Origin of the sequence: Salinibaculum salinum (assembly GCF_037645885.1) — an archaeon.
GTDB lineage: Archaea > Halobacteriota > Halobacteria > Halobacteriales > Haloarculaceae > Salinibaculum > Salinibaculum salinum.
The window spans coordinates 1-56,988 of the sequence record NZ_JBBENW010000001.1; the positions used below are offsets into that span (position 1 = coordinate 1).

Genomic DNA, 56,988 nt, shown 5'->3' on the forward strand with positions numbered 1-56,988 from the left:
AACTGTCTCGGTAGCCGCGACATTCAAGAAGTCGTCTACCGAAGCTACGTCTTGCAGGGTTGCGCTTGTGTTGGACACACGTCGCGCACCCTGCCGCTTCGTACGTGACGCTTTCTATGACAGGCTCAATAATTGGGTATCCAATTATTGAACCTGATGCAAAATTACCTGTTATTCGTAGTGGCCGACTTGCGAGTCCTTACGGCACTCCCTTCCTTGGAAATTTAGCATTTGGAACAGATGCAAATCTTCACTCCGGGGCCAGCGGTAGCCCAGTCTTCACGGCACCCTCATCATATGTCCAGACTGAAGACGGTATGAGATTGGTAAAGAATCCAGGTGTTTCCCTCATTGGCGTACACTCAGCAATGGTCCAATCACCAACACACGATATCAATGAAGGAGCCCTGAATTTGAACTTATCTTGGTACGCCGAACTGATACCGCAAATCTTGGACTCCAACTAAGCTTCTCCCCACCCCCAGCGGTTGCACGTTGAGAGATAGGTTCGTGCGGATATGAACACGAGCGCGCGGTTGGCCGTGTTCATATTGCAACGGGCGAACGCGCTGGGCGCGTCTGCACGGTCTCGATGATGCGGGCGTGCGACGACTGTTTTAAACAGTCCGCCAGTGAGTCACCGGAAAAATCTAGGAACTGGCGTCTGTGTTCACGAGTATGGGAACCTCAGAACCCCCACGGAGTGTGCGCGTACGGACCGACGACGGGAACGAATGGCGATATAGAGCTATCGAGCGCGCGGCACGCCTGTACGACTGTAACCGCAGTGACGCCATTGCGTACGCCTGCGAAGACGTTGGCCAGCTGGCCGACGGCATCGAAGAGATACTACAGCGGGATGATTTGACTGTCCAACAGCGCCGCGAGATCGCCTCGATCCTCGATGACACCGCCAGCGTGTTGTCCATCTCGTGTGAGGCTTCGGTCTCAGTCGAGGTCGAATCCTGACGCACAGGTCTGCTACTTCTATTTGCCAGATGTGAATCAACTGCTCACTAAAATTGCAGGTTGATAGCGATTTAAAAAACCATTGCACACCAGTGTGGAAATTGATGACTAATCCAGTAGCACATACAATTGGGTTTCACACCCAAATGGGTTAGTCTCTGACCCACCCCCACCCATTTGACTGAAATCCAGTTCACGGCAGTTTGTTCTGAGATAGGTGGTTAGAGAACTGGCTGTATTGACCACTCGGCTTGACCGCCAGCGTGTTGACTCTCTCGTATGTGGCTTCGGTCTCAGTCGAAATCGAATTTTGACCAGTACCCAGTGAAACTCGGTCCCATCGATTCAGAAATTGTCTGTGCGGGCGCGTATTATAAGTATATGCTCGCGGGATGAACGTGAACGCCAGCGAGCGCGGGCGCGGTCGTGCAATTCAGGCGCGCGGGTCGTTCACTTTCTCGCGATGCTCACCGTTGCGCCATTCACGCACGCGGTCGTTGTTCCACCCAGCCGAATACCCGACGATATCGACCGAATCGGCCGAATGTATATAGAATTTGATAACTATGTCATTGTATGTTCTTGCCTTGACTGTGACACTCGTTCACGAGTACTTTCCACTCTTTAACCACTTGGCCCTCAGTTTCCAGTGCACCGCCTGACGATCCGGAGCGAACGCCTGATTTCGGCGCTCGCCGGGGTCCTGTTTTGCGTTCCTGGCTGTCAGGAAGCCACGTTCTGTCAGGATAGGTTCTCGTTGCGTACCGAGTGGCCCTCAGTTTCCACTGCAGCGCGCCCAGACGGTGCGTTAGTCGACTGTCGGAAACGACCGCTCCAGTGCGTCGACGTACGCAACTGCTACCGCGACCTCCGGGTCGCCGTCGAGGAGTGCAGTGATGCGGTCGCAGGCGTGGCGGACGGTCTGACGATGGTGACCCTCGGGGAGTTTGTTCGTCGCGACGCGTCGCATCGTGTCAGTTGTCGCGCACGCGGTTTCGTGGTCTCCCCCAGTCAATGCGCGTCGGGTCTCGGCACACAGTTGTGTGATGACAGTCACCACGTCTGTCGGGAGGTCGTCGGACACAGTTTCGGTTGGGTCGGGACGAATAAAACAGGTTCGTGGGTGATGTGTCGAACGCCCGCTATTATATTGCCGCAGGACGTAGTGGGGGCAAGTGACGATGAGCCTCCGCCAGCAGACACCCACCGCGGTGGTCGTAGGATGACTCCGCACAGCCAGTACGAAAGCAACCTTGAATGGTGTTACGACGCCGTACAGGACGTCTCGCGAACGTTCGCCATCACCATTTCCGAACTCGACGAACCGATGGCCCGTGACATCTGCGTGGGCTATCTCGTCTGTCGCGTCGCAGACACTATCGAGGACGACGACCGCATCCCGCCGGTGGAGAAGGCACGGCTCTTGCGGTCGTACCATCGCGCAATCGACGGCGACGAGGATGGCGATGGGATGGCCTTCCAGAGTGAGGCGGCAGAGTGGATTCCCGACGACCCCGACGCAGACTGGCAAGTGGTGGCCAACACCGACCGCGTCCTCTCGACGTTCTACCAGCTCGAGGCGGACGCACGCGAGCGCATCCGCCCGCCGGTGTGTGAACTCGTCGACGGCATGGCGATGTTCGTCGACCGCTACGCCGCAGAGGGTGGGCTTCGCATCCAGACAATCGAGGAACTCGAAGAGTACTGCTGGTACGCGGCCGGCACTGTGGGGACGCTGGTAACGAACCTCGTCAGCCAGAACGCCGACCCGGCGGTGGCCGACCAGTTAGACGAAAACGCGCGAGCGTTCTCGCTGCTGCTCCAACTCGTCAACGTCGCCAAGGACGTCGCCGTCGACTACGAGGAGGAAAACAACGTCTACCTCCCCGAAGCCTGGCTCGACGAGGCCGGTGTCACCGCCGAGGATATCGGTGCCGGCAGGTCAGTCGATGCGCTCGCGTCGGTCGTCGAGCGGGTGACCGACCACGCCGCGGGCTATCTCGACGGCGGGCAGGCGTGGCTGGAGGCGATGCCCGAACGCCGCGGCAACACGCTCGCTGCCTGGGCGGTCCCCTACCTGCTCGCAGTCGGGACGATACGCGAACTCAGGCAGCGTCCGCGGGACGTGTTCACTGATGGTGGCGTCAAAATCAGTCGCGAAGAGGTCTACGCTGTCATCCGAACGTTCTCGACCGGGGCCGACGCGACAGACGTGGGCCGACTCCGCCGGCAGATCGCCGAACGCCCCCTCCCGGAGTGGTGACGGTGTCGGAGCCCAAAACTGTGCGTGAGGCACTCCATCGATGGTGGATTGCCGATTTCGAGTAGCCGAGTTGATGGATGCGGATGCGATTCTCGCGGTCAAACGCGAAGCCATCAGCGCCCTCCCGGGGACGCAGTACACCGACGAGCAACTCGCTGCCTGGGCACCCGATGACGACGCGCTCTCTGCTTTCGAGTCGGCAGTCGAGAGCGACCAGTTTACTGTTCTGCTCGCCGAGGTCCGCGATGAAATCGTGGCTTACGGCGTTCTCAACGGGCCCGAAGAGCGCATCGATGCCGTCTACGTTCGTCCGGAATACGCCCGCAGGGGGATTGCTACGTCGCTGGTTCGGCAACTGGAGATGCGCGCTCGGATGCAGGGAATCGAGGGGCTGTCGATCATCGCCTCGCTGAACGCCCGTCCGTTCTACGAATCGCTTGGCTACTGGACGTTCGGAACAAAAGTCAGGACTATCGATGGTGTGGACATCGAGTTTGCAGTGATGCACAGGCGACTGGTGGCGGACTGACCGGTCGACCCCGCCAACTTCTTTTGCCACTGCTCGCGAGCGGTTCGTATGGACAAGCAGGACATTCGCGAGCGCGTCTGGGACGACCTGGAGGACTCCGGTGACGCCCGGTTTCCGTTTCCGCCACACGGGCGAATCCCGAACTTTGCGGGCGCCGATACGGCTGCCGACCGCCTCGCTGCCCAGTCCGAGTTCGAGCAGGCCGAGACCATCAAAATCAACCCCGATTCACCACAGCGCCCGGTCCGAAAGCGAGCACTCGACGCCGGCAAGACCCTCTACATGGCAGTTCCGCGACTGGCCGACGAGGAGTGCTTTCTCGAACTCGACCCGAAACGAATCGACGACATCGACGATGCGACCACGATCAGTGGGGCTGACGAGGCCGGCGTGCAGGTTCCGCCCGACGACGTGGCACCGATCGACCTCGTGGTGTCGGGCAGCGTCGCAGTCTCGGAGTCGGGCGACCGAATCGGGAAAGGCGAGGGGTACAGCGACCTCGAATACGCTATCCTGCTCGAACTGGAGCTGCTCGACCACGAGACACCAGTCGCGACGACGGTCCACGAGCGGCAACTTCTCGACGAGCGTGTCGAGACAGCGGCGCACGACGTGACGATGGACCTCGTGGTGACGCCCGAACGAGCAATCCGTGTCGCGGATGCGCCGAAGCCGGCGGGACTCGACTGGGAGTTGCTCTCGGCCGAGCGGATTGCAGAGATACCAGTGTTAGAGCGGTTCAGAGTGTGAGGGGTGGAGGTCTTAGTCGGGGGGCAACTGTCCGTCGACAAGCGCCGTCAGCAGCTCTCGCGCCACAGCTTTGTCGAGCGGGTCGTTGGCGTTGCCACAGTGGGGCGATTGGACGCAGGCCGGACAGCCGTCCGCACAGTCACAGGCCGAGACGAGGTCGAGTGTCGTCGCCGCGAGGTCGTCGATATCTTCGTAGCCCTGCCGTGCCAGTCCGACGCCGCCCGGATAGCCGTCGTAGATGAAAATGGTGCTGCGGTCGGTGTGGGGATGCAACGGCGTCGAGAGCCCGCCGATATCGCGGCGGTCACACAGCACTCTGAATGGCAGTGTCGCAATCATGGCGTGTTCCGCGGCGTGGATACCACCGGCGAAATCACCCGTCTCGGCCAGTTTCGTCTGCAGTTTGGCAGGCAGCGTATAGTACAGTGCCCGCGTCTCCAGCGTCGTCTCGGGCAAATCGAGCGAGCGCTCACCGAGTAACTCCCCGCTCTTGCTGTCGCGGCGCTCGAAGCCGGTGATCTGCTTGCGCATAGTCACTCGTGCGAATCGAACGGACACGTCTGAGCGCGCGGCAAGTTCCCGCTCGTCGAGGTCTTCCTCGACAGTGATGGTCTTGTCGTGGCGCACCCGCGTGAAGTAATCCGCCCAGGTGCGGTCTACCTCCGCAACGTCGTGGCGCAAGTCCAACTCGACGACTTCGTAGGTGGTTCCCTGGTGGTGGTAAATCGCGCCGGGGTGTGCGTCCCGGAGCGCGTCGTCGAAGGGGAGTGTTCCGATGGTGTCGCCGTCCCGCGTCCGGAGTTGGACTTCGCGGTCGGCGGCCGTCCGGAGACTCATCTCGTGTTGGGGACTGCCGTCACCGCTGTCGAGCCAGCGGGTGCCAGCGTCGGTCGTTCGGCGCTCCAGCTGCCCGGCCGATTCGAGGTCTGCGACCACGTCCGGAAACGTCTCCCCGAAGTAGCGGTCGTCGTCGGGGCGGAGCCACGTCTCGCGAGCGGCTGCACGGACGTGTGCTGGCAGCAGGTGGTCGTTCTCTGGGTTGGTGACCGCCTGCTCTGGCTTCTCGTCGAACAGCTCGCCGGGATTTCGCGCGACGAACTGGTCGAGTTGGTCCTCGCCGGTGATGAGCGCGACGAGACTGGGATCCTCGCCCCGGCCCGCCCGGCCGGCCCGCTGGAAGGTCTGCATCCGCGTGCCGGGATAGCCGTCGAGCAACACGGCGTCGAGACCGCCCACGTCGACCCCGAGTTCGAGTGCACTGGTCGACCACACGCCGCGGAGCGACCCATCGTGCAGTCCCGCCTCGATGTCGCTCCTGCGCTGGTCGGTGAGTGCGGCCTGGTACGCACCGACGTTGCTGGCGAGGTCTCCGTGTCCGCGTTCGCGGAGGTCGTCAGCGCTCTCGGTGGCGTACCGTTCGACGGTCTGGCGGGAGTCGGTAAAGACGGCGGTCTGGAGTCCGCGGGAGACGAGGTCGACGAAGAGCTGTTTTGTCTCGACGTGACTGGACTTCCGTCGGCCGGTTCCCCACCCCTCATCGCTGTATTCTGGCGGGCTCCAGACCAGCCAGTGCGTCGGGCCGGTCACACTCTCGTCAGTGTCCACGAGTGCGTACGAGTCGGCCGACTGGCCGGTGACGCGGGCGGCGTGCTCGCGGGGGTTGCCGATGGTCGCCGAACAGCAGACGTACTGCGGGTCGGCGTCGAAGCGCTCGCAGACCCTGTTCAGCCGCCGGAGCACGAGCGACACCTGACTGCCGAACACGCCACGATAGGCGTGGACCTCGTCGACGACAACCGTCTGGAGTCGCTCGACGAACCACTCCCACAGGCGGTGCGCGTGGGGCAGGATGCCGTAGTGAAGCATATCCGGTGTCGTCAGCAAGACCGTCGGCTGGCGCTCCCGAACGCTCTCTTTTTGCGTGCGGGAGAGCTGTCCGGTGTAGCGGTCGACAGTGACTCGCGAGCCAAAGCCAAGGCCACTCGCCAGCGAGGCGAGCGTCTCCTCCTGGTCGTTGATGAGTGCGACCTGTGGGCCGATGTAGAGTGTCGTTCCGAACTCAGCCATCGCCCGCTCGAAGGCGGGGACGGTGTACGCGAGGCTCTTTCCGCTCGCCGTCTGGGTCGCGAGGACGACGTTTTGGCCGTTCCGGACGGCCTCGATAGCGTCGGCCTGGTGGGCGTAGAGCTGGTCGATGCCATCGTCTTCGAGCGTGCTCGCGATGCGCTGGTCGAGGTCGACGCCGCGGAAGACAGCGTCTCGTCCCTCGCGCACGCGATAGTCGGCAATCTGCCCCTCGTAGTAGGGGCGCCCCCGGAGCCAGTCGACAGTGTCGTCCACGGGCGCGCTAGCGGGGGCAGGATAGTAGCGGTTGCGCTTGACGGCGCTGGTTATCGAAGCGTGAAAAATCAGTGTGTCGCTCGTCTGCACCCCGAACGTCCCGACTGAGTTGTCCTGCTGGAGACACCGACCAAGACAGTTCGACTTGCCGGACAGTATTAGACTGTGAGGACCTGCCGGTCCGTGTCGTTGAGCACCCGGTTGACGACACTCCCCATCTTTTTATCGTGAGTGTGGCCACGGTAGCCCATCACGATGAGGTCCGCATCGATTTCGTCAGCGTAGCTGAGAATCTCCTGTTGAGGGACCCCATGACAACACCGAGTCGTGACATCCAGGCCACTCTCCTCGCCGGTCTCGACGATGTCTTTCAGCAGGTCCATCGCACGGTCTTCGGCCTCGTCGGTGATCAGTTCCATCGCGCTCAGGGCCGGTTCACTCATGTGTCTCGTGTCGATGACGTGTAGCGCATGCAGTTCTGCGCCGAACTGTTCGGCCAGTCTGAGCGCTTTCTTTTCGGCCAGTTTACTCTGTTCACTCCCGTCAGTTGGGAGAAGGATTGTCTGATACATTTCGTGTCCCTCCAGGTATAACTACGTGTGGCTGACGTATAGCCCATGGGGACAAATCTCAGATACTGGGACATCTCGCGATGGTGTGGTGTACGTTTTGTGTCCGCCGCTGGTTGGAGACGCTCGTCGGAAACGAGATACGCACAGACACCGTCGCCTCGTCGTTGACGATGTGACCAACCGGTGCTGAAAGATGAAAACCTTGCTTCCAGTTCTATTTGAGGCCGCTGAAGATACACATTTAAAACAACGGACTGTAATGGTACGGGTGATGATGTATTCGGGACTCTCTGGATTCGTATCCGCCGGGACCGCTCTCGGTCTGGTCGTCCTCTGGACGGGTTCGAGTCCCGAGAGCAGCGTTGCAGTTGCCGGACCGCTGTTGCTCGCGGCGTCGACAAACGACGACATCGGTCTTCGCGGCCAGTTGCTCTGGATTCTCGGTGCCGCAGTTACCGGTGGGGGATTGGGGTACGGCATCGCGATGCTCGCTGCGCCGACGGCGACACCTATCGCACTCGGATTCGGCATCGCTGTTGGCGGCGGGCTCGGTGCAGTCGCGCGACTGTTCGCCGTCGGTGAGACAGACGCACAGCCCCCTGATACGGTGACGGTCAGTTCGGCCAGCAACGAGACGAGTGTGCCCGACCCGCAACCGGTCGACCTCTTCGAGGAAAACCCAGACCCGGTGCTGTATTTTGACGACAGCGGCGATGGACCGGTCGTCCGTGCAGCGAACCCGGCCTTCGAGGAAACCTTCGGTGTCGGGGGCGAAGCCGTCGAGAACGCGGCACTCGCCGATGCGCTCATGCTGTCCGAACAGGCAGACGATATCGTCACAGCAGCGAGTCAGGCGCGGGCAGCCGACGCGGTTGTGGCCTGTGAAACCCCGGATGGCATCCGTTCGTTCCGCGTGCGAACGGTCGCACTCGCCCGCGGAGGGTCGACGCGCGGCTACGTGGTATACACGCCGACCGAACACGATGCATGAACGCGACTACCCGGGGTGGCGGGCGATCTCCTGAAACGCCGTCTCGATGTCGTCGAACTCCTCTAGCGTTCCGTCCATCTCGGCTTTGAGTTCCTCAGCCCGAGCCGCGAGTTCCTGTAGTTCGTCGCTGGCCTCCACTTCCTGTGGTGAGAGCTCGGCTTCGAGGAGCGCGAGTTTCGACGTAACTTCGAGATACTCCGAGAGACGGTCGTCGTAGCGCTGGACCTGCAACTGCTGGTCGATAGCGGTGACGAGGTCGGCCTTCTCGACGGGTTTACAGAGGTAGTCGTCGAAATCCATCTCAAGGATGTCCATCCCGGGGTCGACTGCAGTCAGCATGATGACCTTGCAGTCGAACGGTTTGGCGCGAATTTCGGCGAGGACCTCGTCGCCGGCGATGTCGGGCATCCGTCGGTCGAGCAACACCACGTCGACGTGCTCGTCGATCGTTTCGAGCGCCTCTTCGCCGCCGTAGGCGGTCCGAGTCTCGTACTCGTTCCGTAGCCGCAAGGCGTACACGTCAGCGACTTCCTCCTCGTCGTCGACGACGAGCACGGTCGCCTGGTCGCTCCCCGATGACACAGTACACAATCTACCCCCCGACGATAATAAGTGTGTGTTGTTTCCTCACCCTGCAGCGCGCTGGAACGGAAGTTTAAAGATTCGCACAGAGTGACGTTCGAATAAGGATGCTCTCGCCACCGCTTCAAGTCGTCGACAGTCTTTTGCTCCAGTACAACACGGGCGACGCGGTGCTCATCCTGTTCGTGCTGGGCCTGCTGGCGACGCTCCCACTCAAATCGCGGAAGGTGACGACGCTACACACACTGACGTTCGGGCTACTCCTGTTGATACTGCCGGGGCAGATGCTCACGGTCGGTAGTGACGGGGCACACCTGCTGGGTAGCGTCCTCCAGTACAAGATGCTCGGCCTCGGACTTCTCGTCGCGTCGCCGATCGTTTACACGACAAGTTAAGAAGCCAGATCGACGCACACTCACTCTAACTTTCCGAGCGCAGTAAAGAAGTCGAGCGGCGGCCCCGCGATATACACTGGTGTTTCGGCACGCTCGAGATGTATCTCTGCCGGCGGTACGACTGACCGCCGGACGCGACCGTCACTGAGTGCCACCGCGCTCTCGGCGTCGTCGATACGCACCGTTACCGTAGCGTCGGTGTCGACGACCAGCGGCGGCATCGCCTCCTCGCCGCACATCTCGGTGACGATGAAGCCGGTGACGTTCGGGTGGACAATAGGGCCGCCCTCGCTGAGGTTGTAGGCCGTACTGCCGGTCGTCGTCGCCACGAGGACACCGTCGGCGTGGCCGCTGGTGTACAGCGAACCGTCGACGCGGACTTCGATGCTGAGACCGTTGCCGTGGCCGCGCTGTGGCCCCTGCACGACGACCTCGTTGAGTGCGGCCGGGAGCGTCCAGGCGTCGGTACTCGCTGTGAGACGCGGCATCTTCCGTAGCTCGTCGGTTCCGGACCGAATCTGCTCAACAGCCTCGGAGACACTCTCGACGGCTTCCTCGGGTGAGACCGCGTTCAGAAAGCCGACTTCGCCGAGATTGATGCCCATGATTGGCGTCGTGCCTGCTCCCCGAGCGGTAAAGAGAAACGTTCCGTCGCCACCGATACTGACCGCCAGGTCGCAGGTATCGAACTCTTCGACGGGTTGGCTGTCTGGTCTCGGCGTCTCGCCCGCTCCGTCTTCGTGCCAGACGTTGCCCCGCTGGAAGGCCTCGTGGGTCGATTCGTCGACGACCACCTCGATGCCCTTCCGGTGCAGTCGCTCGCAGATATCCCCTACCAGCGAAATCGCACGAGTGTTGCCACGCTGTCCGACGATACCCACTCTCATCGCCGGAGAATTGCGCCGCCACACTCATATACTGTCCGCTCGCCGCTCGCCGTGGGTGGCTGCTGTTTCCTGCAACCCGGGCAAAGTTAATCAGTTCGCAGGATAATCCACGGGTATGCGCAGTGGCTGTCGGGGGGAGTGCCTGTGAGCGAGGACGACGAGGATGGTGACTGGTTCGAAAAGGCACTCCAGGAGGCCGAACGTGAGTCTGAAGCTACCGACGGCGACACAGCGACAGACGAGGCTGCCGATGAGGGTGCGGCGGCCGATTCTACCGACGACGGCCCGTTCGGTAGCGACGGTGACGACGGTGCGTTCGGCGACCCATCCGCGGAGAGTGAGGCGGCATTTGGCGACGACAGCGATGGCGACGGCGCTGACGGCCCGTTCAGCGACGAGCCAGATGACGCCGGTGGTCCGTTCGGCGACGACGGTGGCGCAGGGGGCTCATTTGGCGACGACCCGTTCGGTGGCGGTGACGGCGAGAGTCTCTTCGACGAGGACTTCGGAAGTGCCTTCGACTCGGGGAGCGACGACGAGTTCGACGACGAGGAACTCGACTCCGACATCCCGCGTATCGACCTGGGAATTGAGGGACTCGACGACATGATTCAGGGTGGGGTCCCCGAGCGCCACCTGATGGTCACTATCGGCTCGGCCGGGACCGGGAAGACCACCTTCGGGCTCCAGTTTCTCTATCACGGGCTCCAGCAGGGCGAAAACGCCGTGTTCATCACGCTCGAACAGAGCCACGAATCTATCGTCGACACCGCAAACGAGTGGGGGTGGGGCTTCGACGAGTACGAGGCCGAGGGCAGTCTCGCCGTCGTCGACTTAGACCCCGTCGAGATGGCAAACAGCCTCGACAACATCCGCGGCGAACTGCCCGAACTCATCAAGGACTTCAACGCCGACCGGCTCGTCCTCGACTCCGTCTCGCTGCTGGAGATGATGTACGACAACCCCGCCAAGCGACGCACTGAAGTCTTCGATTTCACGCGTTCGCTGAAAGACGCCGGCGTCACCACCTTCCTCACCAGCGAGGCCAGCGAGTCGAACCCCTACGCTTCCCGCCACGGCATCATCGAATACCTGACCGACGCCGTGTTCGTCCTTCAGTACATCCGCGGCGAAACTCGCGAGACCCGACTGGCCGTCGAAATCCAGAAAATACGGAACGCCAACCACTCCCGCGAGATGAAGCCCTACGACATCACGAGCGAGGGGCTGTCGGTGTACCAGCAGGCGAATATCTTTTGACTACTTTTTTCGCCGTCCTCAGAAACCTTCGATTTCTGATGGGTTGCACGAGACCTTCGCTCTCGTGAACGTCGGGTCTCGGACGCGCTCTTCGAGCGCGCACCGGACCACTCGGCGAAAAAACATAGTGAAAAACACCGCGGGAGCACGCTCCCGCGAGCCCACGCTCGCGTTGCTCGCGTGGAGGCCACTCGCGCTCGGTAGAGCGCTCGCAGGTGCTATCGTAGTGTCCCACCGCTACCGCACAACAACGGCGGTTCTGGCCGACCGTGTGTCTCTCTTACCGCACCACTGTTACCGGCACCAGCGAGCGACGCATCACTGTCTCGGCGACGCTGCCGAGCAAGATTCGCGAGACCCCTTGGCGGCCGTGACTTCCCATCACGATGTGGTCGATGTCGTGTTCCTCGGCGAAGTCGACGATGATCTGCGAGGGTTTGCCGACTTCGACGGCGTGCTCGACTGCCACACCGTGCTCGCCGGCACGCTGCTCGATATCCTCGAATATTTTTTTGGCCCGCCCTTTCTCCTCTTCGTACCACTCCTCGGAGAAACTCGGCACAGAGGCCTGTGCACCGTAACTCGCTTCGGCAGGATTGATGACGTGTAACAACACCAGTGTCGCGTCGGGAAACTCCTCGAAGACCAGTTCGCAGGCCTCGTCGGCCTGCTCCGACCCATCGACAGGGACCAGAATGCGCTCTACCATGGCCGATAGTCCTGCGCCGTCGGTCAAGAAGGTTCGGCTCCTGCGTTCGCGGTATCGGAGATTTTCTCACTTCTATCGCGGCTGAGCCGCGATGACCTTCGCAAACGCTAAGCGTTTGCTCAGTCCTGTCGCAGCAGAACTGCGACAACCTTCGCAGAATCGAAGATTCTGCTCAGTCCCTCCCGTGTTTCGTGACACACTTCGAGAGCCCGATGAGTTCGACCGGCTCGGAGTTGTCAGGCGAGTAGACCACCATCTGCCCTTTCTCCATGTAGGGCACCTTCGACTCCAGGTTGGTCGGGATGTTCACCGCCGAGATGGCATCTTCGTCTCCGAGATTCAACACGACGGTGGTGTTAATCTGCTTGAAGACGGGATCGGCGATGTCCTGTGGGTCCTGCGTGATGAGAAAGAGTCCGAGTCGCTCCTTCCGCCCCTGCTTTGCGGCGTCGGTGAACTTCCCGATAACCTTCCGGGCCTGCACGCTGTCGGCGTCGGTCAAGAAGTTGTGGGCCTCGTCCATCCCCAGCACGACCGGCGTCTCCTTGATGCGCGAAAACTGTGGGTCGTTCGAGAGTTTCTCGTCGACCAGGAGCGACGAGAGCGCTAACACGACCGTCTCAGTCGCCCTCGTGTCGTTGATGTGGTAGGTCGGGACGACCGTCAGTCCGCCCGGTCGAACGAACTCGTGGATACGCTCGGTAATCGGCTTGGCGTCCTGGTCGAAGATGGACCCGAAACCACGCGCACGCCGACGGACGGCGTCGAACGTGGCTTCGTGGACTCGCCCGGTCTCGTCGAGTTCCTCCTTGAGCGCCGGGTCGTCGAGGAAGGACATGAACTGCTGGTAGGTCCCATCGCTGCCGCGTTCCTTTCGGAACCGTTTGAGAAGGACGTTGACGAGTGCGTTGTACTGATTGTCGTTGAGGCCGCTGCCGGCGATGAGCCACGGATTCGAGTGAACGAGCGAGAACGGAATCGTGAACTCGACCTGCTCGGCGTTATGATGGCTGGCAGCGTACGTGGAGTCGCCGACCTTCGGGACGAACGCGACGGTGTCGTCGTGGCCGCCGTGGGCGACGCCCTCCCGGTCGAGGCGGCGGGCGAACTCCGAATCCAGGTCGGGGTTGTCGTCGTGCATCTGGGCGTACTCGTCCTGGGGGTCGAACTGGACGACGGCCGTCTGGACCTCGCGGTCTCCCCCCGTCTCGACGGGATAGGTCCGCTCGCCGGACAGATACTGCCGGAGCACGTTCTTCGCGCCGTGGGTCTTCCCCGATCCCGTCCCACCGGCGACGAGCGTGTGCCGGAAGACAAGCGGATCGCCGTCGGTGTAGTTGTCCTTCAGTCGGTAGTCGATAGTTGGCGGTTGTGCGGCGGTCTTGACCTTCTCGCCGCCGACGGCGAGGTGGCCCAGGAAGACGCCGTCGCTGGGCATCTTCAGCCCCGTCTTGATGTCGGCTTTGTCGTCGGCCGTCGCCACGACCGTCTCCGGTTTCGGGACGCGGTCGGTCATCCGCCGTTTGAGGTCGCCGTCATCAGAATAGAGTACTGCCACCGGTTCCAGCGTCGCCATCAGTTTGAAATCCTGCTCGTCGATGCCGGCAGAGCGCATCGCGCGGCGGGCGTGAATCTCTGTCGCGTCGTCGGCGCGATACTCCTGTGCGTACTCCAGCCCCGTAATCCGGCAAAAGAGCCGCTCGCCATCGGGGTAGGGAGCGAGCAGATAGGTCCCGATACGCACGTCCGAGCGGTTGCCGACGGTGATGTACGCTCGCAGGCGTGTTTCCTCACTCTCCTCGTCGATACGGAGGCCGTCTGATGCCGAGAGAACGCCGATTCCGTGGTCTTCGCCCGCCGGTTCGGCATCGAACGAGGCGAAATCATCGGTATCGTCGGCGGGCGGGGTGGTGCGGCCGCTGGACGCACTGTCGGCCGCACTTGCAGTGTCGCCGTCCGCAGTGTCACCACCCTCGCCGTCGAAGTCAGTGAAATCCCCGAGGTCGGACATGAGCGGGACAACGACGGGGGACCACTAACGCGTTTCCCCACCGGAGCGAAAGTGGTGTGTCGATTGGTGACTCTCCGTCCCGGCGTGGCTTTTTGTCGACTCGCCGCGTACGTCAGCGTATGTTGCTCATTCGCGGGCAGGCTGGGGGGACCGCTCTGACCGGGACGCTCTACGAGCGCGACGACCAGCCGCCGTCCTACCGGGGTGCACCCGACGAATCTGCCCCGTTCACGTGGATCTGTGATGGCTTCTACGAGGTCGAGAGCGGTGGTCAAGTCCAGCAGGTGGGGGACCGCGAACTCCGGATTGCCTTCGAAGAACCGCTCCCGAAGGGGTTCGAGGACCGCGACCAGGCTATCGCGGCGGCAAAAGAACACCTCCGAACGCAGTTTGCCCGCCTCGGCGTCGCCGAAACCGACGTCGACATCGAGATACTGGAAGCCGACGAAGCCGAGTGATTACTGTCATTCGACCGATTCGTCGAGGTCGGCCCCGCAGTCGGGGCAGTAGTTCCGATAGCAGGCCGGGTCGCTCATGAGTGTGGGGACGAGAGGGACTACCAAGGGTGTTTGGTCCGTATCCGGTACCGGAACTAAGCCGCTGCCGTCCGTAGTGTCCGTATGGACCACATCGAGTACGCGTACACGAGCGGGATGAGCGACGACGACGTCGAGAATCGTCTGCGCGAGGCACAGACTGGCGTCCTCTCGCTGTGTGACGACGCCGACGCGCGCGCGGTTCCGCTGGCACACTACTACGACGGAGAGAACCTTTATTTCCGACTCGGAAAGACCGACGACAGCGAAAAGTGGGACGCAATCGAGCGGACGGAAACTGTCACCTACGTCGTCTACGACGCCGAACCCACCGATGGACCGGACGAACTCGATTCGTGGAGTATCCACGTCACCGGCCGTCTCCGAGAACTGCCAGACGCGGACCATAGCCGGTTCGATACCGCCGAGATCAATCGCCGGTTCGCCCCAATCCGCGTGTTCGACGAACCAATCGAAGATATCGACATCGCAATCGTCGAACTCACTGTCGAGACGCTAACCGGGCGGACGACGCAGTTGGCGTGACGCTGTAGAGTGAGACTCCAGTTATTTGAACGTCGGCCGAGTACTGCCGCCAATGAAGGCCGTCGAGTACGCCCGGAACCGTGAGTGGGCGATACTGTTAGGCTACGGCCTGTTCGTCTCGGTGCTGGCTGCGGGCTACTACTACAATCTCACGTTCGTCCAGCTGGGCCTCATCGACCTCGGAACTCGCGTTGTCGGGCTCTCGCGGTACCAGGTGTCGCTGTGGATGGCCGTCCTCGCGCTCGTGGCCTTCGCCGTGGCGCTGCTGGCCGGTATCCTGCTGGACCGATACGGCATCAGCAGGGACCTCCGTGCGAAACTCCGTCTCCTCTGGGTGGTCGTTCTCGTCCAGTTGGTGTTGACCCTCGCTGCACCCCTCCTCCAGAGCGGGGGGCAGTTCGGACTCTGGGTCGTCGTCTGTGCGGCCGCCATCGGTGTCGGGATGCCGGCGACGTTCAGTCTCGCGGTGGATTTCGTCCCGGTCGAAGACCGCGGCCCCGTCGCGGCTATCACCACCGCTGTCGCGTACTTTCTGGCGAACGTCTACCCGACGCAGTGGCGCATCGAATCGTTTAGTCTCGTGATGAGCGCTGCGATGGTCCCCGCCGTTCTCGTTCTGGGGGTACTCGCGTTCCGCCGGGTCGGCGTCGTCGAGGCACTCGCGACAAATCACGAACGCGACGCCTTCGGTATCGGCCGGTTCTGTCGCCCCACTCCCGTTCGCACGCGCAGCTACGCGTTCTGGTCGGTCGTCTTTCTCCTCTTTGGCGTCTACTTCATCGACAGCCTCGGCTTTCTGCGCATCATCGAGACGCCCGCGTACATCTACACGTCGTGGCAATCGCCTGACTTCGGCGTCCACCTGTTGATTGGTGGTGTCCACGTGCTGACGGCCGTGATGGCTGGCATTCTCTACGCCAACTTCGGCCGTCGGTGGCTGTTCTTGTTGGTCTTCGGACTCTTTGGATTCACACATCTCATGTACGTCTTCGACATTCGGGCCGGCATCGGCGACGCCCCACTGTTGTTGCCACTCTTTTACGCCGGGGCGGTGAGTTTCTACACCGTGATCAACTTCGCTGTCTGGCCCGACCTCTCGACGCCCGACACCATCGGTCGCCACTCCGCTATCGGCGTCGGGCTGGCCGGCTTTCTCGCGACCTTTCTCAGCACTGCCGTCGTCCTCTACACGAAAAGTGAGGACGTGCCACTGGCCGCCCACCTCAACGCTGTCGACGCCCTCGCGCTGCTCTTTTTCTTCCTGCTTCTGGTCACCATCTACGGCCACCGGATGGTCGTGCTCGCACGCGAACGGAGGGTTTCCTCGTGAGACCCGAATCGGTGCCGTTGCTTCTCGTGGCACTGCTGCTGGTCTCTGCCCAGCCCGGCGTCGAGACGATAGCGACCATCGTCGACGGCGACCAGCAGATAGAGAGCGACAGTGACGCCGTTATCGTCGTCGGCGGGAACGCCACCGTCCCGGCGGACTCGCGAGTCTCAACCTCGGTGTACGTCGTCGATGGAACCGTCCGAATCGCGGGCACTCTCGATGGCACGGTCACCCAACTCGCGGGGGATGTCACAGCCGAGCCCACAGCGACAGTCACCGAAAGCTACCGCGTCTACGGCGGGACACAGACAATCGCCGACGATGCACAGGTTCCGGTTGACCGCGTGGCGGAACCGCTCACTGCCCAGCGCTCGCCGGCCGAGGCTGCCGGTGTGTTCGTGATGCAGGCGCTCGTTCTCGCACTCGTCGCGTTCCTTCTCGGTCGGCGGTATCCGGACCTGCTGGCGAACGTGAGTCACGCGCTTCGCGCTCACCCCGCTGTCAGCGGCACCGTTGGCCTGCTCACCATCGTCACGCTGCTTGCGCTGTTCGTGTTCATGGCGTTTACAATCGTCCTGTTGCCTGTGACGGTGCTGGGACTGGGCAGTGGTCTCCTCGTCGTGCTGTACGCGTACGTCTGCGTTGGCTATCTGCTGGGGCAGTCTCTCCCCGTCGCCAACCCCGGCCCCGCGACGGCTGCCGGGACAGTCCTATTTTTCGTCGTCCTGGAACTGCTCGGACTGGTTCCGGTCGTCGGTGGACTGCTCTCCCTGCTCGTGCTCGTGGCCGCAACTGGGGCGGTGGTCGTCACGTACTTCGGGCTCCGACGGTTCCAGCCGGTCCGGATTCCGCCCGTCGAGTAATGCGCTCGCCGGCTCACTCTACGCGGGCCATCGTGTACGACAACTCGTCGATTGTCGCCCGCCAGTAGGGCGCTTCCCCGTCGGGTGTCTCCCACGCCACCTCTCCTTCCGTCGGGACGAGCATCCCCTCGCGACGCTCGTAATTCCGGAACTGTCCGACCCACGGCGCGTACTGACCGTCTTCCTGCCGATACCGCTCGGCGGTCACACGCGCTACCGTGTCGTCGGGGCCGACGTGGAAGACGGCCGACGCCGTCACGCCACCATCCTCGATAGTCGCCCGTGCCGACGTTTCGTCGACTGGCTCCCATTCGACGCCCTGTGAGGGCAAGAGTGCAGTCGGGTACCAGACGGCTTCGGCGAGATATCTGAGTAGCTCCGCTTCGTTCATCTCTGGCGTTGGTCCGGCCTGCGCGACGGGAACTGTCGACCGGATGCGGGCGTCGAGCACACCTTTACCGTGCTGATAGCGGTCGACGACGCGAACCGGGAGAAACGGGGCCACGTCGATAGTGGCGTCCCACAGCAACCCCGGTGGTCGCGTTGTAACCCACTCCGTTGCGGTCAGTGGATGCCAGCTGTTCCCGAGGCGAAACTCCCCGCGCTGGTGGAACCGTGCACGCCTGACTACGGGCTGTTCCCCCGCGAGCGCGTGATCGAAGTACCGTCTGATCGGGGGCGGGGCCGATTCGATATCTTCGCTGGTGACGACCCCGGTCTGGGGGTCGGTATCGGCGACGAGTTCGCCGATGCGACGGCGTACTTCGCGCTCAGCGCGCCGCCGCTGGCGAACGGCGAGTGCGGCGAGGACAGCGATGCCGAGCGCTGCAGCCCGGCGGGCGGTGAGACGTGTCATTGGTCGTGTCTCGACGCTCGCGACTATCAATCCTGGCGTGTGTCCGGACTCGTCTGCCCGCGTAGTCGCTCCATAACAATGGTTGCGTCCGTATACGTCTCGCAATGACGATGCGCTTTGATTGTGCTGTGCGGAACCCGTGGACAGTCGCAGAACATGACCGAATAACTGCGGGCACGCCAGTACCATGGTGAGCGTCGTCTCCGTCGTCGGCGCACGCCCGCAGTTCGTGAAGGCCTTCCCGGTGTCACACGCGTTGGCACCCGACCACGAGGAGGTTATCGTCCACACCGGGCAGCACTACGACGAGCAACTGAGCGACGTGTTCTTCGAGGAACTGGACATTCCGACGCCGGACTACAACCTCGGCGTCGGGTCGGACACGCACGCTGTCCAGACGGCCGAGATGATGACCGAACTCGACGGTATCATCGCCCGCCACGGCCCCGACGTACTCCTCCTCTACGGGGACACCAACTCGACGCTGGCCGGTGCGCTCGTCGGAGCGAAACGCGACACTGTCGTCGCTCACGTCGAAGCCGGGCTCCGTAGTCACAACTGGGAGATGCCAGAGGAGATCAACCGCGTGCTGACCGACCACGTTTCGGACTTGCTCTTCGTCCCGACTGCACGAGCGACCGAAACCCTCGTGAACGAAGGTATCACCGACGGCGTGTACGAGTCGGGCGACGTGATGTACGACGCCTTGCTGGCGGTCCGCGAGCGTGTTCACGACCGTCGACCGACGACGAGCGACGCAGTCGACGGCGAGTACGTCCTCGCGACGGTCCACCGCGCGGCCAACACCGCCGATACCGGGCGTCTCACAGCCATTCTCACCGCGCTCTCGGAAACCAGTCTCCCGGTGGTGCTGCCTGCGCACCCGCGGACGACCGACGCGATGAACAATTATGAAATGGCGACCGACGACTACCCCGGCATCGAGTTCGTCGACCCAGTTGGATATCTCGACTTCGTCGCCCTGCTCGACGGTGCCGAGCGCGTCGCGACCGACTCCGGTGGCGTCCAGAAGGAGGCGTTCTACCTCGACACGCCGTGTGTCACCCTCCGCGAGGAGACCGAGTGGGTCGAGACCGTCGAGTGTGGCTGGAACGTCCTCGTCGGAGCCGACGAGGCCGCCATTCGCCGAGCACTCGAACGCCCGTTCGAACCCGATTCGAAACCCCGACCCTACGGTGACGGCGACGCTGCCGCCCACATTGCCGAGGTGGTGGGGCGTGGGTAATCTCGATGGACACTCCTTCGGACTCTGTCTCACCCACGACGTGGACCGGCCCTACAAGCGGCTGTACCAGGCGCTTTATTACGCGGTCCGGGACCGGGACGACCGTCACCTTCGAGAGTATCTCGCCGGACAGAACCCGTTCTGGCAGTTCGACGCGATCACGTCGCTGGAGTCTGACCTCGGCGTTCGGTCGGCGTTTTACTTCCTGAACGAGCCGCGCTTGCCGGCGTCTGACCCCGAGACGCTGCTGGACTCGACCGCCTGGCTTGAGAAACTCGGCCGGTACGACGTAATGGACCCTGCAATCACGGGGGTAATCCGTGACCTCGACGCCGGTGGCTGGGAAGTCGGACTCCACGGCTCCTATCACACCGCACGCGACCGTGACCGTCTGCGCACCGAGAAAGAGCGCATCGAGACGGTGCTCGGCCACGCCATCACTGGCGGTCGCCAGCACCATCTCCGCCACGCGAACAGGGTGACCTGGCGGCACTACCGCGCCCTGGGACTCCAGTACGACGCCAGTCTGGGGTCGACCACCGACTACGGCTTCGGCGGTGAGTACTGGGTCCGCCGGCCGTTCAACGACGATTTTGTCCTCTTCCCGCTGACGCTCATGGAGCAGACACTCCCCGACCCCGGTGAGCACTTCGACCGTGCCTGGGAAATCTGCGAATCTTTGCTCACCGAGGCGGCCGCCAACGGCGCGGTGATGACTGTCCTCTGGCATCCCCGGCTGTTTGCGGACAGGGAGTTTCCCGGCTATCGCCGACTCTATCGCCGACTCGTCGAGACGGCACTCGATAGAGACGCGTGGGTTGGCCCACCAGCCGACTTCTACGAGACGTTTCTTTCCGACGGGCCACAGCAGGAACCCGTTCAGATATAACGCATACTCGCCCGGTAAGGTAAGCTTACAGCCCTGAAAACCGGATAAGCGGCTGTTACTAAAGCGGGTCTACGGCTTTCGGGAAGACGATGCGCTATCTCTTCTTCACGAACACACCGGCGCACGTTCACCTCTACAGACACGCCATCAATCACCTCGAAGACGAGGGCCACGACGTGCTCGTCCTCGGACGCGACTATGGCTGTACGAAAGCATTACTGGAGTTTTACGACCTGCCACACGAGATATACGGGGTCTGTGAAACGACGAAGTTCTCACTGTTCCGTGAGCTACCGAAACACTTCGCACACATATTCCGGTCGACACTCCGGTTCGATCCGGACCTCGTCTTCGGCATCGGTTCGTACGCGGCCCCAGCGGGCGCGCTCGCCCGGGTACCCGTCGTCCTGATAACGGACTCCGAACCCGTGGCAGTCGATCAGTTCGTTTCCAGAGCGCTCGCGGATGTCATCCTTACCCCCTACACGTTCCGGAAGGATCTCGGCAGCAAACACTTCCAGTTTCGCGGGTTCAAGGAGACCGCTTACCTCCACCCCGACGTCTTCGAAGCCGACGAGGGCGTTCGCGACGAACTCGACCTGGCTGCGGACGAGCGCTTTGCCATCGTCCGCCTGAACGCGTTTGGCTCACACCACGACATGAACCACGGCGGGTTCTCCGACACACAGCGGCGGGAACTCATCTCCACGCTGGCTGAGGAGGTAACGGTCCTCGTTTCAGACGAAGGGGAGACGTTCGACTTCTCCTCGGTCCCGGCCCGACCGTTCGATGCTCATCCGGGATACCTTCACGACGCGCTCGCGGCGAGTTCGCTGCTCGTGACCGACACTCAGACCATGGCCACCGAGGCGGCACTGCTCGGGACGCCGGTCGTTCGGTCGAACACGTTCGTCGGCGAGGAAGACATGGGGAACTTCCTCGAACTCGCCGACCGTGGCCTCATCTACAATACAGACTCCTTCGAAGACGTGCTGGCGACTGCACGGACGTTCGTCAGGGACGAACGCGTTCCCGAGCGGTGGGACAGAAATCGTCGTGAATACGTGTCCGAACTGGACAACATCACCGAGATAATCACGGAAGTCGCGGCCTACCGCGGGCACGTCGGGCCGGTTTCCCGTGTCAAACCGTGGGCCGGTCCCGAACACGGGTAAGTGGCGGTTCTCAGAGTGAGTCCGGACTCACGCTCGTGCCGTCGATGAGAATCGTGTAGTCTGAACTGTCGACGTTTGCACTCCAGTCGGTGACGTCTCCGACGACAGCGAAGTCGTCGGTGTAGCCGTTGCCGGTCACGCCGGTGACGGTCGTCGTGCCGTCGCCGTTCTCCGTGGTCGTGTCGTTACCTTCTGCTTCCGGGCCCTTTGTGACGGTGCCGTCGATCGTGAACTCGTACTCGACGAGCGGGCCGCCAGATTCGGTTTCGACGGTCAGTGAGCTCTCAGTTGGTTCGTCGCCCGCTGATTCGATTTCGTCGCCGTCGAGGAGGACGGTGTAGTTGGAGCTGTCGACGTTTGCGCTCCAGCCTTTCAGATCACCGACAATACCGAACGAGTCATTGTAGCCGTTGCCGGTCACGCCGGTGACGGTCATGGTTCCGTCGTCATTCTTCGTGATCGTGTCGTTGTTTTCTGCGGCCGGTCCCTTCGTGACGGTGCCGTCGATCGTGAACTCGTACTCGAGGAGTGGACCACCCTCCTGGGTCTCGATCGACAGTAGGCGCTCGTTAACGCTCTGCGCTGACGTGTCGACCTCGTCGCCGTTGACCAGAAGTGTGTAGTCAGCGCTGTCGACGCTTGCATTCCAGTCGGCCAGTTCTCCATTATACTGGAAGTTGTCGGTGTAACCGTTGCCAGTCACGCCGGTGACGGTCGTCGTGCCGTCGCCGTTCTCGGAGAGCGTGTCGTTAGTTTCGGCAGCTGACCCTTTTGCAACGGTGCCGTCGATCGTGAACTCGTATTCGACGAGCGGGCCGCCCGATTCCGTTTCAACGGCTAGCGTGTTCGAAAAATCCGACTCACTCGTCTCCTCCGAACTGTCCTCATTCGAGGACGAACTGCCTGCTGTGTCGCCGGCCGCCTCCTCGGCGGTCAGGGGCACTCCTTCCGGTGGTTCCTTCGATGGGTTGTTGGTGACGTTCGTCCTCTCTCCGATATCACCCGACAGCGGACCATCGACACGGCAGTCACGGACGAGAGCCTCCGACCCGTCGGCAGCGATGACGGCGTGGGTGCCGTCTTCACCAGCCATCGAGATGTCGCAGTTCTCGACGACCATCGTCGCTCCCTCCTTCATATAGATCCCACGAGCGTTCTTCCCTGCCGGCACCGGGGAGACTGGCTCGTCGACGACGATTGTCGAGTCCTTGACGTAGCTTCCGTTCGTCCCGATACGGAATCCGGAGATGTTGTTGTTGTGGGCGTAACTCTGCTCGATTTTGACCGTCCCCGCGTCGGGTCCTTCCTGTGCACCTGGGCCGGAGCCATAGAGACCGTTGTCTGCCCAGCCACCGATGTTGACCTGACGGAAGATAAGTTCACCTTCGTGTGGGGTGTTGGCGTTCACCCAGACTCCTCCAAGGCGGTTCGCATCCGTCAGTCCAGTCCCGTCGCCGAGGTAGAAATTCTCGACGACCGCGGTCCCACCCGCCGAGACGCTGGGAACGAAGATCTTGCTGGGTCGTTCGACGTTAATCTCGCCTTTCACGCCGACGTTCCGAATGGCCCAGCCATCGCCTTTGGCCCGAATCGACACCGACGCTCCGTTGGCCGTGACGTCGATGAGAACGTTCTCCAGTGTGTCACCGGAGCCAAGGCTGATGTTCTCGGTCTCCCCTGCGGGAACTTTGATCGTTTCGTAATCGGCGGCGCTCGCCGACGACGTTGCCATCCCCGCGACGGTGGTTGCCGCCACGGCGGCGGCCGTTGATTTCAGGAGTGACCGACGGCCGATAAGCGTCTCCTTCTCGGCCGCAGGATCTGTATTCTGTTCAGTAAGCGAATTATTCTCCACGTTTTCCGAGTCGTCGTTGGTCGGCACATCTGGGTAGGAAAGGGATATACAGATAGTAGTTTTTGCCAAATACGGTAGTCTGAGGGTAGTTTACGTCCACAATTAAGCAGTGTAATTACGATCTACTTTCGGCTCTGTTGCGGGACAGTCTCCCGTCTCGTCGGCTGTCGGGGCCAGACACTCGGCAGGAGACCGTACAAATCGCGACTGAATGAGGGCATTACCGGTTGTAGGATGTTCTTACCACCGATATCCGATCCGGTTAGCGCGCGCCACAGAGCGCGCGCTAACGTGTGGCGCCGGAACTGGCTGCATAACAAAACACCTCGGGTCGGTCCCCTCCGTATGTACGTTCGACGCCCCGCCCGGGTGCACCACCGTTGCAGGCAACAGGCGCCGTAATCCTGTGCTCGGAGTATCCGAGTCTGCGAGGCTGTCTGTACAGAGGCCCGCTATGCGTGGCTTACCGGCACGGGCACTACGGTTGATGGAGTGGACCGGGAGTACTGCGGTCAATGGAGCGAAACAGGGTGTGATCTGGGTATGAAGAGCACGTCGGAGGAACTGTCCACGCTTCTCTCCAGCGCGACGCTCGTCTTCGTCGGTACCGTCGTCGGTGTCGTCGCCCGCCTCGGGGAGCGTATCATTCTCGGGCGGGCGCTGGCGACGGACGTTTACGGCGACGTCACGATCGCGCTGGCTATCGTTTCCATCGGGAGCACGCTCGCCGGTCTCGGACTGACACAGGGGGTCCCGCGGTACATGTCCCGCTTCGACGACCCGGGTGACGTACGCGGGGTCGTCGTCACGGGATTCGTCGTCGCGCTCAGCGGTGCGACGGTCGTCGCGGCGCTTCTCTGGTTAAACCTCGGCTGGCTCGCCAGCGCGCTCTTCGAGACGCCGGGTGCGATGGTCTTTCTGCTTCCGTTTATTCTGACGATTCCGTTCCAGGTCGGCATGAAAATCAGCATCGGCGGCATCCGTGGACTGGAGAATACACTGTATAAGACGCTCGTCGGTGACCTCTTCTTTCCATTCGGGCGTATCGCGTTGCTCGGCCTGTTGCTCTGGGCGGGATACGGCGTCGCCGCGGCCGGATACGCCTACCTTATCGCCGCATCGACCTCGTTCGTCCTCGCGCTGTGGCTCCTGAATCGACTGTTTACGCTCGTTGGGCAGTTTCAGACGCGGACCCGCGAGATGGTCGCGTTCTCCGTGCCGCTCATTGTCGCGGCGGTGCTCAACATCCTGCTGACGCGCACTGATACCGTTATGATAGGGTACTTCGACTCGTCCTTCGCGACGGGGTTGTATGGCTACGCCTACCCCCTGGCGACCGGGCTCTTGCTAGTCGTGGCGTCGTTCGGGTTTCTCTACCTCCCGCTGGCGTCACGATTCGACGCGAACGACCGGCACGAGGAACTCGACGCCGTCTACAAGATTACGACAAAATGGGCATTCGTCGCTACCTTCCCGGCCTTTCTGACGTTCGTCATGTTCCCCGGTGATATCCTCGCTATCTTCTTTTCCGACCGTGCACGGCCGGCAGCACTGGCGTTCGTCGTCCTCGCGGGCGGATTTTTCACGAACGCTGCCTTCGGCCGCAACCGCGAAACGCTCTCGGCACTCGGTCAGACGAAAGTCATCATGGTGGCCAATGGCTTTGCGTACGTCCTCAACGTCTGTCTCAACCTTCTCTTGATTCCGCTGTACAGCTACCTCGGCGCCGCTGTCGCCTCTGCTATCTCCTACGTCTCGCTCAATCTCGTCATCTATCTCGTCTTGCGCCGGCGGTTCGACATTTCGCCGTTCTCGCACTGGACCCGGCGGACGTTCGTCGCTCTCCCTGCTGTGCTCGTTGTCCCGGCCTACCTCCTGTCACAGTGGCTCACTCTCTCGTATTCGACACTCCCACTCGTGCTCGTGGGCACCGCCATCGCCTCCGTCGCCGTCGTGGCTGCGACAGGCTGTCTCCAGCCCGAAGACGAAATTGTCATCACCGCGTTCGAAGACGCCGTTGGGGTCGAACTCACCGTTTTGCGTCGGATTCTTCCACTACCGAGCGACTGACTCGGCCGCGTCGTCAGCTATAGCGATATCATAACAATGAGGATGACTGGGCCAGGTTCCTGTAGATGACCACGGACAACTCGACGCGGACTGTTGTGTTCGGGTTCGACGCGCTGGACTTCAGATACCTCGATTCGTTCGACGCCAGCCTCCCGAACCTCTCAGAACTCCGAGAGAGCGGTGTCGAAGCGCCGCTCGATTCGACGTTTCCGCCGTGGACCGGCAGTGCGTGGCCCTCGATGTACACCGGAACGGATCCGAGCCATCACGGTGTCTTCAGTTTCTTCGACTACGAGGATAGCGACCCCGACTCTGCCCAGCTCGTCTCGCGGAACGAGGTGAGAGAGCCGGCGCTGTGGGACTATCTCACCGCAGAAGGTGTGCCAGCTATCGTCCTCAACGTCCCCGTTACCCATCCCGCCGACCCGATAGAGGGGGTCCTCATTCCAGGCTACCTCGCTCCCGAAGACGCCGACGGATACCCGTCCGGCGTTCGGGCGGAACTTGAGGAGGAACTGGGACGCCCCTACCGTATCTACTCCCGCGCGGAGTCGAGTGACGACAAAGCGGAGAAACTCGCGGGCTATCTCGACCTCATCGAACTCCGCGGCGAGGCGGCGACGTATCTGCTCTCGGAATACGAGTGGGAGGTCGCGGTGATTCAGGTACAGAAGACGGACGCGGTGTTTCACAACTTCGACGACACGGCCGCGTTCCGGCAGATCTACGAGCGAGCCGACGCGCTCGTCGGCGACGTTCGAGCCGCCGTCGACGACGACACAAATATCGTCGTCTGTTCGGACCACGGCATGGGTCCAACTGACGGCTACGGCATCTACGTCAACGACGTGCTCGCCCAGCACGGCATCGTCGAACCGTCGTCGGAGTCGAGCCACCGATCACTCGCCACCGAGAAATCGACGCTGACGGCACAGACTGCAGACCACACAGAGACCGAGCACAGTCCGCTCGTCGCGACGCTGTCGAAGGTCGCATCGACGCTCCCAGTCGCCCCGGGGCGCGTGTACAACACCGCCGACCGGATCGGACTGGGGCCGACGCTTCGACGCCTCGTCCCGCGGGAGGTGGTCAGTTCCGCCAAACGCGGCGTCGACTGGCGGTCGTCACAGGCGTACTGCCGACTGGGAAGCGAACTCGGCGTCCGTATCAATCTTGCCGGTCGGGACCCACACGGCGTCGTCTCCCAGTCCGAGTACGAACCGCTTCGGGAGCGCATCATCGATGTTCTCTCCTCGCTCGAGACGCCGGATGGCGACCCGGCATTCGAGTACGTCGTCCGACGCGAGGAGATATACACTGGCCCCGCCGCTGAGGGTGCCTGTGATGTCCTCTTCATGCCGACGGACATGAACCACACTGTCGGCACCACGATCATCGACACACCGTTCGTCCCATACGAGGCGTACGACCACAAGCGAGCGGGCGTCTTCGTCGGAAACGGCCCCGCGTTCGAGGCCGATGCATCGCTCGACCGACTCGATTTGACTGATATCGCACCCATCGTCCTCTCGCTCGCTCGCCTCCCGGTTCCCGAACGCATGACTGGAACGATCCCACCGGGATTGCTGACCCAGTCGGCCGAGACGCGGGCGTACTCGGGACTGTCATATGGTGATTACACACAGGACGATGCTGACGAGGCAGTACGGAGAGACAACCTCCGCGATCTGGGATACCTGTAATTATTGAATCACTACGTCGGGCTCGAACCGCTGTGGGTTGTTCTCGGTCCGTCGGGTATTTTCGCGTGGGTACCAGTCCGGTATCGATCTAGGGTCAGTATAACAAACACCGCGAGCGACAAGCCATAGGTAGCTAATGAACCGTCGCGAATACGTCTCTCTTTTTGCGGCAGCCAGCGTCGGGGCGCTCGCTGGCTGTCCGGGGTCGTCCGAGCAGTCCCCGTCCGAGCCGTCACCGTCCGAGACGACGACTCCGGCTGGCACGACGACGCCGTCGGCCGAGGAGCGAACCTACGAGACGGTCGTCGACCTCCGTGAAGAAGGGGCGGACCCCACCGGTGAGGAAGCAATCGATTCGCTGCTCGCCAAGCACCAGGGAGACGATACGAAACTCGTCCTTCCGAAGGGCCGGTACCGGGTCGAACGGCAGGTCTTTGCCGACCTCGATACGTTCGCGCTCGTCGGTGACGGCGCGACGCTCGTCCCGACTCATCGGGGTCCGGGCTCGCTGTTCCTGTTCCGGCGCGTCTCGAATATCAACATCGAAGGGCTACAGATCGACCAGACGGCCAACGGAATCCTCGGTTCGTTTCGGGTTCGGTGTGTCGGCGGTGAGAACCTCATCCGCAACGTAACGCTGGATGGGCGCATCGACCGTCCTGAACGGATTCACGGGTTCACGCTGTTCTCTGAGGGAGCGGATACGTCGCTGACGCTCGAAGGCATCGACATGACGGATGGCGCTCGCAACGGCACCGCTGTCTACGTTTTCCCGCAGGACGACTTCTCCGACCCGTCACGGAAGCCGGGCGAACTCCTCTTTCGGAACTGCCGCATGCACAACTGGGGTGGTGAAGGCATCTACGGTTCGCCGCACGCCGGCCCGATCTCTGTCATCGGTGGCACATACAAGAACAACGCAATTCAACAGGTCCGCGTCGGTGGCGGGAACGACAACCGCGCCCTCGTAAAGGACGTCGAAGTCGTCGTCGACGACCCGCCGGGGTACGCAGCCGGGAACATGCGCGGCATCTGGCTGGAGGAGGGCAACGACTGCCTCGTCGATTCCTGTACCGTGCGTATCCGGAATATGGGCGGTGGCGGCAGTGACGGCGGAATCGTCGTCGGCCCCCAGTTCGGCCAGGCAGAGATTACGAACACGACCATCCAGACGGACGTGGAAGCGCCCGCGATCAACATCGCTGGTCCGGCGACGGAGTTCGTCCCCAGTTCCATGCCGAGCCTCGACCAGCTACCGGAGACGTGGACCGTCTCGTGTTCGAACGTACAGATTCACGGAGCCAGCGAACGCGGCGCGGCTATCCACCTGTACGGGCGCGAAGACTGCCTGTTCGAAAACATCTCTGTGGACCAGTCCAGTGGCTCCCGACACGGGTTACTGACCAGTGAGGCGCTGTCGACTGACATCCAGGGCGGCAACTGGGTGACTGCCGGCTATCCGATGTTGTTCGGGCCGACGGAATCGTCGTCTGAATCGAAGGAACTCGTCTGCTTCGAGGACCTTTCGAGCGTGAGGAGCACCGAGTTCGACGGGTCGTCTCTGGAGACCACACAGTCGTCCGACGAGTCGGCGCGGGCGTGCATCCCGATGTCGTCAGCTCCCGTTCGCGAGACGAGTTCGCGCATCCCGTACATCGCGATTACCGGCACCGACGAGGATACGCTCTATGGCCACTCCGTGCTCGCAAACTGGGACGGGAGTGAGGTCACCCAGCAACAGTAGCCGGCACGTTAGTGCGAACCCGTCACTCGTCGGCTCTGAACTCCAGGTCCTGGTTGTCCAGCAGGTCGAAGACCATCCCGAACGTCACCAGGCTCGCACTGACGAGAAACAGCACGCCCGCGAGGAGCGTTCGGGTGCGCGATGAATCACTGTCGATGGCATTTCTGAGTCCCTCGATGAGGGCAATCACACCACCGAGCACGCCGAGCCCGTAAAAGAGAACGAAGGGATGACAGTCCCGGACGAGATACTTCGTCTTCAGTCGCCAGAGAAAGCCACGCAACAGCAGCAGCGAGAGGTTCGGGACGAACGAGGAATACTTGATACCGCTCTCTTCTTCGCCGTAGGAGGCCGGTAGCGGAACGTCAGCGACGCGCATGTTCTCGACGTTGAGCCGGATGAGGATGTCGTGGGCGGCCCCGTAGTCGTCGTAGACTGCGTCGATGTCCAGTTCGTCGAGTGCCTCCCGAGAGATGGCCGTGTAGCCGTTCGAGGGGTCCATCATCTTCCAGTAGCCGCTGGCGATCTTCGTCAGGATGGTCAACAGCGTGTTCCCGAACAGGCGCCAGTTCGACATCTCTTCGCGCAACTCGGCGTCGAGCAGGCGATTGCCCTTCGCGTAGTCGGCTCTCCCCGTTGCGACCGGGTCGACGATGCGGTGACACTCGTCGGGGTCCATCTGTCCGTCCCCGGCCATCACGACCGTTACGTCGATGCCGTCCTCGTAGGCGCGTCGATAGCCCGTCTTTATCGCCCCACCGACGCCCGTGTTCGTCTCGTGGCGAATCGGCACGACCGATTGCTCGATGCCGCCGTCTCTCCGAGGGAGCTCGCGCTGGTCGTCGTCCGCCGTCTGTTGCTCGTCGTCCCCTCTCTCAGTTGGTTGTCGCGTCTCAGCCGTGCGGCCGATATCGGCTCGCCGCTCGTTGACTCGCTGTGCGTGTGTCTGAATCTCGTCCCACGTCCCGTCCGTGGAGCCGTCGTCGACGACGTACGCTCTGTCGACGAACTCCGGCAGCGTCTCGATAACGCCGCCGACCAGCCCCGCTTCGTTGTGCGCGACGATGACTGCCCCTATTGATTTTCCTTGATACATAGTTTCGCCCAGCACACGCAGGAGTGGATACTGCGAGTGGGTGCCGGAAACTCCGGCTGTTCGCCTGTTTGTTATGTCGTCGGTACCGCTCTTTTTCATCGGTAAACGACGGGAAATACGAGCCACTGGGAAATTCCGATCACACGCAGTCGGGGTACGGACATGTCCGTGGCGACCGTCTCGGGGCACGACAACCTGTCATATAACAATTTCTTACTTTAACTTTCGATAATATAACAAAGACTCAAAACCACTCAAAAAAGTGTATTGATGATCGGTGATTCGGTGGTCCACTTCGGTTGGGTACGTGTACAGGGGCGTGTACTATCGTCTTCTCGCGGAACAAGAGACGGGGAAACTAGCCGAATCCACGGTCAGACAGACTCACGATGAGTCCCGACATGCTAACCGCCGATACGGATTCGGAGTACGTCGTTCGCATGTTCGATACCGGCGACAGGTCTGACTACCTTGCGCTGTACGACACGGTGTTGGGAACTGCCAGTGACGAGTGGTTCACCTGGAAATACGGACGCAATCCCTACACCGACCACATCCCGATAGTCGTCGCTGATTACGATGGAGAGATAGTCGGTGCCAAGTCGATGCTCGGAATGCAGCTCAAACACGACGAAACGACACTATCTGCTCTCCAGCCCTGTGATACGATGGTCCACCCGGATCACCGCTTTCAGGGTCTGTTCTCCCGTATGACGGAGTTCTCGAAGAATATCTACGCCGAACGAGATGTCGATTTATTTTTCAACTTCCCTAACTCGAAGACACTCTCCGGGGCGCTCAAACACGGCTGGGAGCACCTCCAAGACGTTCCCGTCTCCTACCGGATACAGAACCCGGTCAGCTGTGCTGGCGTCGATGGTGGCCCCCTCGGAACAGTCGCCGAATCGCTTTCTGTTCGCGTGCTCAGCGCATACTACGATTGGGTCGATCAGTCGGTGTCTGCGCCTTCTTCGTTCGCCATCGACCGGCGTTCCACTGTCCCGACTGCGAAACTGGGGACCCTCTACGAACGGACTGTCCCCAACCGAATCCACACGGTGCGCGACAAGCGTTACTACGATTGGCGATTCGACACCCCGAAGTGGAGCTACGAGACATACCTCGCCACACACGACGAAGCGGTGGTGGCCGCCGTTGTCGTCGGAACACGTCCGGGAGAGCCCACCTCGATAGCGCAACTCACAGACGTTCTCCCGCTCGGTGGATGCGAGCGGTCGACCGGTGTGCTTGAGGCACTGCTCCAGCGTCTTCTCCCGGAGTACCGGGACGCCGAAATGATAGCTGTCGCCGGCGATTCCCTCCCCGACTCTGTCTGTCGAACGTTCGGCTTCCGATCCGACAATCGACAGCCGCTGGCACAGTTTACTACTCCAACGCCCCTAGTTGCCTATCCGCTCTGTCCTGACGACAGTGCTGCGGGCAGGGGACTGCTGGACGCTTCGAACTGGCTCGTCACCTTTGCCGATATGGATACGCGGTGAGAGACAACAGTCGAATCAGTTCGTCCCGGCGCTACCGGGGAAGTATCGTCCTACTGCCGCCGAGCAGAACGTTTGGCTGCAATTACTCTTGGTCTGCGGAGTACATCGTCCTGGTATGGAGAGACAATCTGTGGTGGTTCCGGCGGCAACGGCGACCAGCGCCGTCGCCGTCCACCGGTCACTGGGGCGGCGAGGTATTCCGACGATAGCTGTCTCCGAGTCCGACGACGTTCCCTCGTTCTCGACGCGGTACTGCGAGGAGACCGTCTCGGTCCCGTCGCCCAGTGACGATCTCTCTGGGTACCGCGAGGCACTCCTCTCGCTCGCGAAACGTCCTGACGTTCGGACTATCGTCCCGCTCCGGGAGTCAGACATCTTCGTTCTCTCGAAGTATCGCGACGCGTTCGCCGAACACATCGCGACGCCGTGGCCGCCGTTCGAGACCCTCCGGACGGTCCACGACCGGGAGCGTCTCTTTGACGAAGCGCGAGCCGCCGGCGTTCCGGTTCCGGAAACGGACCTGTTCGACGACGTCGACGACTGGCAGCGAGAACTCGTCATCAAACCCCGCTTTGCCTTCGCAGCCGGCGACTACCTTCCCGACAGGGACGACGAGGAGATACTCGATATCGGGAGCACCCGGTTTCTCTCACCCGACGACGACCCGGATCTGGACGATATCAGGTCGTCGTTCGACTACACCCCTCACGTCCAGCAGTACGTCCGGGGGACGGAGTACTCCGTGGGGGTGCTCTACGACGCCGGCGAGCCGGTGGTTTCGGCACACAAACGCATCATTCGGGGTGTGAAGTACTACTGTGGGCCGAGCGTCTGTCACGAACAGGTCGACAGTCCCGAACTGGAGGAGACCGTTCGAACGCTGCTCGAACAGCTGGATTGGCACGGCCCGGCCGACGTCGACATCATTCGGGACGGAGAGACCGGCGAGTTCAAACTCCTCGAAATAAACCCCCGCTTCTGGGCGACGGTCGCGAACGAAATCCATGCCGGCTTCGACTTTCCGTACTACTACTGGTGTCTGGCGGGAAACGATACCGACTTCACCGCACCCGACCGCGGCACCGGCAACCAGTCACACTACCTGATGGGTGAGCTCTCACACCTCCAGAGCGTCCTGACGACTGACCATCCGCTGTCCGAGCGCCCATCGCTATTGGGCACGTCGTGGGAACAACTCCGCTCGCTCGCCTCGCAGCCGCGATTCGACCTCTTCGCTCTCGACGACCCTCGTCCATTCGTTCACGACGTTGTCGATAACGTTCGCTGAGTGTCAGTGCTTCCCGCACTGTACCGCCCATCGTCGCAACGCTCACGCGCGAACTCGCTTTCGGACTTCGTCCGCGACGGTCGCCATCGTCGCAACCGTCACGTCGCCCGCGCGTCGCCGGTCGTCGACGTACGAGAGGATGGCACGCATCCGTGCGAAATCCCGCTCGTCGACCAGGTTATTCGGATGCAGCCACATGTGAAACACGCCGTCGTCGTCGGCTGCGGCGTCGATCCCATGCCGGGCTTTCAGCACCATCGGGTCGGCGTACACCGCCTCCGCGACGCTCCTGGCTCGCCCTTCGAATCCGAACAGGTAGAGCGAGGCCGGGATGTTCACCAGTCCGAACTCGTCGACGACGGGGTCGACCACCGGCGGTCCGGTGCCGGGAACCGTCCCGCGAACGAGTTTCGCCACCGTGCCGAGTGTATCGTTCTCGTCTACCCACGTCTTCGGGCGATTTCCTCTGTACGTCGTGAACCCGTATTCGACGAGCAGGTCTCGGTGTCCGACTCTGTTCCGGGGGTAGACGAACGACTTCATCGAGAGACCGTAGTTCGCTGCCGTCTCGACGCTGCGTTCCAGCTCTGCTCGGGCCGTTTCTCGATCTGCCTTGTCGCTCGACAGCGGGACGTGCGAGAAGGTGTGGCTCCCGATGTCGTGGTCGACGCGTGCCGTCTGGAGGTCGTTGACGAGTTCGCCGCCAAACCGGAGATCTGGCCTCTCCCGCCACTCCCCGGTTTCCCGCTCGAACCAGTCGACGCCGGCGGGATGGCTCTGGTGGCGTCCGTCGCAGTCGTCGAGGAGCAGGTGGCCGACGATTGCCCACGTCGCGGGGACCGAGAACTCGGAGAGAAGGCCCTGAAGCCGCTGCCAACTCTGGCGTGCGGCTTCAATGCGGTCGTTGGGTGGAGAGTCGAGGTCGTGCCACCCCCACCCGAGTTCCGCGTCGACTGACAGGGTTACGGTTCCCACTGTCAACTCCCTCCGGACTTCGTCATACCGCCATCTCTCCCCTGCTCTGTATTGTTATCATGCTGTTACAGCGCGTAATCTCTTCCTTCGGCTGTGGCTCGCGCCGGCCAACCAGCCGCTGTCGCCAGTACACCGACCAATCTCTCCGTGTCTCCAGTCCCGTCGGAACAACTCTCTTACCGCTTGCGCTGCTCTCATTGCACCGACCGACGCAGCATCGAACCGGGGTACACCAGTCATAACAATACCGCCGTTGGCGCAACCGAGTATATCAGCGTCTCATATGACTCCAATACACGGGAACTCGGGGATGTCTGCCTCGGGTAGACGTTCGTTGCTTCCGAAGCTCACACTCGGCACTGGATTCGCAATGTTACTCGTCGGTGTCGCAGCGGCGTACTTCGAGCCGGCGACCGGATACGAACTCTCTCTGTACGCGGAGACGCCGCTACTGTATTTCGTCGGATTCGGCATCGCGCTCCTTTCGAGTGTCTGGCTGTCGTTTGTCGGTGCCGACTCCGACCTCCTCCGGGACGGCGCACTTTTGCTCGGTAGCCTGGCGGTCGCGTCACTCGTCGTATTACCGCTGATACGGGGCTATTACCTGTACGTCGGCGGTGATTCGTTGACACACCTCGGGTGGACGCGTGAACTTCTCGGCGGCTCGCTCGAACCGACGGGACTGCTCTACCCCGGTATCCACATGATGACGATTTTCGTCTCGGAGGTCATCGGCATTCGGCTTGGACTCGCGCAGATGGTCGTCGTGTTCGCGTTCGTGTTCCTGTTCGTCGTCTTTGTGACGCTGTGTGTCCGTTTGCTTGGGAGCCAGCGATGGGCCGTTCCCGTCGGACTGTTCGCTGGCCTGCTACTGTTACCCGTCAACAACATCAGCGTCCACGTTCAGGCCCACGCCATCACGCAGAGTCTCCTCTTTTTGCCGTTCGCGCTCTATCTGGTGTTGCGATACGTCGACAGGGCCGGCGAGTGGACGAACCCGTTCACGTCGGTGACACAGAACGGCCTCTTGCTGTCGATGGCCTCGCTGTCGATGGTTCTCATCCATCCACAGGGTGCGCTGAATCTCATCCTCATCATGGTGACCGTCGCGGGCATTCAGTACTTGTTCCGGCGGTATCGTGAGAACCGGAGTATCAATGCTCACCGTCCGATTTACGCCCCGGCGGCTATCGCTGCCGTCGCGTTCGTCGCCTGGAGTGCGCGATACGACCGCGTTCGGTCGGCCGCCGTCGGCCTGCTCGAAGGAATAATCTCCAGCGCCCCTGCGGGTGACGAGATTACACAGCGGTCGGCTTCGCTCGCTGACCTCGGCGGCTCGATCGAACTCCTGTTCGTCAAACTGTTTCTGGTTGCACTGGTGTTCTGTCTGCTCGCCGGCCTGTTGACGCTCGCGTGGGGGTCGGGGCGGCTCGACGACCGGATCCCGGGCCGAAACGCGCTGCTCACGTATCTCATCGTCGCCGCAATACCGCTGCTGGCGCTGTTTGGACTGTTTTTCCTGTCCAGCGCCAACACGATGCACTTTCGCTACCTCGGCTTCATAATGGTCGTGGTGACCGCTCTCGGTGCACTCGCGATAAATGAGGGGGCCGACAGGCTCACCAACTCCCTCTCTCGGCGCTCGGTCGGTATCGGACTCGTCGTGTTGTTTTTGCTCTGTCTCCCGCTCCCGATGGCGACAATGCACTCCGGTCCGTTCATCTACCAATCGAGTTCCAGCGTGTCGGAGATGCACTACGAAGGGACGAACCAGACGTTCGAGAATATGGACCGCAACATCTCGTTCGCCGGGATTCGCTCGGGTCCCCAGCGGCTGGTTGACGCGCAATTTGGGACCGAACGAGCAAAAACGATCGCGTTCGGAGGCGAGGGCAGCGAGACGGCGATACCGTTCGAGGTGTGGGGGAACAACCTCTCGACACATTACGACAGTCCCAGATACGTTCAGGTCGACGAGTCGGATTACCAGCGGGAAGTGGTCCTCTACAACGGCTTCCGGTACGGCCAGCGCGGGTTCGAGACGCTCGAGACGACTCCCAGTATAAATCGCGTCCAGTCCAGCGGCGAGTACCAGCTCTATTTCCTGGAGAGCGAGTCCGGTGGCTGACTCGCGCGGCAGACGGATGCCGTCTGGTAGTAGATTCTCTATAACAATGCCTGGCGAGCGTCTGCACTCCGCCAGCGATGCACCAATACACTTACTGGAGTTGGGACGCCCATGTCTGAGACAGAACAGTCGCCAGACCGGGCGTTCGTTCTTGGACTCGATGGGGTTCCGTGGAACTATCTCGAGTCGTGGATGGACGCGGGTGAGCTGGAGAACTTCGCCCGCCTCCGTCGGGAAGGGGTCGCCGGTCCGCTCGCGAGTACGATGCCGCCCACGACAGCCCTTGCCTGGCCGACGATAGCGACCGGCGTCAACCCCGACAAACACGGCATCTACGCCTTCCAGCGACTGGCCGGCGATTACTCACAGCGAATGTCGACCAGTGACGACATGCGACAGCCGGCGCTCTGGGACCTCCTCTCGCCGTCCGTCGTGGCGAACGTCCCGATGACGTATCCCGCCTCTCCCATCGACGGTGAGATGGTCACCGGCATGATGACGCCGGAGTTGAACGACCGATTCACGTCGCCTCCCGAACTCCGGACGGTCATCCGGGACCGGATTCCGGAGTACGACATCGGCCTCACGTGGACCGAGTACGCCGACGAACCGGAGCAGTTCCTGGCGGATCTCACCGCGCTAGTCGAGGCCCGGCGGGAACTGCTGGACCTCCTGCTCGAGCGCAACGATCCGCGGCTGGTCTTTTTCGTCTTTACCGCGCCCGACCGCCTGCAACACCTGCTGTGGGACGAGGAGACGATGCTCGACCACTACCGACTTCTCGACGAGATTCTCGGGGACGTGCTGGACTACGTCGAGGAGCGCGACTCGAACCTGTTCGTCGTCTCTGACCACGGGTTCGGCCCGATCTCGAAGAACGTCGCGGTCAACACGGTGCTGGAGCGAGCGGGGCTGCTCTCGCGGCGACAAGACACCGGCAGTCGGAGCGTCCTGGCGAAGGCGGGACTGCGTAAGGACACTGTTCTCTCGGCGCTCGAATCGGTTGGTATCGACCAGCAGACCCTCCTCAAACACCTCCCGCGGTCGTTCGTCGACCGAGTCGCCCAACAGGTTCCGGGGTCACACGTCCTCTACGACGTCGACTACGCCGAAACAGCGGCGTTCGTCCACGGGCCCGGTGGGGTCTACGTCAACGACACCGAGCGATTCGAGCAGGGAACGGTCCCGCCGGACGAGCGCGACGCAGTCGCACAGCGGGTTCGACAGGTCTTCGAGTCCGTGACCGACCCCGAGACCGGCGAGAACGTGCTCCGGGTGTTCGACGGCGACGACCTGTTCCCCACCGACGACAGGTCGCCCGACCTGGTGGTCCGGGCCGCCGACGGCTACCAGAAAATCACCGGTCTCAAAGAGGATGTCTTCTCGGACACCGGGGCGACCATGGCGAGTCACCGACGTGAGGGCGTCTTCCTCGCGTGGGGCGATGAGATCGACTCAGCCGGGACAGTTGTCGATGCCTCTGTCGTCGACGTTGCCCCGACGGTTCTCCACAGTATCGGCGAGCCAGTCCCCGCGACGGCCGATGGCAGGGTTCTCGACGAGATATTCGCCTCACGATCGGCACCGGCGCAGCGAGCGGTCGAGACCGCCGTCCACGGCGACGGCGAGCCAACCACTACCGGGACGGACGAGGATGACTTCGGCGACGTCGAGGACCGACTCCGCGGACTTGGCTACATGGAGTAACTACGCCACACGAGATTTGCTTTCACCGATCGTTGATTGAATCACCCGCTCACCACGCTTGCGTATCTCGTACTACCGAAGCTCCAAACGTGGCAATCGTCTGTCATCCAATCCTGATAAAACAGTGTCAATTTTTAATATGTCTTCATCCATCTCTCCGATATGGTGATCGATCCGGCCAGCTCGGGGGAATCAGCAATTGAACGGTGGAACAAGCTCCATCAAATACTTGCCTCCCAGGAACGACGGATGGTGCTCTACTCGTTGATGGATGCGCCCAAGGAACGGCGAATGCCGCTTCCGGAGGCTGCAATGCCGCCCGAATCGTCGTGGGACCCAGAGCAAATACGTATCCATCTCAAACACAACCATCTCCCGCAGTTGGCCGATGCTGGCTACGTCCGATGGGAATGCGACCCGTTTTGCGTACAGCGAGGCCCCCATTTCGAGGAAGTGGCAGTGATTTTTAACCTCATACACGATTCGATCGATCAGTTCCCCAGGTCACTGATCACCGGCTGTGAAATCTACGAGGAAATGTATACCGATGCCAGGAGATGAGATCATCGTCGAGGTAACGATAGTTGTGGATGGGGTGAAACACGGAACTACTACAGCAGCGACGGAGTGACACCCACCAGAACAGAACACTCGACTCAAGAGTGCGTCAGTACGGTGGATATCGGATACCCGGAGGCGGGGACGGTCTCTATATCGAGCACTCACTCGCTATCCTGTGGAACGTCGACCCAGATAGCGACGTACTCGTCGGCCGACTCGGTACTCGGCTCGCTGGGCGTGTCACCCTCGTAGACGTAGTAGATGAGCCGGAGGTCTTCGCCGGACAGTTCGGGTTCGACAGTGTGTTGGCGTGTCCAGCTCTCGCCCGGTGCCAGCTGTGTCTCCATCCGCGTGACTGTCGCTCGTTCGGTGACGGTCGCCGACGTTCCGGCCGTGTCGACCCGCTGTAGCTCTGCGACGACGGTGTAGTCGGTCGTGCTTTCCTCGGCGCTCTCGAGTTCGAGTGTCAGCTCCGCCCCCGACTCGTTTATCGCCTCCGGGTAGTCTGCAGCGACGAGTTCACCCTGGTCGTTCGTCGTCAGCAACGAGACTGACGTGAACGATTCGGCGTTGTTGGGGACGACCATCGCGTATCCGACGCCGACGACCGTGGTGACGACGAGCACCGCGATGGCCGCGTTCACGACTGCACTCCGCCTGTCCTGCTTGAAGATGCCGTTTTTCAGGGTCGCTATCCAGCTATCGACCGGGACGTAAAACCGGGTCGTTGGTGGCTCTCGCGACCGATACACCACTGCGGGGACGAGCCCGAGCGCACAGACGAACGACGTTGCCGTCACTATTGTCGTTCCGTCGTAGTCCAGTCCGATCAACGATATGGCGAGTCCAACGAGCGGCAGCAGGGCGACACTCGACCCGAACGACAGCGCGAGTCGCTCGCGCCACGCCAGTCCCCGCCTGTCTCTCCGTCCGGAGCGACCACTGGTGGCGCGTGACCCATCCAGACGGACTGCCGTTTCCCTGGCGGGGAACAGCACTGCGATCAGGACGTAGCCGGGAATAAAAAACAGCAGTGGAAATCCGACCAGTGCCCTGGGAACGACTGCAGTCGTCGGAAGCACGTACAGCAACAACAGGTTTGCAACGATGAGGTACGCCGTGACAGCATAGATATCTCCCGGAATCTCGATATTCGACGGAAAGTACTTGCTCACCGTCGTCGGCAGATACTGCTCCGCCCGGTTTTCGTTCGCTGACTGCTTGCTCATCGTGGCTCCCCGTTCTCTGTGTCCCCTTCGACGGAACGGCAGCTCGTTCGGTATCCCATCGGCTTGGTCTGTACGTCTCCAGTTCCCAGTATTGTTATAACGCTTCTACACCTCCCAGTACGGAAATAGAATTGGAATAACGTGTACTTACGAGTCCTTACACGAGTGACCCTTTTTTGAGCGTAATACTCCGGCCGAACACCGGACTCCGATGTCGGTTTACTACTTTTTATTACCATACTGTCTAGTAATAATATATTACCGGACAGTTGTTCAGCGTATACACCAACTAACAAAGCTATCTCTCGGCGAGCAATTCCCATCTGACCATGGTGCCTGCTTCCATCCCATCTGGGCTGTTCCATCCTCTGCGTGCCTTGAAAAATGTCAAGCCTGCCCGTCAGGCCGTAGAGCGTGTGCCGGCCAGTTCTGACGCCGGCGTCGGTGGGCCGACGCCCCATTCTCGAACCGAAGACGCCGTTCTCCTGACGACTGGCCACTCCGCAGGATATCCGTGTCTCCGCTCGCTTGCTCCCCGCGATATCTACACGATTGTCGCATCACCAGACGAGTCGGCACCGGAGTTCGTTTCTCGGTTCTGTGACCAGCCGGTCGTCGTCCCGGACCCCGAAGAAGACGTGCTCGCCTACCGCGATGCACTCCTGGACCTCGCCTCGCGGCCCGGCGTCCGGACAATCATTCCGACCGACGAACACGACGCGTACGTCCTCTCGCGGTACCGCGAGCGGTTCGAGGAGTACGTCGACTTGGTGGTTCCCGATGTTGACCGCTTGCGGTCGGTTCACGACCGACTCGAACTGTTCGAGATCGCCGACGACGCGGGGGTTCCGATCCCCGAGACACAGTTGCTCACCGACGTCGACGACTGGCGGCCGCGACACATCGTCAAGTCCAGATACAACTTGCTCGCCGACGCGTACTGTCCCGAGTACGATCCCTCACAGACAGTCTCTGTGAACACTATCAAGCATCTCGAACCAGGCGAGGAACCGGACGTGGCCGCGATACGGGAGGAAATGAAACACACGCCAATCATTCAGGAGTTCGTTCCGTCGGCCGGCGAGTACATGGTGAATGCACTGTACGACAACGGGGAGCCGGTGGCAGTCTGTCAGCAACGGCAGGTCCGCTGTTCGTCCTACGTCGGTGGCGGCGGCGTCTACCGCGAGTCCGTCGATATCCCGGAGCTGGAATCCGCTGCTCGGACGCTGCTCGACGCGCTGGACTATCACGGTCTCGCATGCATCGAGTACATGGAAGACGCGACGACCGGCGAGTTCAAACTCCTCGAAATCAATCCGCGGATGTGGCAGTCGCTCGCGTCGACCGTCCGGACGGGAGCTGACTTCCCGTACTACTACTGGCTCACAGCGACTGACAGTCCCGATGTCATCGACCCCTCCTACGACCTGGGTGTCGGCACGCACATGCTCGAAGGTGAACTGTCCTACCTGCTGAGTTTGTTCCGGGACAGTTCGCCACACGTCGAACGCCCGTCTCTCCCTGCCGCCATCTCGGATGTCGTCTGGTCGTGTCTGACCGACCCGGAGTTCGACTACCTCAAACTCGACGACCCGCTGCCGTTCGTCCGCTCGGCCCTCCGTATCCTCCCCCACCGCCGCTAGCGGCGGACGGGTTCGACCGTCTGGATGCTCATTCGATGTACCCAAGGTCAGCTAGCCGCTGCTCGACGCTCTCGCCCGCCGTTGTTCCCTCGGTCTCGTTTTCGGTGTACTCCGGATACGTGGTCTCCGCCGCCGCCGGAACCACCGGGAGCGTCGTCCCGTCGAACCGATCGCTCAGCGGCACGTCCAGTGCCGAGAGCAGCGTCGGCGCGATGTCGAGAAGCGTGGCACTGCCGAGCTCACAACCAGTCTCGACGGCCGGCCCTGTCATCGCCACCAGCCCCTCGAACTTGTGATTGTACGACTCCGGGACCGGGCCGAACGCCTCCCCGCGGAGCGACGTCGAGAGGAACTCGTCGAAGGCGGTGGGAACGACGACGATGTCGGGTGCCTCCTCGACGTACGGACCGTGATACACGTCTTCTCGCCGGAGGACGCGTTCGAAGACCGGCCGACCTGTCGGCGTCTCGACGCCACGCAGGAGCTCCATCAGTTTGCTTCTGACCTGTTCGTACTCCTCGGCGGGGACGGTCCCGTCGGGTTCACGCCCCGACAGGTTGAGGCGGATCCCACACTCGATGCGGTCGCGCATGTACGCCTCTGAATCCTGAAAATCCGGCTGTTCGGCGGCCGCCTGGACGATTCGTGTCGGAGCGAGTCGCAACGCAACGTCGCGGAGACCGAGCGTCGAGAGGATGCGGTCGAGTCGCTGGCTCGTGATGCCGGCACGCGAGAGCTGAGCGAACAGCCGTTCGGCCAGTGAGTGGTCCGGGGACTCCCCTTCGCTTCCGTCCCGGAGTTGCGTGGCTGCCACTGTCGACCACGACGGCATCTCCCCGCCGCGACTGGCGTTGAGATAGCCGTGGTCGCGGAGAAAGTCGTTGACGCGAAATTCGTGTCCACCCATCGGTCCCATGCCGTGGTCGCTGACGACGGCGACGAGGTCGGGGTCGACTGCTTCGAGTATCTCTCCGATCTCCCGGTCGACTGCCCGATAGACTGCCTCGATAGCCCCGTCGTCCTCTGGCCGTTCGTGAAAGACGGTGTCGGTCTGCTGGAACTGGACGAACCCGAAGTCGGGCTCGAACCGGTCACAGAGATAGCGAAACGCCTCGCCGCGCATCCGGACGAGCGACCGATACCCCTCGATCTGGGCCGAACGCTCCTCCGTTTTCGGAGCGTACACTCGATACTCCCCGATTTCGGTCCGGACTGCATCGAGTATCCCGGATGGGTGACAGTCGGGGTCTTCCGGCGCGGTGTAGCCCGGAATTACTGCCCCATCTATCGGGCGTGGTGGGTGTGTGACCGGGACGTTCACCACAACGCTCGTCCTGTCGTGGTAGTCGAGTAGTTCCCACAGTGAGTGGGTCCGCACGTCGGCGTAGTTGACGACGCGCCAGTCGTAGCCGTCGAAGGAGAGAAAGCCGTAAACGCCGTGTTTTCCGGGGTTGACGCCGGTGAACAGCGAGGGCCATGCACTCGGTGTCCAGGGGGGAAGCTGCGACGAGAGCGGCCCGGAGACGCCGCTGTCGAGGAGGTCAGCGAGATGCGGCACGAGACCGTCCTCGAGGAGTGGGTCGAGGACCCGTCGACAGGCTGCATCGAGTCCGAGTACCAGCACGCTTGGGCCGGATTCATCACTCATGCCGTCGGTGTGGGGCAGTCCGGGCTTTGTTATGGTGGGATTTAACAGTCGGCTACTCGCGGTCGGTTTCCTCATCCGGACGCCTGCAGCCGTTATGCAGGCCATAACAAATATCGAAGTTGGCGGTACCACGGGTAGATGAGAGTCGAACAAATCGACTTCGAGGCGTGGGAGCGTGCGCTCCCCGACAGTGGGTTCGAGGTGTTTCACCTCCCGGGGGCGTTGCGGGTGCTCGCCGACCACACGGACGCCGACCTGGAACTCTACGCGGGCTACAAGGGCGATCAGCCGGTGGCGCTCCTTCCGGTGTTCGTCACGCGGCCGCCGGTCGGTACTGTCGTCCAGTCACCGCCGCCATCGCTCGGTGTCCCACGACTCGGCCCCGTGCTGATGCCCAACAGCCCGAAGAAGCGAAAACGCGAGAAACTCAATCAGACGTTCACGGAAGCGGTCGCAGAGCATTTCTCTGTCGACTCCTCGCTCACCCTGCTTCGACTGGTGTGTAACGCGTCCTACACCGACCCGCGACCGTACGCCTGGCTCGACCTGCGAACGGAGACACTGTTTACGTACTGCCTGGACATCGACGGGACGGACCTCGACTCGATACGAAGCGAGTTCAGCAGTAGTCTCCGCCGCGAGATTCGCGACGCAGCGGACCTCGACGTTTCCGTCGAACTGGAGGGGATGGAGGGGGTTCGGGAAATCCACGACGACACGGCATCTCGCTTTGCCGAACAGGACGAGTCCTACACCCGCTCGTGGGACTACGTCCGCGATCTCGCGGAGACGCTCGACGAGCGCTGCCGGGCCTACGTCGTCCGCGGGCCGGACGGGGAGTACATCAGCGGGGTAACCGTCCTCTACTCCAACGACATGGCGTACTTCTGGCAGGGTGGTACCCGGGGAACCTACGAAGGGACGAGCGTCAACAGCCTCGTCCACTGGCACATCATCGAGGACATCGCGGCCGGCGACCCAGTCGACTCTGTCGGCCAGTACGACCTGATGGGAGCCAACACCGAGCGGCTCTGTCGATACAAGAGCAAGTTCGGCGCCGACCTGGTACCGTACTACCTCGTCGAGACCGAGAGCGCGAGTATGGACGTGGCAAAGCGCGCGTATCAGCTAGTGAATCAATGAGAGTGCTGAACGCCGTCGCAAACGCTGACGCCCGCTTTTACCGCCAGCAGGTGGCCGAGCTGTCACAGCGAAACGTCACGTACCGAACGCTCCCAGTCCCCGGCGACCACGGGACTGACTCGACCGACACCCGGTCGGTGTTCGACTATATCCGGTTCGTTCCGTCGGTCTGGGCCAGCGTCGGGGACTACGACATCGTCCACGCCAACTACGGGCTGACTGGTCCGGCTGCGCTCTCGCAGCTATCCCGTCCCGTCGTCCTCTCGCTGTGGGGGACGGATCTCTACGGACGCTACGGCCACCTCAGCAAGGTCTGTGCCAGGCTCAGCGACGCAGTCGTCGTCATGTCCGAAGCAATGGCCGACGAACTCGACCAGGACTGTCACGTCATTCCGCACGGCGTCGACATCGACCTGTTTGCTCCCGAACCGCAACGAGAGGCACAGGCTGACCTCGGCTGGGACCCCGACCGGAAACACGTCCTCTTCCCATACAGTACGACGACTGCAGTCAAGGACTATCCGCGAGCACAGCGCATCGTCGAGGCAGCTGCGGAGCGGCTCGATTCACCCGTCGAACTGCAGGTTGTCAAAGGCGAACCCCACCGGCGGATGGCCCGGTACATGAACGCCGCCGACTCGCTGTTGCTCACCTCGAAGTGGGAGGGCTCACCCAACGCCACCAAGGAGGCGATGGCGTGTAATCTGCCGGTCGTCGCGACGGACGTGGGCGACGTAGGCGAGCAACTGCGCGGCGTAAGCCGCTCACACGTCTGTGACGCTGACGCGGACCTGACAGACGCGCTCGTGGACGTGCTGCAGAGTGGCGACCGCTCGGACGGCCGCTCGCGCGCTCGGGAATACAGTCTCGAACGGATGGGCGATCAACTGGTCGACGTTTACGAGTCGGTGCTCGCCGGGTAGCCGCCACTGCGTTATTTTTTCACGCGTTTGTAGAGATTTGCCGCCGTCTTGAGCAACGCCGTCCCGCCCTCGAGTTGCTGGTACAGTTCGAGCGTCGGTGCGAACTTCGCTTTGTACTTCGCGATGTTCGGCTCGGACGCGCCGACCAGGTCGTAGCGAGTGACTCCTCGTGCTTTCGCGTCACGGATAATCGCCCAGTCGAGAAGATCGTTGACTGGCACGTCGGCACCGTGTTTCGACCCGCCAATCCAGCGGTAGACCGTCTCGTCGAGTTCGAGTGCGATGATTCCACCGGCGATGTCGCCATCGATGCGACACACGTACGGTCTGACTGTTCCCGCTGGCATTCGCTCGAAGAGGTCGACCACGAATCCGAGCGGGACGTCGAACGCTTCGTCCTGTTGCTCGTGTCGCTTGCGCACCTGGTCGTGAATCGTCCGAACTGCAGTCGTTCCGCCTTCTTCGATTTCGACGCTGTCGTACTCGTCGGTGACGTTCTGCCGCGCGTCGCGACTGAACTGATTTAATAGCGACTCCTCGTCGGGGGAGATATCGACGACGTACGTATGCCCCACCGAAGCATCGTACTCGTTGTGGACGAACGGTCGGGTGTCGAGATACGTCGAGCCGGTCCGGATGTGAACGTATCTCGGGTCGACCGTCGCGTTGAGGTGGTCGAGACATCCCTCGACGAACTGTCGGTGTCGTCGGTCCTTCTTGCGCTGTTTCAGCTTCGCGATGTTGACCATCGCCGGTCCTTGATAAGTGATGTTGAAACCCGGTACCGGTGAGAACACGGTTCTGACGGGGCCGTGTGTGGTGTGAAACGCCGGAAAGAGTCCAACTGGCTCCTGACCTTTGTATCCAATCAGCGGGATATACGTCGTATCTGTGTGCTCTACGACCACTTCAGCGAACGCCTGCAGATGAAACGGCGTCCCGTGTGGAGAGCGCTCGACGAGGCCGTCCCACCGCTCCCTGTCGCGCCCGGTGGCACGTCGAACTTCCACACTCATCGGTCTGTGTCACCGCTGTCTGCTATCTGCCTATTCGTTGCTCGTCGGTCAGCATTTGAATGGACAGACTGGCTCAACCCGATGGTGCTTGGCCGACGGGACCGACATCCGGCGACCACTGTCGTGGTCTGTCCGGTATCCTGTTTCATTGACTGTCGATGTCCCTCGACACGATATAATTATGCGGCGCCTGTGTCTGAGATAAATGCAGCTTTTGCGCGTCTAGAGTGGCTACGACTGATGTGTCTCGACGCTGCGAATCGAGGGTAACTTTCCACTTTGGTTATTCGATGGTAGTACGCCAGTATGGCCGCTATGTCATGTGGTTGTGGAGGCGCACACAGTCGCTCCTATCGGCGCCGTTAATTCATATCTGCGAGCGGGCCGAAATCGTCGACGGGGAGGACAGAGTAGTCGATGGTGAGCGTATCCTTCGTGGCTCGAATCTTCCCGACGAACGTCGAGATGTCTTCGAGTGACCCCTCGAGAACGAACAGTTCCATACAGTGGTGGCCGCCGACGTGACTGTGGAAATTCGAGGCGACGATCCCCTCGTGTTCGTGGCGAAGGTGCATCATCTTCTCTTCGACACTCGTCGTCTCGTAGTCGAACAGCACTGTGACGACCCCCATCAGGTCGCGTCCTTCGAGTTTTTTGTCCTCGAACTCTCCGAGCAGATTTCGACTCGCTTCGCGGATGACTTCACTCCGGCCAGTGTAGCCGTGGTCGTCTGCAAACTGGTCGATTCGTTCGAGCAACTCCTCGGGCATCGAGACACTGACGACGCTCATTGTATATTAACTAAGCCGGGACAAAATAATAATTTTTACCATCTGACCTCCCTTCTCTCGCGTAGATTGTGAATCGCATCGGTGAATCACTTATCACCTCTCTTTGTTCCAAGGTGTTCACAGTGGGCGGTAGCAGTAACCGGATTCCCTTTCGGTTCTGTGGGTTGACCAGTTCTTCTGCTCAATTTTCCTCACGGGCTGCTGTGCCGGCCGCAGGGTTATGTTAGTAGATAACTTACTTCCTGTATGGCAGACGACAAACGAGGCCGAGAGAAACAGGCACAGGACGCCGACAACCGGCAGCGTGAGCGCGATATCGTCGCGGAACTGGAGCGCCAGGATGAGGTGGAACCGCCAGTCGAGGAGGATGAACTCGACGAGTTCGAGGGGGAACTCGAATCGCTGGAGTTCCCGGTGACGGGGGACGAAGTTGTCGCAGCAGTTGGTGATCGGGAGATCGAATCGGCTGACGGGCCCTATCGCGTTACCGAACTCGTTCCGGAGACGGCCACCCAGCAGTTCGCGACGCCGTCCGCCGTCCGAGTGCGAGTACAGCGCCCGTCGATTGCGGCGGCGATGAAACGGATTGTCGAAGCCAACGCGTCCCACAACACCGAGCGACTCGGTGAGTCACAGTGGGAAGCGTATGAAAAGACACTCAGAGAACTCAAAGCAATCGATGCGGACGACGACGACGAAGGGATTCAGGTACTCACCGACTGGATCGTCGACCAGATAACTGACGACGAGACGCTCCCCAACTCTCGGGCAGTTCGTCGGGAAGCGGCGAAGTTCTGTCGGGCGAACGGCTATCAGGTTCGGAACGACGAATGGCTCGGCGTGTAGCTCTCACCGACCAGCCACGGACTGGCAGAGGCGTCTGACAGCGGCAACGAGAAACTCGTCGCAAGAGAGTACTGCCGGCGTGACACACCGCCAGTTCACTACTACGACGAATAAAACGAATGCACACAATTCTGGCGGATGAGATCAATTCACGCCCTCTATTCTCTATCAAATATCCAGAAAAAGAACTATTATCTTTTGAACCTGTGTGTTTGTTATGTCTGTAGATCCGAACAACATAATCAGTCTCGGCAACGAATTACTCGGTCGGTACCCGGGGACGTTCACGGCTCGTTTCACCGAGAACAGGCGACAGGTTGAACGAGTGACTGATATCCGGTCCAGGCGCGTTCAAAATCGCATTGCTGGCTACATCACTCGCAACTACCCCGATACCGGATCTTCGACCCACGAGAGCAGAAAATAAATCCGAACTTAAAAAATAATATACCAGGTATTTCAACTATCCTATATTCTATATTATATATCTTGGTGTGGATACGGAAAAAGAAAATAATATTTGAAACGAGAAAAAACCTATAAATACAGAAACTATAGTTCGATTTGTAACGATAAACTGCCAATATATTAAATAATAGAAAACTATATAAAATCTGATAATCGAGAAGTATAGGAAGTATATAATAGTTTAAATTTTTATATTTAATCTTCTGGTGGCACTGGCTCTGTATTTAACACACTAAGGCTGTATATATCGATTGGGATCAGTGGGTCCCAGCTCCTGTGTTCTTCTGTGCCGTGGCTCGCTACCGTGCACAGACGAAGCGTACACTCACCGGTACGCTTATTCTTCTGGTCGGCCGAACACGAGGTAATGACTGGCGATTCAGCGTGTAAAGTAGACGAGGTGATCCGGCGGTACGACCTCGATACTGCTGACCCCCGGTACGAGTCGCTCGACGAGGGACTTCTCAGGCGGTGGACTGGCACAGATGGTCGCGATGCGATGGGTTATCGAACGCTCACGGAGTGGTTCAACAAGCGATTGCTCAGACGGGTGTTCGACCGCCACGGCCGAGAGACCCTCGGAGACCGAATCAGCCACGATTACGAGGCGCTCACCAGTGACGACGACCTCGTCCGCGAGGACGCCATCGCCGACCTCGAAGCCGACGGCATCGACGGCGAAGCAGTTCGCGACGACATGGTCTCGTGGGGAACGATGCGAACGCACCTCCAGGAGTGTCTGGGTGGCACGAAAGAGCGACCGACCAGCTCGAGCGACTGGGAACGCGAGACCGTGGCGATGGCACAGTCGTTCGCGACGGACAAAGTCGAGAGCGCTCTCTCGTCGCTCGCTACGAAAGGGAAACTCGCCGGGGTCGAAGAATCGACGGTTGCTGTCCAGATTCAACTCCAGTGCGACCACTGCCCGACCCGGGTCCCACTCGACGTTGCACTCGAGCGAGGATACGTCTGTGAGACACACGCGGAGCTCGAGGCACACGCATGACCTGGACGATCGATATCGAGAACATCGGCGGGATTCTCGACGGAAACGCGACTCTCGAACCCGGGCTCAACGCGGTTCGCGCGTCGAACTGGCAGGGGAAATCGAGTTTCATACAGGCTATCAAGACCGCGCTGGGGGTTTCGACTGCCCTCACTGAGGGTGCCGACCGTGGGGGAGTCTCTCTTCAGACGCCAGACCGAACGCTTTCGGTGGACCTCGTCAGAGACGGGTCAACCGTCCAGCAGCGCGGCCAGCCGTACCTCACGGAGGAGTACGATATCGTCCGGGCAGACCTCTTTGCGTGTCTCGACGAGACGAACGAGATCCGCCGCGCCGTCCGGGAGGGTGAGTCTCTCGAAGACGTCCTCATGCGACCGCTCGACTTTCAGAATATCGACGAGCAGATTGCGTCGCTGCGTCGTGAACGCGAGCAGGTCGAAACGGAACTCGCCCAGGCCAGAGAAGCAAAGAAGCGACTCCCGTCGGCGCAAGAACGGGTGACAGAACTCGAATCCGAACTCGAGGAACTCCGTGAGCAGTACGAAACGCTCACCGACGACGAGACCGCGACAGCGGGAGACGAGCAGTCCACACAGAGTGCGCTCGCACAGGCCCAGTCGGAGCACGAACAGGCCCAGAGCCAGATCGATCGCCTCGAGCGCAGTATCGACCGAACCGAATCTCGTCTCGACGAGAAACGCTCGAAACTCGACGACATCGAAGTCGTCGATACGCAGGACATCGAGGCGGAACTGGCGACTGCACGGGACGACCTCCAGTCCGTCAAGCGCGACAAGAACGTCCTCCAGTCGGTGTACTCGGCCACCGAAATGGTCCTCTCCGAGAATCGCTTCGACCTCCTCACGGAAGTCGAACGCGAACTGACGGGCGATACAGTGCTCTGCTGGACCTGTGGCCAGGAAACCTCGCCCGACGCGATAGAGACGCAACTCGACGAACTGGGAGAGAAACTCGCAACGCTCCGGACGCAAACCGACCGTTTGCGGTCGGAAGTCGAGCGGTTGGAAGCCCGTCGCGAAGATGCGAATCAGGCGAGTCGTCACAAGCGGGATCTCGAATCCGAAATCGCGGAACTCGAAGACCGTCTCGCCGACCAGCAGGCGAGCATCGAGGACGCGAGAGAGCGGCGTGAGGCCGCCGCCGAACGCATCGAGGAACTCTCCGCAGCGGTCGACGAAACTGTCGAGGAAATAACTGACATCGAGAGCGATATCAAGTACCGCGAGGCGGAACTCAAAGATGCTCGGGGGGAACTGGAGTCGCTGCAGACGCGCGCCGATCGGCTGGAAACCCTCGAGGCTGAAAAAGAGACACTGTCGACAGAAATCGAAGAACTCCGCGGTCGCAAAGACGACATCAAATACGAGGCGCGAGACGCGTTCGACCGCGCGATGCAGGACATTCTCGACCGGTTCGATACCGGCTTCGAGACCGCTCGTCTCACGTCGAACTTCGAGCTCATCGTCGCGCGCGACGGACAGGAAGCCAGCCTCGACGCGCTGAGTGAGGGAGAACTGGAACTTCTCGGCTTCGTCGCGGCACTGGCCGGGTACGAATCCTTCGACGTAAGCGAAATTGTGCCCGTGTTACTCGTCGACGGCGTCGGTGGGCTCGCCGACGACAATCTCCGTACGCTGGTCGAGTATCTTCAGGGCCGGACGGAGTATCTGGTCTTTACGATCTATCCGGAGTACTCCTCGTTCGAGGGGACCGAAATCGACCCGGGCGACTGGGAAGTCGCAACTGGTGTTCGGACCACACCGGACTGATTACGACGACTGCTGTTGTTGGCGAGTAATGTAGCCGGCAATCCGGTTGCGAAGGTGGATCGATTGCACGTCTGTGAGGTCTCGGACTACTTTCTGATTGCGGTCGAACTCGTCGCTGAAGGTCCCTGCGTGGTGGTCCAGCAGTCGGTTCCCGATCGTGATTACGTCTTCTGGGTCGACTGTCATATGATAGTCGAGCGTTGTCATGTATTCGCAAAAAAGATTTGGATGTGGATGTATTACATGGCTGGTTGTGGTTTCCAGGCTCGTCAGACCGCCTCGGACAGATTGTGTGAACTATAGTAGCCACTGAAAGCCATTACACATACAACCGCACGATTGTGGTGCGGTTGTTGTGTAAATCGTTTCAGTTGTTACTGTAAAACAGATTCGTGTGGGCTGCCGTAATAGTCACCACTCCGCCGAGGACCGTCGCGGACCCAAACACCAAAAAGAGGAAGCTGTACCCTCCTGCCTGCCCGAATACGTCGGTCGCGAGTAGCGGAAAGAGTGCGGGGCCGATTGTCTGGCCGAGCCAGATCATACTCGAGGTCATCCCCATGACACTGGCTCGCTGTGCGCTGGACACGGCACCGACGAGTGTTCGGTCGATAGACGGCGTCATCAACCCGAGTCCGCCACCAAAGAGAAACAGCATCGACCCCACGACTGGCACCGAATCTGTCTGCCAGATACCCAGGAACGCGACACCGAAGGCGAGAAATCCGGTGCCGAGAAGCGTCGTGACCGAAAACCGGGTGCCGAGCCGCGAGTTCTGTGAGGCCACCGCTGCACTCGCCACGGACGCGACCGCGAGCAACACGCCGATGCGTGGGGCGGACAGTCCGTACGTGTCGTCGAGGACGAGCGGAATCGCGGTGAGAACCCCACCGTAAAACAGCACGTACGTCGCGAGCGCGGCCCCGTACATCCCGAGCACTTTCCGGTTGCGGACGACGGAACCGAGCTGTTTGAGATACGTCGGCAGGGCCATCGCCCGGTCGGTCGACGGCTCTTCGAGTGAGACCACAGCGAGGAGCGCAACGAGAATCGCCACGCCGAAGAAGACGAACGGCGCCGTCCAGTGGACGACGACGAGCGTTCCTCCGAGCGTCGGGAAGATGGCCGCGCCGATGCCGATGGCACTGCTGTTCATGCTCACGATTTCGTCCCGTCGGATTCCATCGTAGTAGTCCCCGATGAGCGTCACCGCGAGCGTGATGAGACTGCTCGCGCCGACGCCCTGGAGGAGCCGAAAGAAGAGCAACTGGTCGAACGTCTCGACAGTTGCACTCCCCGCACCTGCGACGCCGTACAGGACCAGCAACGGGACGAGAACGCGCTTGCGGCCGATTCTATCCGCGACGAGACCGACGAACGGAGCCAGGACGATACCGGGAAGCGTGTAGGCAGTGAGCACGAGGCCGACCCGCGCGTCGGAGACGGCAAACACGTCCTTTAACGTCGGGAGCACCGGGCCGAGAAGAGCGACGCCCATGATTCCCATGAGCGTACTGGAGAGGATGACGTGGAACTCCGACGAGCGCCATGGGACCGCCATTGTCTGGATTTTTCGGGCAGCTGTGTTAAATGGGCCGATTGGGCTCAGTCGGTGTATTTCGACAGGTCTGCCTCGTCGTCGATATCCCGGACAACTCCCGGGTCGTCCGTCTCGACCAGCGCAGTATCTTCCCGCGTCTCGATGAGGTGTCGTCCCCCCACGTCGCCGCTCACGTCCGCGAGCGTTTCGTAGTGTATCGAATCGAAGAGAACCGGATTCCCTCGCTTCCCGTCGTATGCGGCAGCGACAATCGACACGTCTCCGTCGGCGTATCTGTCGAGCAGAGCGTCGACACTCGACGGGGCGACGAACGGCATGTCCCCCAGCGCGAAGACGGTAGCGTCCCAGTCGCGGTGGCGGGCTGTTTCGACACCGACGCGAACGGACGTACTCTGTCCCTCCGCGTAGTCTGGGTTGGCCCGGAACGAGACGGGAAGCCCGGAAAGTGCCTTGCGGACTGCCTCGTCGTCCTGGCCGACGATACCGACGACATCTGCGACAGCAGCGTCGAGCAGCGTCTCCGCAGCGTGGCGAACGATTGGCGTGCCGTCGACCGGGGCTAGCAGCTTGTTCCCGCTCTCGAAACGAGTGCTCTGGCCGGCAGCCAGCAGGACTGCGCCGATTCGCGGACCGCCGTCTGTGCGCGGTGACTCGCTTCGCGGTCGCGTCGTGTCTCCGGTCATTCTACTGTCTGATACAGCGCGATACCTCCTGTATCTTCGGACGCTGGATCGGACGCCGCGCCGACGAATCTGCCCACGCGGAGCGCTCAACCGCGCGCCGCTACCGCTCGACTGCGCCGAGTGCGCCCGTCTCGAACGAACAGACGAGGCCACGAGTGAACCGGTCCGTCCGCGAAAGTGCCGCATCGAGCACCGCACGCGCTGTCTCCTGTTGTGCCGGCGTGTCGGCTTTGTTGATCAGCGGCGTGACGGTTGCGTCGGCCGGCAGGTCCTTGCACCCGCCGTCGTCGTGTGCGAGGACAGTCCCGACTGCGACTGGCGTGATTTCTTCGCCCCTGTCGAGGCCGGTGAGCGCCCCGATACGGTCCGGGCGGTGGACCGTAGCTTCGTCGAGCGGTTCGCCGACTGCGCTGACTGAGGCGACCGGAACGACGTGCGTGCTGGTCTCGGGAACGACCGGTTCGTCAGGGTTGGGTGCTTTGAACTCCCGTCGGCGTGCGCCGTCGGCTTTGACGAGCACCCAGTCCATCGGCCCACGGTCGAACAGGGCGTCTATGATCGCTGGGTCGTGTCCCCGTACTTTCTGCACGGCTCGCTCGGGATTTTCGACGCGCTCGCGAGCGAACGCGACCGGCGAGTCCGTCCCCGCGAGTTCGTCCCACAACCCACTGTCGTCGGCGACGACGAGCGGATAGTCGGGTGGCGGCATGTGCGTCGTCGTCGTGTAGCCCACTGGTAGTCCGCGGACGGTCGCCGCGTCAGCCAGACGGACCATCGCCGTCTTCTTGCCACCGGCCCCGACGAAGGAGACGAGTTCGTGGTCGCCCAGCTTGAGTGTTCCTGCGAGGTCCATATCCGAACCAGACGGACGACACTGTTATACTTTCGCACGGTGTACGCAACGCACATGGAACACGTCGACGTGACGGGAGAGGTGTGTCCCCGGCCGGCGCTCATCGTTCGTCGCCGCCTCTCTGCTCTCGATACCGGCGACACGCTCGTCGTACAGGGCGACTATCCGCCGGCCGAGCAGAACCTCCGGCGCACCTGTGCGAATCACGGTTTTGCGGTCGAGGGTGGGAGCGAAGATAACGACGACGGCGACCGGTTCGAGTTGCGCATCACGGTCACCGAGGACGCCGCGCTGGCGGAGGAGTGACCGATGGGTGACAACGAGGACGGGCCAGCACTCACCGAGCGCGTCGAACTCCACGGCTGTTCGTGCAAGGTCGGACAGGGCGAACTCGACGATATCCTGACCGACGCGGGGTTGGTGGCAGACCAGCCAGAGCTTCTGTTCGGCGTCGGTGAGGACGCCGCCGCCAGGCAACTCCGCGACGATCTGGCGCTCGTCCAGACGGTCGATTTCTTCACGCCAATCGTCGACGATCCGTACGACTTCGGTCGGGTCGCGGCCTGTAACGCCGCTAGCGACGCCTTCGCTTCTGGAGCCGTCGACGACGTGAGCTGTCTCGTCGTCATGGCTCTGCCCCGGGACCTCACCGACGTTGCTGTCGACGTACTCGCGGGCATCGTCGACGCTCTCGAGACGATGGACGGCGCTGTCGCGGGCGGCCACACCACGCTCAATCCCTGGCCCATCGCCGGCGGCGCCGTCACCGCGACGGCCCATCCCGACGACCTGCTGACGACCAGAGCGGCTGCGCCCGGCGACCGGCTCTACCTGACCAAACCCCTCGGGACGCAGCCGGCAATGGGCGCGCTGCGAGTCAAAGACGGCGAGTTCGCGGCGACGGTGCGCGAGACTGCACCCCGTCCCGTCGAAGCTATCGCCGAGGACGCGCTGGCGTGGATGACGACGCCGAACCGGACGGCCGCCGTCGCTGCTCGCGAGTACGCCTCCGCGGCGACGGACGTGACCGGCTTCGGTCTCGCAGGACAGTCGTCCGTCCTCGCCGAAAACGCCGGCGTCGGCGTGGCACTGACTCATCTCCCCGTCATCGACGGCACGCCAGCGCTCTCCTCGCTCTTTGGTTACGGGCTGGCCAGTGGCGAGAGCGCAGAAACTAGCGGCGGGCTCCTCCTCTCCGTGCCGTCCGACCACGAGACCGACCTACAGAACGCGCTGGCCGACGCTGGTGTTTTCCACCGCAACGTCGGCCGCGTTACGGACGGGACTGGTGTCACGCTCGACGACCCGACGCGGGAAGAAATCCGTCGGTAGCGGCTCACTCGAGTCGCAGAACGGCTTCGAGCACACCGCCGCCGAGGCAGAGCGCCTTGTCGGAGATTTTCTCGTAGTCGACTGCCTCACCGCGGGGGTCGACGTCGCCGAGTTTTGTCCCCTCGGAGACGGTCAGGTCGTCGTGAATCAGCCCGCGGACGAGTCCGCCAATCTGCGTTTCGACGGGGGAACTGTCGATGTAGCCCACGACGCCGTCCGCCGAGACAGTCTCTCCGATGTCGACGGCAGTCTCCCACGTCCCGTCCGCTGGGGCACGGAGGACGCGCTCGGTCGTGAACCCCTCGCGCTCGCCGGGGATGCCGTCGTAGTCGCTGGCCGTTCCCTCGTAGAAGACGCGCCCGAGCTGGTGGCCGCGGTCGGTCTCGACCACCGCGTCGACGGGGATGGCGTCGCCGTCGATCACTTTCCCGCGGTCAGCGTCGGCCATCGCTTCGAACCCTGGTCCCAGTCCGACGACCGTTTCGGCGTCGTCGCGGCGCGTTCCCGTATCGCGCTTGCCCTTGGCCATGATCGCATCGACGAGGACAGCGGCACCGAGTTCCTCGGCGATTGTCGCCTCCGGGTCTGCGATGACCGGGATATCACCGTCGGCGAGAATCTCGACCGCTTCGTCGATACCGTTCGCCCGGCGGCCGACGGCACCCTCGACGGTGATCTCTCCCTCGTACATCGCGGTCCCGAACGCGACGGCGCGTCTGACGACCGTCGGTTCGGCAACGTCGGTCACGACGACCGGATAGCCGGCCTGGTGGAGGCGGTAGGCGACACCGCTTCCGAGGTCACCGCCACCCCGGACGACCGCGAGGTCGTCGAGCGCGAGCTGGCTCGCGCGCTCGCCCGACGTGCCGTGTCGGTCGGCGCTTCTCTCGGCCAGAATCGCGAGTGCGATGTCCGACGGACTGCCGCCGCCGAGTTCCAGACCGACCGGTGTGCGCACGTCGGCCAGTTCCCGCCTGCTGTATCCATCTTCGACCAGCGAATCGGTGATGTGCTCTGCTTTCGTGTCGCTGGCGACGGCACCGACGTAGCCGGCTCCGCCGTCGAGTGCGGCGGCGATTACGTCCTGGTCGAAGGTGTTACTCCGGGTCGCCGAGACGACGGCGGTCTCCGGACCCATCGGCAGGTCTCTGAGCGCGTCGCCGTAATCGTCGTGCAGTACCTCCACTCCGCCGGGGAACCGGTCGGCGTCAGCGTACTCCTCCCGGTCGTCGACAACGGTCACAGATTCGCCCAGTTCGACGGCGAGCGCGGCGAGTTCCGCGCCGATGTGACCGCCGCCACCGATGAGCAGCCGAGACCTCCCGCCGATGCGGTCCACGAACACGTCCACCTGTCCGCCACAGACCATCCCAGTGTTGCCGCCCTTCTCGAGTTCGTACGTTCGCACACCTGGCCCTGCGTCGCCAGCGAGGACAGCACGGGCGGCTTCGATTGCCAGCCCTTCGACGGTCCCACCGCCGATCGTGCCGTACTCCTCGTCGGCGGTGACGAGCATCCGTGTCCCCACATCGCGTGGCGCACTTCCCTCTTTCCCGACAACGGTCAGCATCGCTGCCGGTTCGCCCTGGTCGATTAGGTCGGTTAACTCCCCGAAGACGGTCATACGAAACTGTTCACCTCCTGTTCGACGACCATCTCCACGACGGCGTCGTAAGAGATTCGTTCGATATCCGGTGGCAACTCGATGCCTCGCACGTCCACGTC

52 protein-coding genes (1 of these 52 only partly in view) are annotated in these 56,988 nt (G+C 61.7%); 31 read left to right on the top strand and 21 right to left on the bottom strand.

Translation table 11 applies throughout. The features are described from left to right. The first annotated feature begins 678 nt into the window (after window positions 1-678). Complete coding sequence (locus tag WDJ60_RS00005; protein ID WP_340097660.1) at window positions 679-969, top strand: DUF7692 domain-containing protein; 291 nt, start codon at window positions 679-681, stop codon at window positions 967-969. A gap of 808 nt (window positions 970-1,777) precedes the next feature. Here the strand turns inward: WDJ60_RS00005 and WDJ60_RS00010 are convergent. Then, window positions 1,778-2,053, bottom strand: coding sequence for a DUF8101 family protein (locus WDJ60_RS00010; RefSeq protein WP_340097661.1), 276 nt, complete (start codon window positions 2,051-2,053; stop codon window positions 1,778-1,780). A 138-nt stretch (window positions 2,054-2,191) separates the two neighbouring features. Between WDJ60_RS00010 and WDJ60_RS00015 the strand changes: the two genes are divergently transcribed. From WDJ60_RS00015 to WDJ60_RS00025, 3 genes are all read left to right on the top strand, one after another. Then, window positions 2,192-3,232: a phytoene/squalene synthase family protein gene (locus tag WDJ60_RS00015; protein ID WP_340097663.1), complete on the top strand. Its 1,041-nt coding sequence runs from the start codon at window positions 2,192-2,194 to the stop codon at window positions 3,230-3,232. A 73-nt stretch (window positions 3,233-3,305) separates the two neighbouring features. Next, window positions 3,306-3,761, top strand: a complete 456-nt coding sequence (locus WDJ60_RS00020; RefSeq protein ID WP_340097665.1) for a GNAT family N-acetyltransferase — start codon at window positions 3,306-3,308, stop codon at window positions 3,759-3,761. Between the two features lie 48 nt (window positions 3,762-3,809). Next, the gene (locus tag WDJ60_RS00025) at window positions 3,810-4,511 is read left to right on the top strand and encodes a 5-formyltetrahydrofolate cyclo-ligase (protein ID WP_340097667.1); all 702 of its coding nucleotides are present in this window, start codon (window positions 3,810-3,812) and stop codon (window positions 4,509-4,511) included. 12 nt (window positions 4,512-4,523) lie between these two features. Here the strand turns inward: WDJ60_RS00025 and WDJ60_RS00030 are convergent, their stop codons facing one another. Both WDJ60_RS00030 and WDJ60_RS00035 read right to left on the bottom strand, forming a co-directional pair. Further along, entirely contained in the window at window positions 4,524-6,851 is a 2,328-nt protein-coding gene (locus WDJ60_RS00030) for a DEAD/DEAH box helicase (RefSeq protein ID WP_340098348.1), read from the bottom strand. 158 nt (window positions 6,852-7,009) lie between these two features. Next, window positions 7,010-7,423, bottom strand: a complete 414-nt coding sequence (locus tag WDJ60_RS00035; RefSeq protein ID WP_340097668.1) for a universal stress protein — start codon at window positions 7,421-7,423, stop codon at window positions 7,010-7,012. 271 nt (window positions 7,424-7,694) lie between these two features. On the opposite strand from WDJ60_RS00035, the gene WDJ60_RS00040 reads away from it, so the two are divergent. Beyond that, entirely contained in the window at window positions 7,695-8,414 is a 720-nt protein-coding gene (locus WDJ60_RS00040) for a PAS domain-containing protein (protein WP_340097669.1), read from the top strand. Between the two features lie 6 nt (window positions 8,415-8,420). On the opposite strand, the gene WDJ60_RS00045 is transcribed toward WDJ60_RS00040, so the two are convergent. After that, a complete protein-coding gene (locus WDJ60_RS00045; protein ID WP_340097671.1) occupies window positions 8,421-8,996 on the bottom strand; it encodes a response regulator transcription factor in 576 nt (191 codons plus the stop codon). Between the two features lie 107 nt (window positions 8,997-9,103). Here WDJ60_RS00045 and WDJ60_RS00050 point away from each other — a divergent pair, with 107 nt between their 5' ends. Further along, window positions 9,104-9,391 carry a DUF8006 family protein gene (locus WDJ60_RS00050; protein ID WP_340097672.1) on the top strand — a complete coding sequence of 96 codons (288 nt, stop codon included), beginning with the start codon at window positions 9,104-9,106 and terminating at the stop codon, window positions 9,389-9,391. A gap of 20 nt (window positions 9,392-9,411) precedes the next feature. On the opposite strand, the gene WDJ60_RS00055 is transcribed toward WDJ60_RS00050, so the two are convergent. Then, window positions 9,412-10,278, bottom strand: coding sequence for an NAD(+)/NADH kinase (locus WDJ60_RS00055; RefSeq protein ID WP_340097673.1), 867 nt, complete (start codon window positions 10,276-10,278; stop codon window positions 9,412-9,414). A gap of 144 nt (window positions 10,279-10,422) precedes the next feature. On the opposite strand from WDJ60_RS00055, the gene WDJ60_RS00060 reads away from it, so the two are divergent. Then, the gene (locus tag WDJ60_RS00060) at window positions 10,423-11,538 is read left to right on the top strand and encodes a KaiC domain-containing protein (protein WP_340097674.1); all 1,116 of its coding nucleotides are present in this window, start codon (window positions 10,423-10,425) and stop codon (window positions 11,536-11,538) included. 280 nt (window positions 11,539-11,818) lie between these two features. Here the strand turns inward: WDJ60_RS00060 and WDJ60_RS00065 are convergent, their stop codons facing one another. Both WDJ60_RS00065 and WDJ60_RS00070 read right to left on the bottom strand, forming a co-directional pair. Continuing rightward, a complete protein-coding gene (locus WDJ60_RS00065; protein ID WP_340097675.1) occupies window positions 11,819-12,247 on the bottom strand; it encodes a universal stress protein in 429 nt (142 codons plus the stop codon). A 172-nt stretch (window positions 12,248-12,419) separates the two neighbouring features. Beyond that, window positions 12,420-14,258: an ATP-binding protein gene (locus WDJ60_RS00070; protein WP_340097676.1), complete on the bottom strand. Its 1,839-nt coding sequence runs from the start codon at window positions 14,256-14,258 to the stop codon at window positions 12,420-12,422. Window positions 14,259-14,377: 119 nt separating this feature from the next. On the opposite strand from WDJ60_RS00070, the gene WDJ60_RS00075 reads away from it, so the two are divergent. The 4 genes from WDJ60_RS00075 to WDJ60_RS00090 all read left to right on the top strand — a co-directional run bounded on the left by WDJ60_RS00075 (window position 14,378) and on the right by WDJ60_RS00090 (window position 17,533). Further along, entirely contained in the window at window positions 14,378-14,716 is a 339-nt protein-coding gene (locus tag WDJ60_RS00075) for a DUF7113 family protein (protein ID WP_340097677.1), read from the top strand. A gap of 162 nt (window positions 14,717-14,878) precedes the next feature. Then, window positions 14,879-15,340, top strand: coding sequence for a pyridoxamine 5'-phosphate oxidase family protein (locus tag WDJ60_RS00080; protein ID WP_340097678.1), 462 nt, complete (start codon window positions 14,879-14,881; stop codon window positions 15,338-15,340). A gap of 52 nt (window positions 15,341-15,392) precedes the next feature. Beyond that, window positions 15,393-16,670, top strand: coding sequence for an MFS transporter (locus tag WDJ60_RS00085; RefSeq protein WP_340097679.1), 1,278 nt, complete (start codon window positions 15,393-15,395; stop codon window positions 16,668-16,670). After that, a complete protein-coding gene (locus WDJ60_RS00090) occupies window positions 16,667-17,533 on the top strand; it encodes a hypothetical protein (protein ID WP_340097680.1) in 867 nt (288 codons plus the stop codon). Before WDJ60_RS00085 ends, WDJ60_RS00090 begins: the two co-directional genes overlap by 4 nt. A 13-nt stretch (window positions 17,534-17,546) precedes the next feature. Here WDJ60_RS00090 and WDJ60_RS00095 read toward each other — a convergent pair whose 3' ends face one another. After that, the gene (locus WDJ60_RS00095) at window positions 17,547-18,389 is read right to left on the bottom strand and encodes a DUF6920 family protein (protein ID WP_340097681.1); all 843 of its coding nucleotides are present in this window, start codon (window positions 18,387-18,389) and stop codon (window positions 17,547-17,549) included. Window positions 18,390-18,576: 187 nt separating this feature from the next. On the opposite strand from WDJ60_RS00095, the gene wecB reads away from it, so the two are divergent. The 3 genes from wecB to WDJ60_RS00110 all read left to right on the top strand — a co-directional run bounded on the left by wecB (window position 18,577) and on the right by WDJ60_RS00110 (window position 21,699). Further along, window positions 18,577-19,635, top strand: a complete 1,059-nt coding sequence (gene wecB, locus WDJ60_RS00100; RefSeq protein WP_417750419.1) for a non-hydrolyzing UDP-N-acetylglucosamine 2-epimerase — start codon at window positions 18,577-18,579, stop codon at window positions 19,633-19,635. After that, the gene (locus WDJ60_RS00105; RefSeq protein ID WP_340097682.1) at window positions 19,628-20,524 is read left to right on the top strand and encodes a polysaccharide deacetylase family protein; all 897 of its coding nucleotides are present in this window, start codon (window positions 19,628-19,630) and stop codon (window positions 20,522-20,524) included. The genes wecB and WDJ60_RS00105 overlap by 8 nt, the downstream gene beginning before the upstream one ends. 89 nt (window positions 20,525-20,613) lie before the next feature. Continuing rightward, the gene (locus WDJ60_RS00110; RefSeq protein ID WP_340097683.1) at window positions 20,614-21,699 is read left to right on the top strand and encodes a DUF354 domain-containing protein; all 1,086 of its coding nucleotides are present in this window, start codon (window positions 20,614-20,616) and stop codon (window positions 21,697-21,699) included. Window positions 21,700-21,709: 10 nt separating this feature from the next. On the opposite strand, the gene WDJ60_RS00115 is transcribed toward WDJ60_RS00110, so the two are convergent. Further along, entirely contained in the window at window positions 21,710-23,581 is a 1,872-nt protein-coding gene (locus WDJ60_RS00115; protein WP_340097684.1) for a right-handed parallel beta-helix repeat-containing protein, read from the bottom strand. 516 nt (window positions 23,582-24,097) lie between these two features. Here WDJ60_RS00115 and WDJ60_RS00120 point away from each other — a divergent pair. The 3 genes from WDJ60_RS00120 (at window position 24,098) to WDJ60_RS00130 (ending at window position 29,071) form a co-directional block, all read left to right on the top strand. After that, window positions 24,098-25,624 carry a flippase gene (locus tag WDJ60_RS00120; protein ID WP_340097685.1) on the top strand — a complete coding sequence of 509 codons (1,527 nt, stop codon included), beginning with the start codon at window positions 24,098-24,100 and terminating at the stop codon, window positions 25,622-25,624. Between the two features lie 65 nt (window positions 25,625-25,689). Beyond that, window positions 25,690-27,327, top strand: coding sequence for an alkaline phosphatase family protein (locus WDJ60_RS00125; protein WP_340097686.1), 1,638 nt, complete (start codon window positions 25,690-25,692; stop codon window positions 27,325-27,327). A gap of 136 nt (window positions 27,328-27,463) precedes the next feature. Then, window positions 27,464-29,071, top strand: a complete 1,608-nt coding sequence (locus tag WDJ60_RS00130; protein ID WP_340097688.1) for a hypothetical protein — start codon at window positions 27,464-27,466, stop codon at window positions 29,069-29,071. A gap of 22 nt (window positions 29,072-29,093) precedes the next feature. Here the strand turns inward: WDJ60_RS00130 and WDJ60_RS00135 are convergent, their stop codons facing one another. Further along, complete coding sequence (locus WDJ60_RS00135) at window positions 29,094-30,167, bottom strand: glycosyltransferase family 2 protein (RefSeq protein ID WP_340097689.1); 1,074 nt, start codon at window positions 30,165-30,167, stop codon at window positions 29,094-29,096. Window positions 30,168-30,556: 389 nt separating this feature from the next. Between WDJ60_RS00135 and WDJ60_RS00140 the strand changes: the two genes are divergently transcribed. Together WDJ60_RS00140 and WDJ60_RS00145 are read left to right on the top strand one after the other, a co-directional pair. After that, the gene (locus WDJ60_RS00140; RefSeq protein WP_340097690.1) at window positions 30,557-31,669 is read left to right on the top strand and encodes a GNAT family N-acetyltransferase; all 1,113 of its coding nucleotides are present in this window, start codon (window positions 30,557-30,559) and stop codon (window positions 31,667-31,669) included. Window positions 31,670-31,784: 115 nt separating this feature from the next. Continuing rightward, the gene (locus WDJ60_RS00145) at window positions 31,785-32,957 is read left to right on the top strand and encodes a carboxylate--amine ligase (protein WP_340097691.1); all 1,173 of its coding nucleotides are present in this window, start codon (window positions 31,785-31,787) and stop codon (window positions 32,955-32,957) included. A gap of 42 nt (window positions 32,958-32,999) precedes the next feature. Here the strand turns inward: WDJ60_RS00145 and WDJ60_RS00150 are convergent, their stop codons facing one another. Beyond that, a complete protein-coding gene (locus tag WDJ60_RS00150; RefSeq protein WP_340097692.1) occupies window positions 33,000-33,932 on the bottom strand; it encodes a polysaccharide deacetylase family protein in 933 nt (310 codons plus the stop codon). 370 nt (window positions 33,933-34,302) lie between these two features. On the opposite strand from WDJ60_RS00150, the gene WDJ60_RS00155 reads away from it, so the two are divergent. The 3 genes from WDJ60_RS00155 to WDJ60_RS00165 all read left to right on the top strand — a co-directional run bounded on the left by WDJ60_RS00155 (window position 34,303) and on the right by WDJ60_RS00165 (window position 38,328). Then, the gene (locus tag WDJ60_RS00155) at window positions 34,303-36,060 is read left to right on the top strand and encodes a hypothetical protein (protein ID WP_340097693.1); all 1,758 of its coding nucleotides are present in this window, start codon (window positions 34,303-34,305) and stop codon (window positions 36,058-36,060) included. Window positions 36,061-36,171: 111 nt separating this feature from the next. Further along, window positions 36,172-37,767 carry an alkaline phosphatase family protein gene (locus WDJ60_RS00160; RefSeq protein WP_340097694.1) on the top strand — a complete coding sequence of 532 codons (1,596 nt, stop codon included), beginning with the start codon at window positions 36,172-36,174 and terminating at the stop codon, window positions 37,765-37,767. Between the two features lie 162 nt (window positions 37,768-37,929). Beyond that, entirely contained in the window at window positions 37,930-38,328 is a 399-nt protein-coding gene (locus WDJ60_RS00165) for a DUF7344 domain-containing protein (protein ID WP_340097695.1), read from the top strand. 161 nt (window positions 38,329-38,489) lie between these two features. Here WDJ60_RS00165 and WDJ60_RS00170 read toward each other — a convergent pair whose 3' ends face one another. Beyond that, window positions 38,490-39,557: a DUF1616 domain-containing protein gene (locus tag WDJ60_RS00170; protein WP_340097696.1), complete on the bottom strand. Its 1,068-nt coding sequence runs from the start codon at window positions 39,555-39,557 to the stop codon at window positions 38,490-38,492. A gap of 416 nt (window positions 39,558-39,973) precedes the next feature. On the opposite strand from WDJ60_RS00170, the gene WDJ60_RS00175 reads away from it, so the two are divergent. Continuing rightward, the gene (locus WDJ60_RS00175; protein WP_340097697.1) at window positions 39,974-41,203 is read left to right on the top strand and encodes a carboxylate--amine ligase; all 1,230 of its coding nucleotides are present in this window, start codon (window positions 39,974-39,976) and stop codon (window positions 41,201-41,203) included. A gap of 28 nt (window positions 41,204-41,231) precedes the next feature. On the opposite strand, the gene WDJ60_RS00180 is transcribed toward WDJ60_RS00175, so the two are convergent. Then, on the bottom strand, window positions 41,232-42,851 hold the full coding sequence (locus WDJ60_RS00180; RefSeq protein ID WP_340097698.1) for an alkaline phosphatase family protein: 1,620 nt from the start codon (window positions 42,849-42,851) through the stop codon (window positions 41,232-41,234). 138 nt (window positions 42,852-42,989) lie between these two features. On the opposite strand from WDJ60_RS00180, the gene WDJ60_RS00185 reads away from it, so the two are divergent. Continuing rightward, window positions 42,990-43,994, top strand: coding sequence for a GNAT family N-acetyltransferase (locus WDJ60_RS00185; protein ID WP_340097699.1), 1,005 nt, complete (start codon window positions 42,990-42,992; stop codon window positions 43,992-43,994). Continuing rightward, window positions 43,991-44,917, top strand: coding sequence for a glycosyltransferase (locus WDJ60_RS00190; RefSeq protein ID WP_340097700.1), 927 nt, complete (start codon window positions 43,991-43,993; stop codon window positions 44,915-44,917). Before WDJ60_RS00185 ends, WDJ60_RS00190 begins: the two co-directional genes overlap by 4 nt. An 11-nt stretch (window positions 44,918-44,928) precedes the next feature. On the opposite strand, the gene WDJ60_RS00195 is transcribed toward WDJ60_RS00190, so the two are convergent. Both WDJ60_RS00195 and WDJ60_RS00200 read right to left on the bottom strand, forming a co-directional pair. Next, window positions 44,929-45,933, bottom strand: coding sequence for a lipid II:glycine glycyltransferase FemX (locus tag WDJ60_RS00195; RefSeq protein WP_340097701.1), 1,005 nt, complete (start codon window positions 45,931-45,933; stop codon window positions 44,929-44,931). A gap of 362 nt (window positions 45,934-46,295) precedes the next feature. Further along, window positions 46,296-46,724 (bottom strand): CopG family ribbon-helix-helix protein, encoded by a 429-nt coding sequence (locus WDJ60_RS00200; protein WP_340097702.1) that lies wholly within the window; start codon window positions 46,722-46,724, stop codon window positions 46,296-46,298. 246 nt (window positions 46,725-46,970) lie between these two features. Here WDJ60_RS00200 and WDJ60_RS00205 point away from each other — a divergent pair, with 246 nt between their 5' ends. From WDJ60_RS00205 to WDJ60_RS00220, 4 genes are all read left to right on the top strand, one after another. Next, complete coding sequence (locus WDJ60_RS00205) at window positions 46,971-47,570, top strand: DUF5789 family protein (protein ID WP_340097703.1); 600 nt, start codon at window positions 46,971-46,973, stop codon at window positions 47,568-47,570. Between the two features lie 217 nt (window positions 47,571-47,787). After that, a complete protein-coding gene (locus WDJ60_RS00210) occupies window positions 47,788-47,997 on the top strand; it encodes a 30S ribosomal protein S17e (RefSeq protein ID WP_340097704.1) in 210 nt (69 codons plus the stop codon). 408 nt (window positions 47,998-48,405) lie between these two features. Then, window positions 48,406-49,044 carry a rod-determining factor RdfA gene (rdfA, locus tag WDJ60_RS00215; protein WP_340097705.1) on the top strand — a complete coding sequence of 213 codons (639 nt, stop codon included), beginning with the start codon at window positions 48,406-48,408 and terminating at the stop codon, window positions 49,042-49,044. After that, window positions 49,041-50,834: an archaea-specific SMC-related protein gene (locus WDJ60_RS00220; RefSeq protein WP_340097706.1), complete on the top strand. Its 1,794-nt coding sequence runs from the start codon at window positions 49,041-49,043 to the stop codon at window positions 50,832-50,834. The genes rdfA and WDJ60_RS00220 overlap by 4 nt, the downstream gene beginning before the upstream one ends. Here WDJ60_RS00220 and WDJ60_RS00225 read toward each other — a convergent pair whose 3' ends face one another. From WDJ60_RS00225 to yqeC, 4 genes are all read right to left on the bottom strand, one after another. Next, window positions 50,835-51,020, bottom strand: coding sequence for a 30S ribosomal protein S17e (locus WDJ60_RS00225; protein WP_340097707.1), 186 nt, complete (start codon window positions 51,018-51,020; stop codon window positions 50,835-50,837). A 181-nt stretch (window positions 51,021-51,201) separates the two neighbouring features. Continuing rightward, on the bottom strand, window positions 51,202-52,395 hold the full coding sequence (locus tag WDJ60_RS00230) for an MFS transporter (RefSeq protein ID WP_340097708.1): 1,194 nt from the start codon (window positions 52,393-52,395) through the stop codon (window positions 51,202-51,204). Between the two features lie 44 nt (window positions 52,396-52,439). Further along, a complete protein-coding gene (locus tag WDJ60_RS00235; RefSeq protein ID WP_340097709.1) occupies window positions 52,440-53,078 on the bottom strand; it encodes a nucleotidyltransferase family protein in 639 nt (212 codons plus the stop codon). 100 nt (window positions 53,079-53,178) lie between these two features. Next, a complete protein-coding gene (gene yqeC, locus WDJ60_RS00240; protein ID WP_340097710.1) occupies window positions 53,179-53,931 on the bottom strand; it encodes a selenium cofactor biosynthesis protein YqeC in 753 nt (250 codons plus the stop codon). Window positions 53,932-53,985: 54 nt separating this feature from the next. Here yqeC and WDJ60_RS00245 point away from each other — a divergent pair, with 54 nt between their 5' ends. Both WDJ60_RS00245 and selD read left to right on the top strand, forming a co-directional pair. Beyond that, the gene (locus tag WDJ60_RS00245; protein WP_340097711.1) at window positions 53,986-54,237 is read left to right on the top strand and encodes a sulfurtransferase TusA family protein; all 252 of its coding nucleotides are present in this window, start codon (window positions 53,986-53,988) and stop codon (window positions 54,235-54,237) included. Between the two features lie 3 nt (window positions 54,238-54,240). Then, window positions 54,241-55,263 (top strand): selenide, water dikinase SelD, encoded by a 1,023-nt coding sequence (selD, locus tag WDJ60_RS00250; protein WP_340097712.1) that lies wholly within the window; start codon window positions 54,241-54,243, stop codon window positions 55,261-55,263. A 4-nt stretch (window positions 55,264-55,267) separates the two neighbouring features. On the opposite strand, the gene yqeB is transcribed toward selD, so the two are convergent. Both yqeB and WDJ60_RS00260 read right to left on the bottom strand, forming a co-directional pair. Beyond that, window positions 55,268-56,887, bottom strand: coding sequence for a selenium-dependent molybdenum cofactor biosynthesis protein YqeB (yqeB, locus tag WDJ60_RS00255; protein WP_340097713.1), 1,620 nt, complete (start codon window positions 56,885-56,887; stop codon window positions 55,268-55,270). Next, window positions 56,884-56,988: the final stretch of a hypothetical protein gene (locus tag WDJ60_RS00260; protein ID WP_340097714.1), read on the bottom strand. 141 nt of this gene lie beyond the right edge of the window; the window shows 105 of its 246 coding nt (coding positions 142-246); its start codon lies off the right edge, out of view — the gene reads right to left on this strand; its stop codon occupies window positions 56,884-56,886. Before WDJ60_RS00260 ends, yqeB begins: the two co-directional genes overlap by 4 nt.

What these genes read in the sequence shown, in the direction of transcription:
- WDJ60_RS00005 (WP_340097660.1), top strand. Translation starts at nt 679, where the DNA reads ATGGGAACCTCAGAACCCCCACGGAGTGTGCGCGTACGGACCGACGAC.
- WDJ60_RS00015 (WP_340097663.1), top strand. Translation starts at nt 2,192, where the DNA reads ATGACTCCGCACAGCCAGTACGAAAGCAACCTTGAATGGTGTTACGAC.
- WDJ60_RS00020 (WP_340097665.1), top strand. Translation starts at nt 3,306, where the DNA reads ATGGATGCGGATGCGATTCTCGCGGTCAAACGCGAAGCCATCAGCGCC.
- WDJ60_RS00025 (WP_340097667.1), top strand. Translation starts at nt 3,810, where the DNA reads ATGGACAAGCAGGACATTCGCGAGCGCGTCTGGGACGACCTGGAGGAC.
- WDJ60_RS00035 (WP_340097668.1), bottom strand. Translation starts at nt 7,423, where the DNA reads ATGTATCAGACAATCCTTCTCCCAACTGACGGGAGTGAACAGAGTAAA.
- WDJ60_RS00040 (WP_340097669.1), top strand. Translation starts at nt 7,695, where the DNA reads ATGATGTATTCGGGACTCTCTGGATTCGTATCCGCCGGGACCGCTCTC.
- WDJ60_RS00050 (WP_340097672.1), top strand. Translation starts at nt 9,104, where the DNA reads ATGCTCTCGCCACCGCTTCAAGTCGTCGACAGTCTTTTGCTCCAGTAC.
- WDJ60_RS00055 (WP_340097673.1), bottom strand. Translation starts at nt 10,278, where the DNA reads ATGAGAGTGGGTATCGTCGGACAGCGTGGCAACACTCGTGCGATTTCG.
- WDJ60_RS00065 (WP_340097675.1), bottom strand. Translation starts at nt 12,247, where the DNA reads ATGGTAGAGCGCATTCTGGTCCCTGTCGATGGGTCGGAGCAGGCCGAC.
- WDJ60_RS00070 (WP_340097676.1), bottom strand. Translation starts at nt 14,258, where the DNA reads ATGTCCGACCTCGGGGATTTCACTGACTTCGACGGCGAGGGTGGTGAC.
- WDJ60_RS00075 (WP_340097677.1), top strand. Translation starts at nt 14,378, where the DNA reads ATGTTGCTCATTCGCGGGCAGGCTGGGGGGACCGCTCTGACCGGGACG.
- WDJ60_RS00080 (WP_340097678.1), top strand. Translation starts at nt 14,879, where the DNA reads ATGGACCACATCGAGTACGCGTACACGAGCGGGATGAGCGACGACGAC.
- WDJ60_RS00085 (WP_340097679.1), top strand. Translation starts at nt 15,393, where the DNA reads ATGAAGGCCGTCGAGTACGCCCGGAACCGTGAGTGGGCGATACTGTTA.
- WDJ60_RS00095 (WP_340097681.1), bottom strand. Translation starts at nt 18,389, where the DNA reads ATGACACGTCTCACCGCCCGCCGGGCTGCAGCGCTCGGCATCGCTGTC.
- wecB (WP_417750419.1), top strand. Translation starts at nt 18,577, where the DNA reads ATGGTGAGCGTCGTCTCCGTCGTCGGCGCACGCCCGCAGTTCGTGAAG.
- WDJ60_RS00110 (WP_340097683.1), top strand. Translation starts at nt 20,614, where the DNA reads ATGCGCTATCTCTTCTTCACGAACACACCGGCGCACGTTCACCTCTAC.
- WDJ60_RS00120 (WP_340097685.1), top strand. Translation starts at nt 24,098, where the DNA reads ATGAAGAGCACGTCGGAGGAACTGTCCACGCTTCTCTCCAGCGCGACG.
- WDJ60_RS00125 (WP_340097686.1), top strand. Translation starts at nt 25,690, where the DNA reads ATGACCACGGACAACTCGACGCGGACTGTTGTGTTCGGGTTCGACGCG.
- WDJ60_RS00130 (WP_340097688.1), top strand. Translation starts at nt 27,464, where the DNA reads ATGAACCGTCGCGAATACGTCTCTCTTTTTGCGGCAGCCAGCGTCGGG.
- WDJ60_RS00135 (WP_340097689.1), bottom strand. Translation starts at nt 30,167, where the DNA reads ATGTATCAAGGAAAATCAATAGGGGCAGTCATCGTCGCGCACAACGAA.
- WDJ60_RS00140 (WP_340097690.1), top strand. Translation starts at nt 30,557, where the DNA reads ATGAGTCCCGACATGCTAACCGCCGATACGGATTCGGAGTACGTCGTT.
- WDJ60_RS00145 (WP_340097691.1), top strand. Translation starts at nt 31,785, where the DNA reads ATGGAGAGACAATCTGTGGTGGTTCCGGCGGCAACGGCGACCAGCGCC.
- WDJ60_RS00155 (WP_340097693.1), top strand. Translation starts at nt 34,303, where the DNA reads ATGTTACTCGTCGGTGTCGCAGCGGCGTACTTCGAGCCGGCGACCGGA.
- WDJ60_RS00160 (WP_340097694.1), top strand. Translation starts at nt 36,172, where the DNA reads ATGTCTGAGACAGAACAGTCGCCAGACCGGGCGTTCGTTCTTGGACTC.
- WDJ60_RS00165 (WP_340097695.1), top strand. Translation starts at nt 37,930, where the DNA reads ATGGTGATCGATCCGGCCAGCTCGGGGGAATCAGCAATTGAACGGTGG.
- WDJ60_RS00170 (WP_340097696.1), bottom strand. Translation starts at nt 39,557, where the DNA reads ATGAGCAAGCAGTCAGCGAACGAAAACCGGGCGGAGCAGTATCTGCCG.
- WDJ60_RS00180 (WP_340097698.1), bottom strand. Translation starts at nt 42,851, where the DNA reads ATGAGTGATGAATCCGGCCCAAGCGTGCTGGTACTCGGACTCGATGCA.
- WDJ60_RS00185 (WP_340097699.1), top strand. Translation starts at nt 42,990, where the DNA reads ATGAGAGTCGAACAAATCGACTTCGAGGCGTGGGAGCGTGCGCTCCCC.
- WDJ60_RS00190 (WP_340097700.1), top strand. Translation starts at nt 43,991, where the DNA reads ATGAGAGTGCTGAACGCCGTCGCAAACGCTGACGCCCGCTTTTACCGC.
- WDJ60_RS00195 (WP_340097701.1), bottom strand. Translation starts at nt 45,933, where the DNA reads ATGAGTGTGGAAGTTCGACGTGCCACCGGGCGCGACAGGGAGCGGTGG.
- WDJ60_RS00200 (WP_340097702.1), bottom strand. Translation starts at nt 46,724, where the DNA reads ATGAGCGTCGTCAGTGTCTCGATGCCCGAGGAGTTGCTCGAACGAATC.
- WDJ60_RS00205 (WP_340097703.1), top strand. Translation starts at nt 46,971, where the DNA reads ATGGCAGACGACAAACGAGGCCGAGAGAAACAGGCACAGGACGCCGAC.
- WDJ60_RS00210 (WP_340097704.1), top strand. Translation starts at nt 47,788, where the DNA reads ATGTCTGTAGATCCGAACAACATAATCAGTCTCGGCAACGAATTACTC.
- rdfA (WP_340097705.1), top strand. Translation starts at nt 48,406, where the DNA reads ATGACTGGCGATTCAGCGTGTAAAGTAGACGAGGTGATCCGGCGGTAC.
- WDJ60_RS00220 (WP_340097706.1), top strand. Translation starts at nt 49,041, where the DNA reads ATGACCTGGACGATCGATATCGAGAACATCGGCGGGATTCTCGACGGA.
- WDJ60_RS00225 (WP_340097707.1), bottom strand. Translation starts at nt 51,020, where the DNA reads ATGACAGTCGACCCAGAAGACGTAATCACGATCGGGAACCGACTGCTG.
- WDJ60_RS00230 (WP_340097708.1), bottom strand. Translation starts at nt 52,395, where the DNA reads ATGGCGGTCCCATGGCGCTCGTCGGAGTTCCACGTCATCCTCTCCAGT.
- WDJ60_RS00235 (WP_340097709.1), bottom strand. Translation starts at nt 53,078, where the DNA reads ATGACCGGAGACACGACGCGACCGCGAAGCGAGTCACCGCGCACAGAC.
- yqeC (WP_340097710.1), bottom strand. Translation starts at nt 53,931, where the DNA reads ATGGACCTCGCAGGAACACTCAAGCTGGGCGACCACGAACTCGTCTCC.
- WDJ60_RS00245 (WP_340097711.1), top strand. Translation starts at nt 53,986, where the DNA reads ATGGAACACGTCGACGTGACGGGAGAGGTGTGTCCCCGGCCGGCGCTC.
- selD (WP_340097712.1), top strand. Translation starts at nt 54,241, where the DNA reads ATGGGTGACAACGAGGACGGGCCAGCACTCACCGAGCGCGTCGAACTC.
- yqeB (WP_340097713.1), bottom strand. Translation starts at nt 56,887, where the DNA reads ATGACCGTCTTCGGGGAGTTAACCGACCTAATCGACCAGGGCGAACCG.